At 69.1% G+C, this 55638-nt stretch carries 53 protein-coding genes and 1 riboswitch; of the genes, 34 read left to right on the top strand and 19 right to left on the bottom strand.

The window, feature by feature from the left end:
* Positions 1-17: 17 nt before the first annotated feature.
* The gene (locus O5O54_RS16835; RefSeq protein WP_279482991.1) at positions 18-806 is read left to right on the top strand and encodes a L,D-transpeptidase; all 789 of its coding nucleotides are present in this window, start codon (positions 18-20) and stop codon (positions 804-806) included.
* 161 nt (positions 807-967) lie between these two features.
* Here O5O54_RS16835 and O5O54_RS16830 read toward each other — a convergent pair whose 3' ends face one another.
* Positions 968-1828 carry an alpha/beta hydrolase gene (locus O5O54_RS16830; RefSeq protein WP_279482990.1) on the bottom strand — a complete coding sequence of 287 codons (861 nt, stop codon included), beginning with the start codon at positions 1826-1828 and terminating at the stop codon, positions 968-970.
* Between the two features lie 454 nt (positions 1829-2282).
* On the opposite strand from O5O54_RS16830, the gene pqqB reads away from it, so the two are divergent.
* From pqqB to O5O54_RS16805, 5 genes are all read left to right on the top strand, one after another.
* Positions 2283-3215: a pyrroloquinoline quinone biosynthesis protein PqqB gene (gene pqqB / locus O5O54_RS16825; protein WP_279482989.1), complete on the top strand. Its 933-nt coding sequence runs from the start codon at positions 2283-2285 to the stop codon at positions 3213-3215.
* Positions 3212-3967, top strand: a complete 756-nt coding sequence (pqqC, locus tag O5O54_RS16820; RefSeq protein WP_279482988.1) for a pyrroloquinoline-quinone synthase PqqC — start codon at positions 3212-3214, stop codon at positions 3965-3967. Before pqqB ends, pqqC begins: the two co-directional genes overlap by 4 nt.
* A complete protein-coding gene (pqqD, locus tag O5O54_RS16815; RefSeq protein WP_279482987.1) occupies positions 3964-4257 on the top strand; it encodes a pyrroloquinoline quinone biosynthesis peptide chaperone PqqD in 294 nt (97 codons plus the stop codon). The genes pqqC and pqqD overlap by 4 nt, the downstream gene beginning before the upstream one ends.
* A complete protein-coding gene (gene pqqE / locus O5O54_RS16810) occupies positions 4254-5363 on the top strand; it encodes a pyrroloquinoline quinone biosynthesis protein PqqE (RefSeq protein ID WP_279482986.1) in 1110 nt (369 codons plus the stop codon). The genes pqqD and pqqE overlap by 4 nt, the downstream gene beginning before the upstream one ends.
* A 235-nt stretch (positions 5364-5598) precedes the next feature.
* Positions 5599-6846 (top strand): MFS transporter, encoded by a 1248-nt coding sequence (locus tag O5O54_RS16805; protein WP_279482985.1) that lies wholly within the window; start codon positions 5599-5601, stop codon positions 6844-6846.
* 245 nt (positions 6847-7091) lie between these two features.
* Here O5O54_RS16805 and putA read toward each other — a convergent pair whose 3' ends face one another.
* Entirely contained in the window at positions 7092-10793 is a 3702-nt protein-coding gene (putA, locus tag O5O54_RS16800; protein WP_279482984.1) for a trifunctional transcriptional regulator/proline dehydrogenase/L-glutamate gamma-semialdehyde dehydrogenase, read from the bottom strand.
* Between the two features lie 366 nt (positions 10794-11159).
* Here putA and O5O54_RS16795 point away from each other — a divergent pair, with 366 nt between their 5' ends.
* The gene (locus O5O54_RS16795; RefSeq protein ID WP_279482983.1) at positions 11160-11654 is read left to right on the top strand and encodes an Lrp/AsnC ligand binding domain-containing protein; all 495 of its coding nucleotides are present in this window, start codon (positions 11160-11162) and stop codon (positions 11652-11654) included.
* A gap of 45 nt (positions 11655-11699) precedes the next feature.
* Here O5O54_RS16795 and pcaQ read toward each other — a convergent pair whose 3' ends face one another.
* Positions 11700-12620, bottom strand: coding sequence for a pca operon transcription factor PcaQ (pcaQ, locus tag O5O54_RS16790; RefSeq protein ID WP_279482982.1), 921 nt, complete (start codon positions 12618-12620; stop codon positions 11700-11702).
* Positions 12621-12711: 91 nt separating this feature from the next.
* Here pcaQ and pcaD point away from each other — a divergent pair, with 91 nt between their 5' ends.
* The 7 genes from pcaD to O5O54_RS16755 are packed head-to-tail and all read left to right on the top strand — an operon-like array spanning position 12712 to position 18878.
* The gene (gene pcaD, locus O5O54_RS16785; RefSeq protein WP_279482981.1) at positions 12712-13890 is read left to right on the top strand and encodes a 3-oxoadipate enol-lactonase; all 1179 of its coding nucleotides are present in this window, start codon (positions 12712-12714) and stop codon (positions 13888-13890) included.
* Positions 13887-14609 (top strand): protocatechuate 3,4-dioxygenase subunit beta, encoded by a 723-nt coding sequence (pcaH, locus tag O5O54_RS16780; RefSeq protein ID WP_279482980.1) that lies wholly within the window; start codon positions 13887-13889, stop codon positions 14607-14609. Before pcaD ends, pcaH begins: the two co-directional genes overlap by 4 nt.
* Positions 14609-15235, top strand: a complete 627-nt coding sequence (gene pcaG / locus O5O54_RS16775; protein WP_279482979.1) for a protocatechuate 3,4-dioxygenase subunit alpha — start codon at positions 14609-14611, stop codon at positions 15233-15235. The genes pcaH and pcaG overlap by 1 nt, the downstream gene beginning before the upstream one ends.
* 6 nt (positions 15236-15241) lie before the next feature.
* Positions 15242-15976: a 3-oxoacid CoA-transferase subunit A gene (locus O5O54_RS16770; RefSeq protein WP_279482978.1), complete on the top strand. Its 735-nt coding sequence runs from the start codon at positions 15242-15244 to the stop codon at positions 15974-15976.
* Complete coding sequence (locus O5O54_RS16765) at positions 15973-16644, top strand: 3-oxoacid CoA-transferase subunit B (protein ID WP_279482977.1); 672 nt, start codon at positions 15973-15975, stop codon at positions 16642-16644. The genes O5O54_RS16770 and O5O54_RS16765 overlap by 4 nt, the downstream gene beginning before the upstream one ends.
* A 1-nt stretch (position 16645) precedes the next feature.
* Positions 16646-17848 carry a 3-oxoadipyl-CoA thiolase gene (gene pcaF / locus O5O54_RS16760; RefSeq protein WP_279482976.1) on the top strand — a complete coding sequence of 401 codons (1203 nt, stop codon included), beginning with the start codon at positions 16646-16648 and terminating at the stop codon, positions 17846-17848.
* A gap of 4 nt (positions 17849-17852) precedes the next feature.
* A complete protein-coding gene (locus O5O54_RS16755; protein WP_279482975.1) occupies positions 17853-18878 on the top strand; it encodes a 3-carboxy-cis,cis-muconate cycloisomerase in 1026 nt (341 codons plus the stop codon).
* Positions 18879-18892: 14 nt separating this feature from the next.
* On the opposite strand, the gene O5O54_RS16750 is transcribed toward O5O54_RS16755, so the two are convergent.
* Positions 18893-19768, bottom strand: coding sequence for a LysR substrate-binding domain-containing protein (locus O5O54_RS16750; RefSeq protein ID WP_279482974.1), 876 nt, complete (start codon positions 19766-19768; stop codon positions 18893-18895).
* 98 nt (positions 19769-19866) lie between these two features.
* Here O5O54_RS16750 and O5O54_RS16745 point away from each other — a divergent pair, with 98 nt between their 5' ends.
* Complete coding sequence (locus tag O5O54_RS16745) at positions 19867-20256, top strand: tautomerase family protein (protein ID WP_279482973.1); 390 nt, start codon at positions 19867-19869, stop codon at positions 20254-20256.
* A 27-nt stretch (positions 20257-20283) separates the two neighbouring features.
* On the opposite strand, the gene O5O54_RS16740 is transcribed toward O5O54_RS16745, so the two are convergent.
* Positions 20284-20619 carry a helix-turn-helix domain-containing protein gene (locus O5O54_RS16740; protein ID WP_279482972.1) on the bottom strand — a complete coding sequence of 112 codons (336 nt, stop codon included), beginning with the start codon at positions 20617-20619 and terminating at the stop codon, positions 20284-20286.
* A gap of 87 nt (positions 20620-20706) precedes the next feature.
* Between O5O54_RS16740 and O5O54_RS16735 the strand changes: the two genes are divergently transcribed.
* Together O5O54_RS16735 and aroQ are read left to right on the top strand one after the other, a co-directional pair.
* Entirely contained in the window at positions 20707-21798 is a 1092-nt protein-coding gene (locus O5O54_RS16735; protein WP_279482971.1) for an NADH:flavin oxidoreductase/NADH oxidase, read from the top strand.
* Between the two features lie 505 nt (positions 21799-22303).
* On the top strand, positions 22304-22750 hold the full coding sequence (gene aroQ / locus O5O54_RS16730; protein ID WP_279483075.1) for a type II 3-dehydroquinate dehydratase: 447 nt from the start codon (positions 22304-22306) through the stop codon (positions 22748-22750).
* Positions 22751-22766: 16 nt separating this feature from the next.
* Here the strand turns inward: aroQ and O5O54_RS16725 are convergent, their stop codons facing one another.
* From O5O54_RS16725 to O5O54_RS16720, 3 genes are all read right to left on the bottom strand, one after another.
* Positions 22767-24950, bottom strand: a complete 2184-nt coding sequence (locus tag O5O54_RS16725) for a bifunctional diguanylate cyclase/phosphodiesterase (RefSeq protein WP_279482970.1) — start codon at positions 24948-24950, stop codon at positions 22767-22769.
* 412 nt (positions 24951-25362) lie between these two features.
* Positions 25363-25524, bottom strand: coding sequence for a DUF930 domain-containing protein (locus O5O54_RS22470; RefSeq protein ID WP_407061722.1), 162 nt, complete (start codon positions 25522-25524; stop codon positions 25363-25365).
* A 197-nt stretch (positions 25525-25721) separates the two neighbouring features.
* Entirely contained in the window at positions 25722-26513 is a 792-nt protein-coding gene (locus O5O54_RS16720; RefSeq protein WP_279482969.1) for a fatty acid desaturase, read from the bottom strand.
* Between the two features lie 184 nt (positions 26514-26697).
* On the opposite strand from O5O54_RS16720, the gene O5O54_RS16715 reads away from it, so the two are divergent.
* Positions 26698-27240, top strand: coding sequence for a sterol desaturase family protein (locus tag O5O54_RS16715; protein WP_279482968.1), 543 nt, complete (start codon positions 26698-26700; stop codon positions 27238-27240).
* Positions 27241-27289: 49 nt separating this feature from the next.
* Positions 27290-27838 carry a cytochrome b gene (locus O5O54_RS16710; RefSeq protein ID WP_279482967.1) on the top strand — a complete coding sequence of 183 codons (549 nt, stop codon included), beginning with the start codon at positions 27290-27292 and terminating at the stop codon, positions 27836-27838.
* 4 nt (positions 27839-27842) lie between these two features.
* Here O5O54_RS16710 and O5O54_RS16705 read toward each other — a convergent pair whose 3' ends face one another.
* Complete coding sequence (locus tag O5O54_RS16705) at positions 27843-28865, bottom strand: sodium-dependent bicarbonate transport family permease (protein WP_279482966.1); 1023 nt, start codon at positions 28863-28865, stop codon at positions 27843-27845.
* Positions 28866-28970: 105 nt separating this feature from the next.
* Here O5O54_RS16705 and O5O54_RS16700 point away from each other — a divergent pair, with 105 nt between their 5' ends.
* Both O5O54_RS16700 and O5O54_RS16695 read left to right on the top strand, forming a co-directional pair.
* Entirely contained in the window at positions 28971-29840 is an 870-nt protein-coding gene (locus O5O54_RS16700; RefSeq protein ID WP_279482965.1) for a LysR substrate-binding domain-containing protein, read from the top strand.
* A gap of 114 nt (positions 29841-29954) precedes the next feature.
* Positions 29955-31577, top strand: a complete 1623-nt coding sequence (locus O5O54_RS16695) for an ABC-F family ATP-binding cassette domain-containing protein (RefSeq protein ID WP_279482964.1) — start codon at positions 29955-29957, stop codon at positions 31575-31577.
* A 71-nt stretch (positions 31578-31648) separates the two neighbouring features.
* Here O5O54_RS16695 and O5O54_RS16690 read toward each other — a convergent pair whose 3' ends face one another.
* Positions 31649-32584, bottom strand: coding sequence for a LysR family transcriptional regulator (locus O5O54_RS16690; protein ID WP_279482963.1), 936 nt, complete (start codon positions 32582-32584; stop codon positions 31649-31651).
* Positions 32585-32655: 71 nt separating this feature from the next.
* On the opposite strand from O5O54_RS16690, the gene O5O54_RS16685 reads away from it, so the two are divergent.
* On the top strand, positions 32656-33138 hold the full coding sequence (locus O5O54_RS16685; RefSeq protein ID WP_279482962.1) for a DMT family transporter: 483 nt from the start codon (positions 32656-32658) through the stop codon (positions 33136-33138).
* Positions 33139-33175: 37 nt separating this feature from the next.
* On the opposite strand, the gene catB is transcribed toward O5O54_RS16685, so the two are convergent.
* A complete protein-coding gene (catB, locus tag O5O54_RS16680; protein WP_279482961.1) occupies positions 33176-33814 on the bottom strand; it encodes a type B chloramphenicol O-acetyltransferase in 639 nt (212 codons plus the stop codon).
* Between the two features lie 245 nt (positions 33815-34059).
* Between catB and O5O54_RS16675 the strand changes: the two genes are divergently transcribed.
* The 5 genes from O5O54_RS16675 to O5O54_RS16655 all read left to right on the top strand — a co-directional run bounded on the left by O5O54_RS16675 (position 34060) and on the right by O5O54_RS16655 (position 38419).
* Positions 34060-34590: a GNAT family protein gene (locus O5O54_RS16675; protein WP_279482960.1), complete on the top strand. Its 531-nt coding sequence runs from the start codon at positions 34060-34062 to the stop codon at positions 34588-34590.
* Positions 34591-34647: 57 nt separating this feature from the next.
* Positions 34648-34926: riboswitch (cobalamin riboswitch) on the top strand.
* Between the two features lie 205 nt (positions 34927-35131).
* The gene (locus O5O54_RS16670) at positions 35132-36151 is read left to right on the top strand and encodes an ABC transporter substrate-binding protein (RefSeq protein WP_279482959.1); all 1020 of its coding nucleotides are present in this window, start codon (positions 35132-35134) and stop codon (positions 36149-36151) included.
* 44 nt (positions 36152-36195) lie between these two features.
* Positions 36196-37188, top strand: a complete 993-nt coding sequence (locus tag O5O54_RS16665; RefSeq protein ID WP_279482958.1) for an iron ABC transporter permease — start codon at positions 36196-36198, stop codon at positions 37186-37188.
* The gene (locus O5O54_RS16660; RefSeq protein ID WP_279482957.1) at positions 37185-37973 is read left to right on the top strand and encodes an ABC transporter ATP-binding protein; all 789 of its coding nucleotides are present in this window, start codon (positions 37185-37187) and stop codon (positions 37971-37973) included. Before O5O54_RS16665 ends, O5O54_RS16660 begins: the two co-directional genes overlap by 4 nt.
* Complete coding sequence (locus O5O54_RS16655) at positions 37970-38419, top strand: pseudoazurin (protein ID WP_347814891.1); 450 nt, start codon at positions 37970-37972, stop codon at positions 38417-38419. Before O5O54_RS16660 ends, O5O54_RS16655 begins: the two co-directional genes overlap by 4 nt.
* A gap of 21 nt (positions 38420-38440) precedes the next feature.
* Here the strand turns inward: O5O54_RS16655 and O5O54_RS16650 are convergent, their stop codons facing one another.
* From O5O54_RS16650 to O5O54_RS16615, 8 genes are all read right to left on the bottom strand, one after another.
* Positions 38441-39052: an SCO family protein gene (locus O5O54_RS16650; RefSeq protein WP_279482956.1), complete on the bottom strand. Its 612-nt coding sequence runs from the start codon at positions 39050-39052 to the stop codon at positions 38441-38443.
* A gap of 36 nt (positions 39053-39088) precedes the next feature.
* Positions 39089-40690 (bottom strand): copper resistance protein CopC, encoded by a 1602-nt coding sequence (locus O5O54_RS16645; protein ID WP_279482955.1) that lies wholly within the window; start codon positions 40688-40690, stop codon positions 39089-39091.
* Positions 40691-40779: 89 nt separating this feature from the next.
* Entirely contained in the window at positions 40780-41307 is a 528-nt protein-coding gene (locus O5O54_RS16640; RefSeq protein ID WP_279482954.1) for a copper chaperone PCu(A)C, read from the bottom strand.
* 263 nt (positions 41308-41570) lie between these two features.
* On the bottom strand, positions 41571-41960 hold the full coding sequence (locus O5O54_RS16635) for a DUF2946 family protein (protein WP_279482953.1): 390 nt from the start codon (positions 41958-41960) through the stop codon (positions 41571-41573).
* A gap of 94 nt (positions 41961-42054) precedes the next feature.
* Positions 42055-44052, bottom strand: a complete 1998-nt coding sequence (locus tag O5O54_RS16630) for an acetyl/propionyl/methylcrotonyl-CoA carboxylase subunit alpha (protein WP_279482952.1) — start codon at positions 44050-44052, stop codon at positions 42055-42057.
* A gap of 9 nt (positions 44053-44061) precedes the next feature.
* Positions 44062-46224: a methylmalonyl-CoA mutase gene (gene scpA, locus O5O54_RS16625; protein ID WP_279482951.1), complete on the bottom strand. Its 2163-nt coding sequence runs from the start codon at positions 46222-46224 to the stop codon at positions 44062-44064.
* Positions 46211-46630, bottom strand: a complete 420-nt coding sequence (mce, locus tag O5O54_RS16620) for a methylmalonyl-CoA epimerase (protein WP_279482950.1) — start codon at positions 46628-46630, stop codon at positions 46211-46213. Before mce ends, scpA begins: the two co-directional genes overlap by 14 nt.
* 26 nt (positions 46631-46656) lie before the next feature.
* On the bottom strand, positions 46657-48183 hold the full coding sequence (locus tag O5O54_RS16615; protein WP_279482949.1) for an acyl-CoA carboxylase subunit beta: 1527 nt from the start codon (positions 48181-48183) through the stop codon (positions 46657-46659).
* Positions 48184-48390: 207 nt separating this feature from the next.
* On the opposite strand from O5O54_RS16615, the gene O5O54_RS16610 reads away from it, so the two are divergent.
* From O5O54_RS16610 to O5O54_RS16580, 7 genes are all read left to right on the top strand, one after another.
* Positions 48391-49455: a LacI family DNA-binding transcriptional regulator gene (locus O5O54_RS16610; protein WP_279482948.1), complete on the top strand. Its 1065-nt coding sequence runs from the start codon at positions 48391-48393 to the stop codon at positions 49453-49455.
* A 77-nt stretch (positions 49456-49532) separates the two neighbouring features.
* Entirely contained in the window at positions 49533-50588 is a 1056-nt protein-coding gene (locus O5O54_RS16605; protein ID WP_279482947.1) for a sugar phosphate isomerase/epimerase, read from the top strand.
* 13 nt (positions 50589-50601) lie between these two features.
* Positions 50602-51774, top strand: coding sequence for a Gfo/Idh/MocA family oxidoreductase (locus O5O54_RS16600; protein ID WP_279482946.1), 1173 nt, complete (start codon positions 50602-50604; stop codon positions 51772-51774).
* A complete protein-coding gene (locus tag O5O54_RS16595; protein WP_279482945.1) occupies positions 51759-53294 on the top strand; it encodes a sugar ABC transporter ATP-binding protein in 1536 nt (511 codons plus the stop codon). Before O5O54_RS16600 ends, O5O54_RS16595 begins: the two co-directional genes overlap by 16 nt.
* Positions 53291-54295 (top strand): ABC transporter permease, encoded by a 1005-nt coding sequence (locus tag O5O54_RS16590; protein ID WP_279482944.1) that lies wholly within the window; start codon positions 53291-53293, stop codon positions 54293-54295. Before O5O54_RS16595 ends, O5O54_RS16590 begins: the two co-directional genes overlap by 4 nt.
* Positions 54296-54333: 38 nt before the next feature.
* Positions 54334-55275 (top strand): ABC transporter substrate-binding protein, encoded by a 942-nt coding sequence (locus tag O5O54_RS16585; protein WP_279482943.1) that lies wholly within the window; start codon positions 54334-54336, stop codon positions 55273-55275.
* A gap of 155 nt (positions 55276-55430) precedes the next feature.
* The coding region (locus O5O54_RS16580; protein WP_279482942.1) for a hypothetical protein at positions 55431-55638 on the top strand (208 nt) is incomplete at its 3' end.

Below are 55638 nucleotides of genomic sequence, written 5' to 3'. Positions count from 1 at the left end.
TTCAAGCGACCGACATCATGACCACTTCCGTGAACGGGGCCGGCCGCGATGCCGTGCCCGGTGGGCGAACCGATGCGCGCCCGATCGCCCGCCGTGCCTTTCTCGTTGCGCTCGGCTCCCTGGCCCTTTCGGGCTGCGTTGCCACGCGCACATCCGTTGTCGCACCACTCCCACCTCCGCCGCGCCTGCCGCCTCCGCCGCCGCAGCCAGCGTCGCCACCCGTGCCTCCGGCCGCGCCGCTTATGTACCAGGCCCTGCCGAACGAGCGTTTTCCCGTGCCGGCGGTCGATGTGTCGAAGGTCGATCCCGCGTTCTGGCGGCAGGAGGATATCGATGATCCGACCGGCGAACCGATCGGCTCGTTGATCGTCGATACGTCGGCCAAATACCTCTACCACGTCACCGCACCGGGTAGGGCGACGCGCTACGGGATCGGAGTGGGCCGGCAGGGCTTCGCCTGGTCGGGCCGCGCCCACATGGCCTACAAGCGCGAGTGGCCCCGTTGGACACCACCGGACGCGATGGTCGCACGTCAGCCGGAACTCGAACCCTACTCGATCGCAAACGGCGGAATGGATCCCGGGCCGACCAACCCGTTGGGAGCGCGGGCGCTCTACATCCACCAGGGCAATGTCGATACGCTCTATCGCCTTCATGGGACGCACCAGCCTTCTTCGATCGGCAGGGCGGTGTCGTCGGGGTGCATCCGGCTTCTCAATCAGGACGTCATCCATCTCTATGATAACGTACGGGATGGAAGTCCCATCGTGGTGCTGGAACACCGAACCGGGGCTGCGAGTACCTGATGGGATCGATCGACGGATGCCGACGCGCCGCGCTCCCGGTGCGCCCACTTGTGGGACTTGGCGCGCCGCACGCTGCGGATCCCGGTCATGCTCGAACCGGATGATTCACCCGCCGAAGGAAACCCGACAGGCAAGTCGATTTTCAGGGCTCGGAGATCGGCTCACGCGGAGGCAAAGAATGCTTCCAACTCGGCAGCGAGTTCCAACGGCACCTCTTCGGCCATGTGGTGGCCGCAGTCGAGGCTGCGACCCCGGACGTCTTCGGCCCAGCCACGCCAAATGCCGAGGATGTCGCCATGCAAGTCTGCAAGGTCGTCCTGCGCCGACCAGAGGACGAGGAGGGGACATTGAAGCTTGCGTCCCGCCGCCCGATCGGCCTCGTCGTGGAACCGGTCGATTCCTAGACCGGCGCGGTAGTCCTCGATCATTCCATGCACCGTTGCCGGATCGTGGATGGCCGCTTGGAAGTCGGCAAAGGCTTCCTCGCCCATGACACTTCGCTTCGCGCCATACCAAGCGTTCGGATCGGCGAGTATGGCTCGCTCTGGTTTCTCGGCTTGTGCAAAGAAGAACCAGTGCCACCAGGCGGTCGCAAAGCGTGCATCGCATCGTTGAAGCGCGTCCGAGATGGGGATGCCGTCAAGGATGGCTAGCCGGCCAACGGCGTTCGGGTGATCCATGGCGGTGCGAAATGCAGTGTAGGAACCCCTGTCGTGTCCGACGAGGCCGAAACGCTCGAACCCGAGATGGCGCATCAACTCCACGCAGTCGCGGGCCTTCGCCCGCTTGGACGAGCCGGAATGATCGGCTGTGTCCTGCGGCTTCGACGACTGCCCGAAGCCACGAAGGTCAGGGCAAACCACCGTGAAGCGGTCGGCGAGAAGCGGGGCAACGCGATGCCAGGTGGCGTGCGTGCGAGGATGACCGTGCAGGAGGAGAAGCGGCGGGCCGCTGCCTCCGTGGCGGACGCGCAGGATCGCCTCGGGTAGCTCGATCCGCTCCAGCTGGAACCCTTCAAACATGGTTCATACGGTCCCCATCGCCTGTCTTGGAAGCTAGCGGCGTATCGGCTTTCGGCCAGGAAATGCCGTCGAGGTGTTCCGAACATGCGTCGCTTCGGACGAAGGATGAAGGGCGGAAACGCCGGTCTCCGTATGGCGCGTCGACTGTTCCATGATCCGGCGCTTCCCGCCATCAAGATGCTTTGATGGCTCTGCGCTGTTCACCGACGGTGGCCGACCCTAGCTCCACAGCGGACGCCGGATTGTCCGGCTGCATGACGGAGCAGACATGATGACCAAGTCCTGGAAGAAGCCCGAGATGTGCCAGGTCGCCGCCGGTTTCGAGATCACCCGCTACGCGGAGGCCGAGATCGCGCTGCGCAAGGACGCCAAGAAGTAAGGAGCCTTCGGGCTCGCAACGACGGCTCGCCGCATGTGCGGCGGGCCGTTTCGTTTTCTGCCGGGGCGCTGCGACGTGCGATTGAAGATTCTGGGCTCGGCCGCCGGCGGCGGTTTCCCGCAGTGGAACTGCAACTATCGTCTGAGCCGCGCGGCGCGGGCCGGGGATCCGAATGTCCGGCCGCGCCTTCAGTCGAGCCTGGCCGCCAGCGCCGGGCCGGACGGCGGCTGGGTGCTGTTCAACGCCTCGCCCGACATCCGCCAGCAGATCAACGAGACGCCGGAACTCCAGCCGGCGCCCGGCGCCCCGCTTCGCTCGACGCCGATCCGGGCCGTGATCCTGACCAATGCCGACGTCGACCACCTTGCCGGGCTCCTGTCGCTGCGCGAGCGGCAGGACTTCCACCTCTACGCGACGGCGCGCGTGCTCGGCGTTCTCGACGCCAACCCGATCTTCCGCGTGCTCGACCCCGCGCATGTCCGGCGCCTGCCTGTCGAGCTCGATCGGCCGTTCGCCATCGAAGGGCCGGAGGGGCCGACAGGGCTGACCGCCGAACTCTTCGCCGTTCCCGGCAAGGTCGCCCTCTTTCTGGAGACCGGCGAGGCGCAGCAGGACTTCGAGGCCGATCCCGGCGACACGGTGGGCGTGCGCATAACGGACGCGACTGGGCGGACGGCCTTCTACGTGCCCGGCTGCGCCCGCGTCGATCAGGCGTTTCGCGACCGGATCGAGGGCGGCGACGTGCTTCTCTTCGACGGAACCGTGTTCACCGACCGCGAGATGGAACGGGCCGGCGTCGGCACCAAGACCGGCCGGCGGATGGGACACCTGCCGATCGCGGACGAGGACGGGTCGCTCCGCGCGCTGGCGGGCGCGGACCTCCGGCGGCGCGTCTTCGTCCACATCAACAACACCAATCCGATCCTCGACGAGGGCTCGGCCGAGCGCCGTCTCGTGGAGCGCTCGGGCTGGGAGGTCGCGGCGGACGGTATGGAGATCGACCTTTGACCACCGACTTTCGTCTCGACCGCACGCTCTTGGCCACCGAGCTGGAGGATGTCCTCAGGCAGGTAGGCGCGGAGCGCTACCACATCCGCCATCCCTTCCATCGGCTGATGGTGGAGGGCAAGCTGACGCGCGGCCAGATGCAAGCCTGGGCGCTCAACCGCTACTGCTACCAGGCGGCGATCCCGCGCAAGGACGCGATCATCCTGTCGCGGATCGAGGACCGGCCGCTGCGCCTCGCTTGGCGCGAGCGCATCCTCGACCACGACGGCGACGGTTCCTCGCCCGGCGGCATCGAGCGCTGGATGCACCTGGCGACGGGCCTCGGGCTCGATGCGGACATCGTGGCCTCCGAGCGCCTCGCGCTGCCCGCCACCCGCTTCAGCGTCGGCGCCTACCTCACCCTGGTCGAGAAGCGCTCGCTGCTCGAAGCGATCGCGTCCTCGCTGACAGAGATGTTCTCGCCTCAGGTGATCGGTGAGCGCGTCTCGGCCATCCTCCAGCGCTATCCCTATATCGAAGAAGGCACGCTCGCCTATTTCAAGCCGCGACTGACCCAAGCCCCGCGCGACGTGGACGTCGCGCTCGCCTTCGTGCGCGAGCACGCCCGGACGAGGGAGACGCAGCAACTCGTCGTCGATGCGCTGATGACCAAGTGCCAGATCCTGTGGACCATGCTGGACGCCCTCCACTTCAGCTATGTCGAGCCGGGTTTCGTGCCCCCCGGCGCCTTCGTGCCGGAGGCGTCGTCGTGAGGAGGCCGGCGAGGCCCGTCGCGGACGTCACCTCGCGACCGTTCCTCCCGAGGCATGTCCGCATGCATTTCGATCCGCATCGCCAAGCCTGGGCGCTCCTGTCGCCGGAAAAGGTGCTCTGGCCCGACGAGATCAGCCTGGCGATCCTGCGCCGCTGCGACGGGCACGCGCAGGCCGGCGCCATCGTCCGCGACCTCGCGGCGGAGTACGGCGCGGACGAGGCGGAGGTGCGGGCGGACGTCCTCGCCTTTCTTCAGGACTGGAGCGACCGCATGGTGGTGCGCCTATGAGCGAGACCGGCCCCGGCCTTCCGATCGGCATCCTGGCCGAGCTGACGCATCGCTGCACCCTGCAATGCGCCTACTGCTCCAATCCGCTGGAACTCCTGAAGGCGGACCGCGAGCTCGGCACGCAGGACTGGCTGTCGATCTTCTCGCAGGCGGCCGACCTCGGCGTCCTGCAGGTGCATCTTTCGGGCGGCGAGCCAACGCTGCGGCGCGACCTTCCCGAACTCGTGGCGGGCCTCGCCGAGCGAGGACTCTATTCCAACCTGATCACGGCCGGCGTCGGCGTCGATGCGCGAACGGTGGAAGCCTTGAAAGGCGCCGGGCTCGATCACGTCCAGATCTCGTTCCAGGGCGCGCGGCCGCAGACCACGGAGCTGATCGGACGACTCAAGGGCGCCCATGAGCGCAAGCTCGCCGCCGCCAAGGCTGTGCGCGAGGCCGGGCTGCCGCTCACCGTCAACGCGCCGATCCACCGGCGCAACATCGACGAGGTCGAACTCTTCATCGACCTCGCTCTCGACCTCGGCGCCGAGAGGCTGGAGATCGCCAATGTCCAGTACTACGGCTGGGCGCTCCTGAACCGCGCGGCGCTCATGCCCTCGCGCGAGGCGGTGGAACGACAGATCGCCGTGGTCGAGGCGGCGCGCGCGTCGCTCAAGGGAGTGCTGGCGATCGACTTCGTCGCGCCCGACTACTATGCCCGCTACCCCAAGGCCTGCATGGGCGGCTGGGCGCGTGACGCCTTGATGATCACCCCCGACGGGACGGCCATGCCCTGCCACGGCGCCGCTGCGATCCCCCATCTCGTCTTCGACAATGCAGCGACGATGCCGCTCGCCGACATCTGGTACCGCTCGCCGGCCTTCGAAGCCTATCGCGGCACGGCCTGGATGAAGGAGCCCTGTCGAAGCTGCGAGCGCCGCGAGATCGACTTCGGCGGCTGCCGCTGCCAGGCGATGATGCTGGCAGGCGACGCCGCCGCCACCGACCCGGCCTGCTCGCTCTCGCCGCTTCACCGCCGGATTCTCGGAACGGCGGAGGACGAGGCCGAGAGCGGCATCCGCGACTTCCGATACCGGCGCGTCGGCGGGGCGGCGGAGCTCGTCTGACGGGGTGGCGCGGTCCCGGCCGCCGGCGTAGGGCAGGGCACGTTCTGCGCGGAGGCGGGCGTGCGCGCCTTCAGCCCGGAAAGCCGGTTCCGCGATTTCGGCCGAAGAATCGAAGCCCGTCGATCGCGGCGCTTCGCCATGACGTCCGCCGACGCAGAACCATCACGGCGGCCCTATAAGACGGGGTGTCGCAGGTGCTACTCCTGCCGTCCCGCAGCCACGTCAGAAGCCGTCCATGCAAAAGAGCCTGCTGCCGATCGTCTCCCTGCTCCTGTCGACCTTCTTCCTGTTGGCGGGAGCGGGCCTGCAGGGGATCCTTCTCCCGGTGCGCGCCGCCCTGGAGGGGTGGAGCCCCTACGAGATCGGCCTGATGGGCACGAGCTATGCGGTCGGGTTCACGCTCGGCTGCCTCGTGATGCCCACGATCGTCCGCTCGGCGGGCCATGTACGGACCTTCTCCGCGCTGGCTTCGCTGCTCGCCATCTCCGTTCTCCTCCACGGCCTGGCCATCGCGCCGCTCGCCTGGATCGCGGTGCGCGGCATTGCGGGCTTCGCGCTGGCCGGCGCATACATGGTGATCGAAAGCTGGCTCAACGAGCGGGTGACGAACGAGACGCGGGGTCGGGTGTTCTCGATCTACATGGTGGTGTCCATGGCCGCGATGATGGCGGGGCAGTTCGCCATGCCCCTGACCAACCCCGCGCTCCCCGCCGCCTTCATGCTTTGCGCGATCTTCTATGCCGCCGCCGTGATCCCGAACGCGCTGTCGCGGGCGCCGAGCCCCAAGCCGTTGACGCAGGTGCGCCTCGACCTCCGCAGCATCTACAGGAACTCGCCGGCAGCCGTGGCCGGCGTCTTCCTGTCGGGTATCCTGTCCGGTGCCTGGGTCAACATGGCGCCGGTGGTCGGCCAGGAGATCGGTCTCTCGACGGCCGAAATCTCGACGTTGCTGGTTTCCACGATGGCCGGGGGAGCCGTGTTCCAGGTGCCGCTCGGGCGCCTGTCGGACCGGATCGACCGCCGCTTCGTCCTGATGCTGTCGGGAGCGATCGGCGTCGGCGCGGCTCTGGCCGCCCTGACCCTATGGTCGGCCGACGCGATCAGCCTGTTCGCCATCGCCTTCGTGATCGGCGGGGTGATCTATCCGACCTATTCGCTGGCGGTCGCCCACGCCAACGACTTCGCCGACCCGGCCGACTTCGTAAAGATTTCGGGCGGTCTCCTGATCCTCTACGGGTTCGGCACGATGGCCGGGCCGATGCTGGCGGCGTGGCTGATTCAGGTCTACGGGCCGGGCGGCGTGTTCATCGCCACCGGCGGGGCGCATCTAGCGCTGCTTCTCTACACGATGGTGCGCCGATTCCTGAGGTCCTCGCGGCCCGCCGGCGAGCGACCCGATTTTCAGTCGGTGCCGCTCGCGCGCATGCAGACGCCGGGCTCCGTCGCGCTCGATCCGAGGGCCGATGCCGCGAGAGAGCGTTGAACGTTGGCTCACGACTGGCTTCGAGGGGAAGCCTGCGATGCGCGCGGACCATCCCGACCAAGCCCTCGGCATGGCAGGTGACGACGTCGATGACCTCGGTCAAGCGCATGGCCGACCTCCGCGTGGTCCTCCGGCCGTTCGTCTCCGGAGTTGTCGGGCGTCCCCTACCGAGACGCCGGAAGCGGTTTCTACGGTCCCCTGAGGCCGCCCGGCCGAAGCCGGGCCGGCCTCAGGGGAAAGCTCCGTCAGCCGATGGTCATCAGGCTGGCGTTGCCGCCGGCCGCCGCGGTGTTGATGGAGGTCGAAACCTCTTCCAGCAGCCAGTTGAGGCAGTAGGCCTCGGGGTCGCTGGCGAGTTCCTCCGACGTTGCGGACTGGACGAGGACGAGCGGGCCGTCCAGCTCGGCGATCCGGCTGTTGATCTCCCTGACCCTCTCCTCGCCGCCCTCGATGAGCGCCCCGGAGAAGGGGCCGTCCGCGTTCCAGTCGGCCGTCACCTTCACACGCGCCGCCAGCGAGGCCGGCAGCGTGGAGAGCCGTCCGGCAAGACCCGAGCCGGTGTCGACGGCAGCGCTGTTTCCCGTCGCCAGAACCGCCCCGATCTGGCGCAGGAGCCCGTCGCCCGTTTCCGGCACGAGAAGAATGCGTCCGCGCGGGTGGAGGGCATAAAGGTTGAGTTCTCCGACCGGGCCGGCGAGCTCCCGCTTCAGCCCGAGCAGCGAGCGCTCGGCGAGCCCGCGCACCTCGCCCGCGATGTCCGCGCGGCCCCCGTCCTCCAGCCAGCGGGCGTAGTCGAGAAGGCCGGGCTCGGTGTGGATGCCCGTTCCCTCCTGCGGCGGCACGGGGGGGCGCTGCACAAGGCGCCCGATATAGAGCGGTCCGCCGGCCTTCGGTCCGGTGCCCGACAGCCCGCGCCCGCCGAAGGGCTGGACGCCCACCACTGCGCCGATGATGTTGCGGTTGACGTAGAGGTTGCCCGCGCGGACTCGGTCGGTCACGTGGGCGATGGTCCCGTCGAGGCGGGTGTGGAGGCCGAAGGTCAGGCCGTAGCCGGACGCGTTGATCTCCTCGACCAGCCGGTCAAGACCCTCACGCTGGAAGCGAACGACGTGGAGGACGGGACCGAACACCTCGCGCCGGAGGTCCGACAGACCGGAAATCTCGACGATGGTCGGGGCGACGAAGGTGCCCTTCTCGGCCCCTTCGGGCAGGGGGAGGCGCTCGACCTTGCGGCCGAGCGCGTGCATGCGCTCCACATGCGCCTCGATGGTGTGCTTCGCCTCGGCGTCGATCACCGGCCCGATGTCGACCGACAGCCGGTCGGTGCGCCCGATCGCGAGTTCCTTCAGCGCGCCCTTCAGCATGGCGAGCGTCCGATCGGCCACGTCCTCCTGGAGGCAGAGGACGCGCAGCGCCGAGCAGCGCTGGCCGGCGGAATCGAAGGCCGAGGCGATCACGTCTGCGACGACCTGTTCGGCCAGCGCGGAGGAATCGACGATCATGGCGTTCTGCCCGCCGGTCTCGGCGATCAGCGGGATCGGCTTGCCAGAGGGCGACAGGCGCTCGGCAAGCTGGGCGCCGATCAGCCGCGCGACCTCCGTCGAGCCGGTGAACATGACGCCCGCCGTCTCCGGCAAGGCGACGAGCGCCGCGCCGAGCCGCCCGTCGCCCGGCGCGAACTGGAGAGCTTCGCGTGGAACGCCGGCCTCATGCAGGAGGCGCACGGCCTCGTGCGCGATGATCGGTGTCGCCTCCGCCGGCTTGGCGATCACCGGGTTGCCGGTGACGAGCGCCGCGGCGACCTGGCCCGTGAAGATGGCGAGCGGGAAGTTCCAGGGGCTGATGCAGACCACGGGGCCGAGCGGCGCGTGGGCGGGGCCGAGGGTCTGGCGCGCCTGGGCGGCGTAGTAGCGCAGGAAGTCGATCGCCTCGCGCACCTCGCCGATCGCATTGGCCGCCGACTTGCCGGCCTCGCGCATGGCAAGGCCCATCAGCGTCTCCATGCGCGCCTGCATCAGGTCGGCGGCGCGTTCGAGGCAGGCGGCCCGCTCGACCGGCGAAACGTCGGCCCAAGTGGCAGCGGCCTCCGCCGCAAGCCGCCCGACGCGGCCGGCGGCGGCCGGCGCGAGTTCGGTGACGCGGCCGACCGCATCGCCGTGGTCGGCGGGGTTGAGGACGGCGCGTGTGTCGCCCTCCGCGAAGCCATCGGCAAGGAGCGGCCCGGCGTGCCAGTCGATCTTCACCGTATCCGCGAGCTGGGCCGACAGCGCGGCGAGCGTCTTTTCGTCGGAGAGGTCGAGGCCGGCCGAGTTGGCGCGCTCAGGCCCGAAGAGGTCCTTCGGCAGCGCGATCCCCTCGTGCGGCTGGCCGACGACGGGCATCGCCTCGACCACGTCCACGGGATCGGCGACCAGCGCATCCACCGAGACGGCCGGATCGGAGATCCGGTTCACGAAGGAGGAATTGGCGCCGTTCTCCAGAAGCCGGCGCACGAGATAGGCGAGCAGGGTCTCGTGCGTGCCGACGGGGGCGTAGATGCGCGCCGGGCGAGCGAGCTTGCCCGCGCCCACGACCTCGTCATAGAGCGGCTCGCCCATGCCGTGGAGGCACTGGAACTCGTATTGGCCGGGCGTGAAGTCCCGGCCGGCGAGGTGGTAGATCGCCGCCAGCGACTGGGCGTTGTGGGTGGCGAACTGCGGGAACACCGCGTCGGGCGCTGCCAGGAGCTTGCGGGCGCAGGCGAGGTAGGCGACGTCCGTGTGGACCTTGCGTGTGTAGACGGGGAAGCCTTCCAGGCCGTCGAGCTGGGCGCGCTTGATTTCGGCGTCCCAGTAGGCGCCCTTCACGAGGCGCACCATGATGCGGCGTCCGGCCCGACGCGCGAGATCGATGATCCAGTCCAGCACGAATGGGCAGCGCTTGCCGTAGGCCTGGGCCACGAAGCCGAGGCCGTTCCAGCCCCGGAGGTCCGCGTCGAAGCTCAAGGCCTCCAGGAGGTCGAGCGAGAGTTCCAGCCGGTCGGCTTCCTCGGCGTCGATGTTGAGACCGATGTCGTACTCCTTGGCGAGGACGGCGAGCGCCTTCACGCGGGGGAGTAGCTCGTCCATAACGCAGCCGGCCTGCGCCCGGACGTAGCGCGGATGGAGCGCCGAAAGCTTGATCGAGATGCCCGGCCCCTCGACCACGCCGCGCCCGGCCGAGGCCTTGCCGATGGCGTGGATGGCGTTCTCGTAGTCGCGATAGTAGCGCGCGGCGTCGGCGGCCGTCGTCGCGGCTTCGCCGAGCATGTCGTACGAGTAGCGGAATCCTCGCGCTTCCAGCGGCTTCGACCGCTTCAACGCTTCTTCGATGGTCTCGCCGGTGACGAACTGCTCGCCCATCATCCGCATGGCCATGTCGACGCCGCGCCGGATCACCGGCTCGCCTGCTCGCGCAATGAGGCGGGTGAGGGCGGCCGAGAGCGAGCGCTCCTCGACGGTGGAGGTCAGCTTGCCGGTAACGACGAGGCCCCAGGTCGCGGCATTGACGAAGAGCGAGCGCCCACCGCCCACATGCGACTTCCAGTCCCCGTCCGAGATCTTGTCGCGAATGAGGGCGTCGCGCGTCGCCGTGTCCGGAATGCGCAGCAGCGCCTCGGCGAGGCACATGAGGGCGACGCCCTCCTGGCTCGACAGGGAGTACTCCCGGACGAGTCCCTCAACGCCGGTGCCCTTGTGCTTGGCTCGCAGCGCTTCGATCAGGCGGCGCGCGGTCGCGGCCACCGGGGCACGCATCGCCTCCGGCAGCCGCGCCGCCTCCACCAGGGGCGGAAGGCACTCGGTCTCGGGCCGGCGGTAGGCCGCGGTAATCGTCCGGCGCAGCTCCGACTGTTCGCGGATGGGGGGCGCGAACCGGGAGAAGGGCTCCGGTTGGATGGCTTCGGGGTTCATCGCGATCGCTGTCGACATGGCTCGGCCTATCGGATCGGTGGAGGCGGCGGCGCCTGGCACTCGGGAGGGAGAATGGGGTGTTCCCGTGCGGGGCGGGCGTCCCGCACGGCGGTCAGGACTGCGTCGCTGCTCGGTCGGCACGCGAATGCGCCCGCGACGGCGCGGATCCCGGTGGCGCGAAACACCGCGGGAGGCCGGGCCCGGCACCTGTCGGTTCGGAATGCGGTGACAACGCGTCACGGACGGCGATGCGAACTGCGCTCACGACAATTGCCTCCCGGTCCGAGCCATGGGACACCCTATCATTAGTGCCGACGGCGTTCTGTCCTTCTTGGGCCGGTTTCGTCGACGATATGCCTAAAAACAGGCCGTGGAATGGACGCGATGGCTGTCGAAAAGGGTGCTTCTGGTGCATTGGACCAGTTCGATCTCAAGATCCTCGAGGCGGTCGAGGCGGACGGCCGCATCTCGATCACCGATCTTGCCGTCCACGTTGGGCTCTCCAAGACGCCGTGCCAGATCCGGTTCAAGCGGCTGATCAGGGACGGATACATCCAGGGCTTCAAGGCGATCCTGAACCCGGCCAAGCTCGAACTCGACCACGTGGCCTTCGCCGAGGTGAAGCTGACCAACACGCACGAGGACGCGTTGCGGGACTTCAACGCGGCCGTCAGGAAAATCCGCGAGGTCGAGGAGTGCCACATGATCGCAGGGCGGTTCGACTACCTTCTGAAGGTGCGCACCCGCGACATCCGCCGATACCGCCGCGTCCTCGGCGAGTTGATCTCGACGCTGCCGAATGTCGCCAGCACGTCGACGAACGTCGTCATGGAGGTCGTCAAGGAAACCGGGGACGAAGGGCGCGTCGACGCATCCTGAACCATCGACTTTCCGCCCGATCGGGGGAGCGTCGACTGAGGTCTCCTAGCTGCGTCGAATTTCGGCGGCGACGCCGCGCAACTCTTCGAGCAGCATCGTGGCTGCGGGCGAGGGCACTTCGCCCGCGCGCATCGTGATGCCGACCGGACCCTGCGTTGCCGCCGTGTCGACGGCGAGGCAATCCAGGACACCGCGATGCACGTCCTCCAGGACGACCCCTTGTGAGATCACCCAAATCGCATCCGTCGCCAGAATGTAGGCGCGCGAGAAGGCGAGCGAAACCGTTTCGATCATACGGGCGGGAACGGGTAGGTTCGCAGCCAGGAAGAGCCGATCGACCGTCGGCCGGATGACCGAGCCCGGCGGAGGCAGGAGGATTTCGAAGGGAAGGATCGTCTCGGGGCGCAGCGTGCCGCCCGCCAGCGGGTGACCGGCGCGGACGGCGAAGACGATGACTTCGGAATAGAGATGTTCGAACGCCAGCCCCGTCATCGTTTCGGGTTCGCCCATGCGCCCGATCACGATGTCGAGCGACCCATCGCGGAGCTGCGTGGTCAGATATGCGGTGGGTCCTGTGACGATCTGCGGTACGGCTCCAGGCCCGTGGGCGAGGTATCGCTGGATCGCAGCCGGCAGCAACCGGGCGGAAACCGTGGGAAGCGCGCCGATCCGGACAGGCAGGGCGCTCGGCTCCGTTGCGTCCCTCACATCCGCCATCCCGCGATGTAGCGCCGCCAGGCTTGCCTCCGCGTGCCGCAGGAAGATTTCGCCATAAGGGGAAAGCAGCGCGCCGCGTCGATTGCGCGAGAGAAGTGGCGCGGCCAGGATCTTTTCGAGTTCCTTGATCGATTTCGAGACGGCTGGCTGGGTCACCGCAAGTTCCTCGGCCGCGCGACCGATGCTGCCCTGCCGCGCCACGGCGACGAAGGTCCGAAGGTGACGCAAACGGACAGCCGATCGGGACATAGGCATAACCAAGCAGTTATCGAAGCCGTACAAATCCTCATTTTACATGACGAATCAAGCGGCCTATTCCTTGAGATCGGAGGACGAGCACATGGCATTCGCTACAGCGAACGGGATCACGATCCACCATCGCATCGAGGGACGGAAGGGCGCCGCGCGTCTGGTGTTCCTCAATTCGCTCGGCTCGGACTTGCGGATCTGGGCCGAGGTTGCGGATCGCCTGACGGATCGCTTCGAAGTCCTGCTCCTGGATACGCGCGGTCACGGGCTGACGGAGACGACTCCGGGCCCCTATACCATTCCGCTCCTTGCCGCAGACGTGGCGGCACTCCTGGACGTGCTCGGCTGGTCGAAGGTGTCGGTCGCCGGCCTGTCGATCGGCGGCCTGATCGCGCAGCACCTTGCCATACACACCCCGGAACGTATCGACAGCCTCGTCCTGATGGATACGGCGGCCAGGATCGGGGAAGCGCAGGCCTGGAACGACCGCATCGCTGCCGTGGAGACCGGCGGCGTCTCGGCGATCGGCGAGGCGGTGGCGCTGCGCTGGTTCTCCGAGAGCTTTCCCGCCGAGCATCCCGCCCGCTTCGCAGTCTGGCGCGCCATGCTGGAGGCGACGCCGCGCGTGGGTTATGCCGGGGCCTGCGCGGCGGTGCGCGATGCGGACTATCGCGGTAGCGTCTCACGTATTGCGGCACCCACGCTGGCCATTGCGGGCGACGCCGACAGGCCGACATCGCCCGACCTCGTGAAGGCGACCGCCGACCTCATTCCCGGTGCGCGTTTCATATCGGTGGAGGGGGCGGGCCACCTGCCGTGCCTCGAGCGGCCCGCCAAGGTCGCCGCGCTGATCGCCGACCATGTCGCGGCAAGCCGCGCGCCCGCCGCGTCGAACCGTTTCGACGCCGGAATGACGGTACGCCGGCAGGTGCTTGGCGACGCGCATGTCGATCGGGCGAGCGCGGCGATCACACCCTTCGACGCGCCCTTCCAGCGCTTCATCACCGAAGGCGCCTGGGGCTCGGTCTGGGCCGGCGACCGGTTCACGCGGCGCGAGCGATCGATCGTGACGATCGCGCTTCTGGCCGCCCTCGGGCAGGACGAGGAAGTCGCCATGCATGTGCGCGCGACCCGCAACACGGGCGCGAGCGGCGAGGACGTGGCCGAGGCTCTGATGCATGTCGCCGTCTATGCCGGCGTTCCCGCGGCCAATCATGCGATCAAGATCGCCAAGAAGACCTTTGCCGAGATGGAGGAGGCGGCCCGATGAACGGTTCCTATTTCCAGCGCGACCGCGACTGGCATCCGCCGGCGCTGACGCCGAGCTACAAGACCTCCGTCCTGCGCTCCCCGCGCCAGGCGCTCCTGTCGCTGCCGACCTCCCTCTCGGAGGAGACCGGCCCCGTCTTCGGCCACGACGTCCTGGGGCCGCTCGACAACGACCTCATCCGCAACTTCGCCAAGGACGGCGGCGAGGCGATCGGGCAGCGGATCGTCGTCTCCGGCCGGGTGCTGGACGAATGCGCCCGGCCCGTGCGCGGGGCGCTGGTGGAGTTCTGGCAGGCCAATGCCGGCGGGCGCTACCGCCACCGGAAGGAAAGCTATCTCGCCGCGCTCGACCCGAACTTCGGCGGCTGCGGACGCTGCATCACCGACGAGGACGGGCGCTATGCCTTCCGGACGGTGAAGCCCGGCGCCTACCCCTGGCCGAACGGCGTCAACGACTGGCGCCCGGCCCATATCCATTTCTCGGTCTTCGGCCATGCCTTCGCGCAGCGCCTGATCACCCAGATGTATTTCGAGGGCGATCCGATGATCCGGCAGTGCCCGATCGTGAAGACGATCCCCGACCCCGCCGCGATCGACCAGCTCGTCGCCGCGCTTGATCGCCGGGCCACGATCCCGATGGACAGCCTCGCCTACAAGTTCGACATCGTGCTGCGAGGCCGCCGCTCCACGATGTTCGAGAACCGGATGGAGGGCAACTGATGGTCCAGCGCCTCGACTACCTGAAGGAATCGCCGTCGCAGACCGCGGGGCCTTACGTCCATATCGGCACCAATCCGAACTGGGTCGAGATCACGGGCGTCTACAAGGACGATCTCGGTCTCGTCCTCGTCGGGCCGGAGACGAAAGGGGAGCGCGTGATCATCGAGGGCACCGTGACGGACGGCGCGGGCGCGCCCGTGCGCGATGCCCTGATCGAGATCTGGCAGGCGGACGCGCAAGGGCTCCACAACTCGGCCGCGGAGACGCGGGGGCGGGCCGACCCGGCCTTTGCCGGCTGGGCGCGCCAGCCGGTGTCCGACCGGGACGGCTCCTTCCGCTTCGAGACGATCCGGCCGGGTTCCGTGCCCTGGCCGGACGGGCGGCCCCAAGCGCCGCACGTGACCGTCTGGATCGTCGCGCGCGGCATCAATCTCGGCCTCCATACCCGCCTTTATTTCGGCGACGAGGCGGAGGCGAACGCGAGCGACCCGCTCCTCAACCGCATTCCCGAGCCGGCGCGCCGGGCGACGCTGGTGGCGCCGCGATCGACGCGCGACGGGCTTCCCGTCTTCACCTTCGACATCCGCCTTCAGGGCGAGGCCGAAACCGTCTTCCTGGATATGTGAGCCACGATGGACAAGACCCTTCCCGACCTCCGGCAAGCCGTCGCCGGCATCCGCGACGGCGACGTGGTGATGATCGGCGGCTTCGGCGGCTCGGGCGCGCCGATCGAGCTGATCCACGCGCTGATCGACCGGTTCCTGGCGACGGGCGCGCCGAAGAACCTCACCGTCGTCAACAACAATGCCGGCAACGGCCATGTGGGCCTCGCCGCGCTGATCGAGCAGGGCATGGTTCGGAAACTCATCTGCTCCTTCCCGCGCTCGGCCGACCCGCGCGTCTTCACAGAAAAGTACCTCGCCGGCGAGATCGAGCTGGAGCTGGTGCCGCAGGGCACGCTCGCCGAGCGCATCCGCGCCGGGGGCGCCGGCATTCCCGCCTTCTACACGCCGACGAGCTACGGCACGGATCTGGCCAAGGGAAAGCCGGTCGAGGAGTTCGAGGGGCGGGCTTACGTGCGCGAACTATGGCTGAAGGCCGACGTCGCTCTGATCAAGGCGCATCGCGGCGACCGGCTCGGCAACCTCGTCTTCAACAAGGCCGCGCGCAACTTCAACCCGCTGATGGCCATGGCCGCCAATGTGACGATCGTCCAGGTCTCGGAGATCGTCGAGCCCGGCGCGATCGACCCGGAAAGCGTCGTGACGCCCGGCATCTTCGTGCAAGGCGTGGTGGAGGTCGCGAACCCCGCCCAGGAAGAAGACCTGAACCGCGCCGATGCGGTCTATCCCCCGAGGGCCGCATGAGCGCGAAGCTTTCCTCCACCCAGATCGCCTGGCGCGCCGCGCAGGACATCGCGGACGGGGCCTATGTCAATCTCGGCATCGGCTTTCCCGAGATGGTCGCGAAGTTCCAGCCGCCCGGCCGCGAGGCGATCTTCCACACGGAGAACGGCATCCTCGGCTTCGGCGAAGCGCCGAAGGCCGGCGAAGAAGACTGGGACCTCATCAACGCCGGCAAGAAGGCCGTGACGCTGAAGCCCGGCACCGCCTTCTTCCACCATGCCGACAGCTTCGCCATGGTGCGCGGCGGGCACCTGGACGTCGCGATTCTGGGCGCCTACGAGGTGGCCGAGACCGGGGACCTCGCCAACTGGTCCACCGGCCCGAAGGGCGTGCCGGCGGTCGGCGGGGCGATGGACCTCGTGCATGGCGCCAAGCGCGTCGCGGTCATCACCGAGCATGTGACCAAGGACGGCAAGCCCAAGCTGGTGAAGCGCTGCTCGCTGCCGCTGACGGGCGTTGCTTGCGTCACCCGCGTCTACACGAGCCTTGCCGTCATCGACATCGAGGGCGGACGCTTCATCCTGCGCGAGAAGCTCCCGTCCCTGTCGGTGGACGAGCTGCAGGCGATAACGGGCGCGGACCTCGTCCTGCCCGGCGCGGTCGCCGACCTCTCCGTCCCGGAGCTTTGACATGCGTGAAGCCTACATCTGTTCCTACCTTCGCACGCCGATCGGCCGCTTCGGCGGGGCGCTGTCGTCCGTGCGGGCCGACGATCTCGGCGCCGTGCCCCTCAAGGCGCTGATGGAGCGCTATCCCGCGCTCGACTTTGCCGCCGTGGACGAGGTGATCTTCGGCTGCGCCAACCAGGCCGGCGAGGACAATCGCAACGTCGCCCGCATGTCGCTGCTGCTGGCGGGTCTGCCCGAGACGGTTCCCGGCACCACCGTCAACCGCCTCTGCGGCTCCGGCATGGACGCGCTGATCATCGCCGCGCGCGCCATCAAGGCCGGCGAGGCGGAGCTCGTGATCGCGGGCGGCGTCGAATCCATGTCCCGCGCGCCGTTCGTCATGCCCAAGGCCGAAACCGCCTTCTCGCGCCAGGCCGAGATCCACGACACCACCATCGGCTGGCGCTTCGTCAACCCGCTCATGAAGGCGCAGTACGGCGTCGATTCCATGCCCGAGACCGGCGAGAACGTCGCCGAGGATTTCGGCATCAGCCGCGAGGACCAGGACGCCTTCGCCGTGCGCTCGCAGAACAAGGCGGCCGAAGCGCAGGCGAACGGCCGGCTGGCTCGCGAGATCGTCCCCGTCACCATCCCCCAGCGCAAGGGTGATCCCAAGGAGGTGGACCGGGACGAGCATCCGCGTTCCACCACGATCGAGACGCTGGCCAAGCTCCCGACCCCGTTTCGCAAGGGCGGCACGGTGACGGCGGGCAACGCGTCGGGCGTCAACGACGGGGCGGCGGCGCTGATCGTGGCGTCCGAGGACGCGATGAAGCGGCACGGCCTCACCCCGATCGCGCGCGTACTCGGCGGCGCGACGGCGGGTGTCGCGCCCCGCATCATGGGCTTCGGGCCGGCGCCGGCCTCGCGGAAGCTGATGGAGCGCCTCGGCCTGACGGAGTCGCATTTCGACGTGATCGAGCTGAACGAGGCCTTCGCCTCCCAAGGGCTCGCCACCTTGCGCGACCTCGGGATCGCCGACGACGACGCCCGCGTGAACCCGAACGGCGGGGCGATCGCGCTCGGCCATCCGCTCGGCATGTCGGGCGCGCGTATCGCCGGCACGGCGGCGCTGGAGCTGCAGCTCACCGGCGGCACCCGGGCGCTCGCCACCATGTGCATCGGCGTCGGTCAGGGCATCGCCGTGGCGCTCGAGCGGGTGTGAGGCGATGGGGGCTCTTCTCGACGCGCTGACGGGCGATCCGGAGATCGCGGCCTTCTTCGCGCCGGAGGCCGAGATCGCGGCGCTCCTGCGCGTGGAGGCGGCGCTGGCCGAGGCGCAAGCGGCACTCGGCACGATCGAAGCGGCCGCCGCCGAGCGCATCGGCGCGGCCGCGCGGGACGTCCGCCCCGACGAGGCGGCCCTGCGTCGGGGCCTTGCGCGCGACGGCGTCGTGATCCCCGAACTCGTGCGCCAGCTTCGCGCCGCGGCCGGCGAGGCCGGGCCGAGCGTCCATCTCGGCGCGACCAGCCAGGACGTGATCGACACGGCGCTGATGCTGCGCCTTCGCGATCTCCTCCTACGCCTCGGCGCCCGCGCGGACACGGTTCTGGCCGAGATCGCGCGGCTCGACGCGCAGGAGGGCACCACGCCGCTCATGGCGCAGACGCGGATGCAGGCCGCGCTTCCCTTCACCGCCGCCGACAAGCTGGCGACCTGGGCACGCCCGCTGCAGAGCCATCGCCGGCGTCTGGCGGAGCTTGCGCGCACGCTTCCCGTCCAGCTCGGGGGGCCGATCGGCCATGGCGGCAGCTTCGGCCCGTCCTACGAAGCCCTGCGGGCGGACCTCGCGGCGCGTCTCGGCCTTCGCGACGCACCGCTCTGGCAGAGCGACCGCACCCCGATCCTCGACATCGCCCATGCGCTCGCGCTCCTCTCGGGCACGCTCGGCAAGATCGGGCAGGACGTCGCCCTGATGGCGCAGAACGAGGTCGGCGCGGTGAAGCTGTCGGGCGGCGGCGGTTCGTCGGCCATGGCGCACAAGCAGAATCCCGTCGGCGCCGAGGTGCTCGTCGCATTGGCCCGGTTCAACGCGGGCATCCTCGGCACCCTGTCCCAGGCGATGGTCCATGAGAACGAGCGCTCGGGCGCCGCCTGGACGCTGGAATGGATGGTTCTGCCGCAGATGGCCGAGACCGCCGGACGCGCCCTCTCGCTCGCAGCCGACCTCCTGCGCGGCGCCCGGTTCGCCTGACGGCGAGGGGAGCGTCAGGCCGCCCCCGTTCCGACCGCTTCGAGGAGAAGCTCCCGGAACACGCCCGTCGCCGGCGTCGCGGACGGCGCCGAATGCAGCACGAGCTCGATCGATCCGAGGGCGGGAAGTCCGGCTCCGGACGGATCGATCTCGCACAGATCGGACGGGATTAAGCCCGCGGTTCGAGCCGTGAGCCCGAGACCCGCGCGAACGGCCGCCCACACGCCCGAGAGGCTCGATGTAGCGAAGACCTGGCGCCACGGCATGCCGGCGGCGTCGAGCGCCGCCGTGGCGCGGTGCCGGAAGGCGCAGGCGCCGTCGAAGGCCACCAGCGCGACCGGTTCGCCGTCGATCGGGTGGTGCTCCGTCCCCGCGATCCAGGCGAGGCGCATGTCGGCGACGATCTCGCCGTCCGGCCGCCCGAGCGCTCCCCAGGTGAGGGCGAGATCGAGCGTGCCCGAGGCGACCGCATCCGCCAGGCATGAGCCGCGATCGACACGGGCCTCCACGCGCACCTTCGGATAGGCCCGCTGGAAACGCGCGAGAAGCTGGGGCAGCCAGGTCTCGGCGAAGTCCTGGGGAACGCCGACGCGGACCCATCCGTCCAGGGCGCCGAGACCGCCGAGCGCCAGCCTTGCCTCGTCGTTGAGGTCGAGGATGCGCCGCGCATAGGCCATCAGCACCTCGCCGGCCTCCGTCGGAACGAGGCCCCGACCGTGCCTGCGCACGAGCGGCTGGCCGAGCTGACCTTCCAGCTTGCGCAGATGCAGGCTGATGGCGGACGGCGACCGCCCGAGCCGCTCGGCCGCCTTGGCGAAACTGCCGAGATCCATGCCGGTCACGAAGGTGCGCAAGACGTCCATGTCGAGGTTGAGGGGAGCGCCCACCATTCGGTTTTCCTCGATCGACCGTTTGAAACTACGCGATTTTCGTAAGGATCGTGACGGGGCATGCTCGCGTCGTCAACGCCAGATCGGGAGCACCCTTCATGCCCTTCGTCCATATCCGCATCGCCGGCCCGCCCCTCTCGCCGCCGCAGGTCGAAGCCCTCCAACGGGGCGCCACGTCGCTTCTCGCCGATCTCCTTCGCAAGAAGCCCGAGCTGACGGCGGTCCTCGTCGAGCGCTGCGAAGCGGGCGCCTGGAGCGTCGCGGGACGGCCGGTCCCGCTCGCCGCGCATTTCGAGGCGACGATCACGGCGGGCACGAACGACGAGGACGAGAAGGCACGCTTCGTGCACGCGGCGCATGCCCTGCTGGCCGAGATCGTCGGCGCCGGTCTGCCGCCGGCGACCTATGTGGTGATTCACGAGGTGGCGGCCGACGCCTGGGGCTATGGCGGACGCACGCAGCTCGCGCGCCGGGTCTCCGCCGGCTGAGCGCCGGGAGGGCGGGGGGCTTCGCCCTCAGCCCGCAGGGCCGGCCTCTTCGCGTGCGGCAAGGACGGCCTGGAGGAGACCGGGAAACCGGTCCTCGATATCCTCGCGCCTGAGCTCGTTGACATGGGCTGGCCCGTCGGTCCGGGTGCGCACCAGTCCCGCCTCCCGCAGCACCCGGAAATGGTGGGACATGCTCGACTTCGGCCGGCCGCGGTCGAGGGCCGAGCAGGTCGCCTCGCCCTCGCAGGCGAGCTGGCGCACGACGCCCAAGCGCACGGGGTCGCTCAGGGCATAGAGCACCTGCGTCAGGACTATTTCTTCGGCGCTGGGATGACGGATGGCACGCACACCGAACCATAGCATGCCCTTGCCGGCGGCTCAATGTTCGAATATTCTCGAACTATCGAAGTTAAGGCCGGCGCTTCGTCCGGCCATGCCGAGGGTTCCCACATGTCGTCCCTGTTCACCCCCTTCCGCCTGAAGGACGTCGAACTGCGCAACCGCATCGTCGTCTCCCCCATGTGCCAGTATTCGGCCGTCGAAGGGGTCATCAAAGACTGGCACGAGGTCCATCTCGCCGGCCTGGCCCGTGGCGGAGCCGGGCTCGTCGTCGCCGAGGCGACGGCCGTCTCGCCCGAAGGGCGGATCACGCCGGGATGCGCGGGTCTATGGACCGACCGGCAGGGCGAGGCCTGGGCGAAGGCGGTCGCGGCGATCAAGGCGGCCGGCGCGGTGCCGGGCATCCAGATCGGCCATGCCGGCCGGAAGGCGAGCGCCAACCGTCCCTGGGAGGGCGACGACCACATCGCGGACGGCGATCCTCGCGGCTGGTCGACGATCGCACCGTCCGCCGTCGCATTCGGCGCCAATCTACCGAAGGTCCCGAAGGCCATGGACCTTTCCGAGATCGAGCGCGTGAAAGCGGATTTCGTCGCTGCCGCGCGCCGGGCGCTCGCGGCCGGCTTCGAATGGCTCGAACTCCATTTTGCCCACGGCTATCTCGCCCAGAGCTTCTTCTCCACCTGGTCCAACAAGCGCGAGGACGCCTACGGCGGGGATCTCGAAGGGCGCGGCCGGTTCCTTCTGGAGACGCTCGCGGCCGTGCGCGAGGTCTGGCCGGATCGTCTGCCGCTGGCGGCCCGGTTCGGCGTGACCGAGTTCGACGGATCGGACGATCTGGAGGAGGGGATCGAAATGGTGCGGCGCCTCAAGGCGGGCGGCCTCGATCTCATCGACGTCAGCATGGGCTTCACGACGCCGACCGCGCAGATCCCTTGGGGACCCGCCTTCATGGCCCCGATCGCCGAGCGCGTCCGCCGGGAAACGGGCCTGCCGGCGACGACCAGTTGGTTCGTCAGCCAGCCGGCCGAAGCCGAGGCCCTGGTCGCGGACGGAAAGGTGGACCTCGTCTCGCTCGGACGCCCGCTTCTCGCCGATCCGCACTGGCCCTATCGGGCGGCCCTCGAACTCGGCGTCGACCAGGCGGCCTGGACACTTCCCGCGCCCTACGCCCACTGGCTGCAGCGCTACCGCACGGCCTGACAGGCCAGCCGCCGGGCGGCCTGCAGTCTAGCGCGGCGCGACGGGCTGTTGCTCAGGATACCGATCGCGCGCCGAACGCGGACTTGGCGTGCGGCGGCCCCGGACCTCCCGGGGGGGTCGGACGCCCGCGCTACCCCCGTCTCGGAGAGTAGGAATGCCGGCGGGCTTCAGCCGTGCAGGCGGAGGGTCTGCCGACGCCTGCATGGCAGACATCGATCCTGGACAGGTGTCGTCCCGCCGAGGTTCGGTCGCGGGGCAGGAGCCGGACGCAGCCACGGCAGCAGCGACTGCCGGAGAAGGAGGGGCTATTGGCGAGGCTGGCGACGCATTCCGGCGGCCGAGCCTCGTCGGCCCGAAGGGGAGCGCTGTCATTTGCGGCGTCGGCAAGTCTGGTCAAGACCGCCAGTCTTGACCAGACTTGCCTCCGCGCGTGCTGAGCGTCGCCGACCCGACACAACGCCTGTCCAAGATCCCTAACAGCCTCGAGACCTTCGAAAGCCGCACCATGAGCCTGATCTTCGTCCTCAACGGCCCCAATCTCAATCTTCTGGGCAAGCGCCAGCCCCACATCTACGGCACGGAGACCCTTGCCGACGTGGAGCGCGACTGCCGGGCTCTGGCAGGCGAACTCGGCCACGAAATCCGGTTCCACCAGTCCAACCGCGAATACGAGATCATCGACTGGATCCACGAGGCGCGCGAGACGGCCGTCGGCATCGTCATCAACCCGGCCGCCTTCACCCACACCTCGGTCGCGATCCTCGACGCGCTCAATACGTTCGAGCCGCCGGTGATCGAGGTCCATATCTCCAACGTCCACAAGCGCGAGAGCTTCCGCCACCATTCCTACGTCTCGCTGCGGGCGGACGGCGTGATCGCGGGGCTGGGAACGCAGGGCTATCTTCTCGCCCTCCGGCGCGTCGCGGCCCTCTGCGCCGCGCCTCCCGCATGAGCGCGGGCGCGGTCGGTCAGCCGGCCAGCGCCTTCGTCCGCAATGGGGAGTGGCGCGCCGGGGTCTTCCGGCGGCGCGCCTCGCCTCCGACCAGGAGATCCCGGATCGCGCCGGCCTCCATCGGCCGCCCGGTGTGCCAGCCCTGCGCCTGCGACCAGCCGTTGGCGCGCAGCCAGTCCAGCTGCTCGGCGGTCTCGACGCCTTCGGCGGTGGTCGTCATGGCCATCGCCCGGCCCATCTCGCCCGCCGCCCGGATGATCGCCTCCGACTGCGGGGAGCGCCCGATGTCGCCGACGAAGCAGCGGTCGAGCTTCAGTTTGTCGAAGGGGAAGTGCCGGAGATAGGACAGCGAGGAATAGCCGGTGCCGAAGTCGTCGAGGGCGATGCGCACGCCCGCCTCGCGCAGGGTGTGCAGCATGGCGAGGTTGCGCTCGCTGTCCTGCAGGAGCACCGATTCCGTGATCTCGAGCTCCAGGCGCGACGGGGCGATGCCGGCGTTGGACAAGGCGTAGAGGACGCGCTGGGGCAAGGTCTCGTCGCGGATCTGGACCGGCGACAGGTTGACCGCGACGGTCCGCTCGCCCGGCCAGAGGGCCGCCTGCATGCAGGCCTGGCGGAGGATCCAGTCGCCCATCTCGACGATCAGGCCCGTGTCCTCGGCGAGCGGGATGAACTCGCCCGGCGAGATTTCGCCCATCGTCGGATGGCGCCAGCGCACGAGCGCCTCGGCGCCCGCGATCCGGCCGGAGGCGATGTCGAGGAGCGGCTGGTAGACGAGGCGCAGCTCGCCGAGCACCAGCGCGACGTCGAGATCGACCTTCATGGTCTGCCGGGCCTGCAGGCGCTCGGCCATGCCGTCGTCGAAGGCGCGGATCGCCCCGCGCCCCTCTTCCTTGGCGCGGTAGAGCGCGATGTCGGCGGCCTTGAACAGGTCGTTGGCCGAGAGGTGGGCGGGCGAGGAACTGGCGGTGCCGATGCTGGCGGCCAGCTTGATCGCGATGCCGTCCACGAAGAAGCAGTCGGTGAAGCTCTCCATGAGGCGCTCGGCCAGCGCCGCGACGCTGCGCCCGTCGTCGCCCGGCCTGTGGATCACCGCGAACTCGTCGCCGCCGAGCCGGGCGAGGAGATCGCCCTCGTCCAGCGACGACCGGAAGCGGAGCGCGACCTCCTTCAGGAGCTTGTCGCCGACCGGATGGCCCAGCGTGTCGTTGACCTCCTTGAAGAGGTCGAGATCGAGAAGCAGCACGCTGGTGTCGCGCTCCGTTCGCCCCTCGAAGCCCTCTTCCAGCGCCTTGTTGAACAGGGCGCGGTTGGCGAGCCCTGTCAGGTCGTCCCGGTGAGCCTGCTCGACCAGCGCCTCGCTGGCGCGCATGACGTCGGTAGTGTCGCGAAAGAACACGGCCAGCCCGTCGCCCGTGGGGCAGACGTTGAGGGTCAGCCACCCGTCCGCGCGCACCATCCGGGCCTCGAAGCGAACGGGTCTGCCGGTCTCCATGGCCTCGCGGCAGCGGGCCTCGTATTCGGTGCTCTGGTGGTCGGGAAAGAGATCCCAGAGGCCGTCCCCGGCCTTTCCCTCGCACATCTGCGCGATGAGCTTGGTGGCCCGCGCGTTCATGAAGGTGATGCGCCAGTCGCGATCCAGCACCACGACATGGTCGGTCGTGCTCTCCAGCACGCTGCGGGTGAGGGCTTCGCTAGCTTTCAGGGCCTCTTCGGCCGATCTGCGTTCCTGGATGTCCTCCAGCGTGCCGTACCAGCCGGAGAGCGAGCCGTCGGGCACCGTGCGGGGCGCGATGCGCAGGTGGAACCAGCGCGGCTCGCCCTCGCTCATGACCAGCCGGAAGTGGCCGTCCGCCGCCTCACCGGTGGCCAGCGCCTGCCGCCAGATGGCGCCGGCCGGCTCCCGATCCTCGGGATGGACCGCGGCGACCCATCCCGTCCCGAGGCTGTCCTCGAGTTCAAGGCCGGTCAGCGTCGTCCAGAGCGGCGCCATTTCCAGGATGTCGCCGTTCGGCGCCGCGCTCCAGGGAACGAGGCGGCGCAGTTCGCAGGTATGGCGATGCCGGGCCTCGCTCTCGCAAAGCCGCGCCCGCAACGCCGCGTCGGACCGCTCGAGCGCGGCGATCCGCTCCTCCGCCGCAGCGAGCCTAACGGACTGTTGGTCGGGACCCGGCTCGAGCGAGGGGTTCGGAGACGGCATGGGAATGACTCAGGCTCTCACCGATAGGCAGCTGAAATGTTGCCGTCTCTTGATAGGCCAAATCGCTGAAGATTGCGTTGCATGGGTTATGCGAACTCTGGCCCGGAGGCGACAAGAGTCGGTTTCGCCGAACAGCGGTCAGGCAGGCGCGCCGGCTGGAGGAGCGGGGAGACGGCGCCGGGTGAAGGCCTTGGCGCCGGATGCCGCAAGGGGCGGACGACCTCCGCCGTCCTTGCCATGCCGCACGATCAACCGCCCGCCTGTATCGAGGCGAGCGAACGGGGCGTGCCATGGCCTTTTAGAGCAGGTGCGCACGATCTGATGCCTGTGGACGTCGTGCCATGCGCAGTCAGGGGAACAGCCGATGGTCCTCCCAGTCCTTTCGCTGGACGGCCGTCGCCGAAACGATGTCCTAGTCGACCGCCTTCACATGGAGGCGGTCCTGCGTCACCGCGCATCGGAACCGGAGCCTGAACCAGTTCCCGTCGTTGCGAAAGGCCGCTCCTTTCGCCCGGACGGCGCGATCGCCCGGACCAATGCGCGCCGCTAGGGATGCCGAGCGCTCGACGTTCATCCGCTTCTCGCGCGCGTCCTCAGCCGCGAACGAAGGGGAAGCGTCGCACGTCCCGATCTTCGGGAGAGAAGGCCATGCTCGATCAAGCCGGCAATGATCGACGGAAGAGAAAGCGCCGGACGGCTCTTTTCTTGCTGTAGCGTCTGCCGACGAGCCCGAAGCTCTCCCGATCCGACCTTGAGGTCTTGCCCCCGCCGTCAGCGCGACCGGCGCCACTGCGACGGCAGGCCCCACCAGGGTACCCAGGGCTGGGCATGGTGCTCGTGATGATAGCCGAAGTGGAAGCACGAGAGGAGCGAGGCGAGATAGCCGAACTCGTTGGAGCGCGCATTGTGGCGGTCCTTGAAGCCGCTTTCCTCGTGTCGGTGCGGGCGAAACGTTCCGAAGTAGAAGAGCTGCAGCGATGACAGGAGGGAGGGCATCCCGTAGAACAGGACGACGTTGGCGACCGGTGCACCGAGCACGAGGATGTATACGGTGACCACGCTGCTCACGAAGAGGATCGAGCGCCGCCCGAAGTAGCGTGCGAAGAAGGTTCGGAACCAGGGCCAGAAGCGCTCCGGCTCGTCGACGAAGAAGTCCGGGTCGTCGGCGGTGCCCGGCGCGTCGTGATGCGCCATGTGCGCACTGCGGACCTTGCGCCAGGCGAAGCCCGCGTAGATCGTCAGGATGAAGGCGCCGATGGCCGAGTTGACACGCGGCCGGCCCGGAACGAGCGATCCGTGCATCGCGTCGTGCGCGACGATGAAGAGGCCGACCGTCAGCCAGCACTGGACCGCCACGATGATCGGAACCAGCGGCGCGGTCCGCCAGCCGAGGTCGAGAAAGAACACGGCGGCGACATGGATCGCGATCCACGAGACCAGAACGCAGGCGGCCAGCGTCAGGCCGATCGCGGCCTGGAACGGGCGCAGCGCCGGGCGCGCGGGGGGGCCGCTCGCGGGATGGGCCGCCCGTTCGGCGGCAGGAAGGACAATCGCATCGGCCATGGCCGCAAACCTATCTGAATGTCGCTTCGGGAAAAGCGGTGTGCGTCGTTATGCCGGCGCCGGAGGGAGTCCCGACCGGCCATGCGCGGATCGGGCGCGCGGCCGGCGCTTGGCGCATGCGGGGATGCCTGCCATATGTCCTAACGGGGTGCGACCCTCCGAAGATCCAATCTGCCGAGCGACCATGAGTTTCGACATGCTTCTCTACGCCCTGATCGTGCTCGCCACCGTGGCGGCGATGGAGGGATTTGCGTGGGCGGCGCACAAATACGTCATGCACGGCCGGAGCGGCTGGGGCTGGCACAAGTCCCATCACGAGGAGACCGAGGGCTTCTTCGAGAAGAACGACCTCTACGCCGTCGTATTCAGCATCTTCGCCGTCGGTCTCTTCTTCGTCGGGCATTTCCTGTCGCCGGTGATCCTCGCGATCGCCTGGGGCATCACCCTCTACGGGCTTCTCTACTTCATCGCCCATGACGGCCTCGTCCACCAGCGCTGGCCGTTCCGCTACATTCCCCATCGCGGCTATGCCAAGCGCCTGGTACAGGCGCATCGGCTGCATCATGCCGTCGAGGGGCGAGATCACTGCGTGTCGTTCGGCTTCCTCTACGCCCCGCCGATCGACAAGCTGAAGGCCGAACTGCGCCGCTCCGGGGTGCTGGACCGGGAGCGCATCGAGCGGTCCGTGACGTCACAGGGTTCGGCACACGCGCCCGTGCGCGACTGAGGACGGCGAAGCCGGGCCGCGACAGCCGGCCCGAAACGGGGAGGAGCACGTGGAGCCCAGCGTCACCGGTTACCGAACGCCGGCTCGGATCCTGCACTGGACGGTCGCCATCCTCGTCCTCGCGCTCGTTCCCGTCGGACTGGTCATGACCGGCGACGGCATCGCCCGCGGGCTCCAGGATACGCTGTTCATCGCGCACAAGAATCTCGGCACCGTGGTCCTCGTCCTCATGCTGGCGCGGATCGCCTATCGCCTGACGCATCGGCCGCCGCCGTTGCCGGCTGGCCTGCCGCCGCTCCAGCGCCGCGTCGCGGCGGCCGTCCACGGCGTGCTCTACCTTGTTCTGGCCGTCATGGCGGTGTCCGGTTTCGTCCGGGTCCAGGCCGGCGGATTTCCGATCGAACTTCTGGACGCGCTCGGTCTGCCGCCGCTCGTCCCCAGGTCGGACGCGGTGGCGGAGACGGCCAAGCGGATCCACGTCCTGACGCACTATCCGTTGATCGCGCTGATCGCCCTTCACATCGCCGGCGCGATCCACCACGCAGCCGTGCGGCGCGACGGACTGATCCGTCGCATGTGGCCGCCGGTCGCCCCTTGAGCCCTCAGCCGTAGAGCCACCGCGCCATGGCGGCATAGAGAGGCAGCCCGACGACGATGTTGAAGGGGAAGGTGATCGCGAGCGAGCAGGTCAGGTAGTAGCCCGGATTGGCGTCCGGCAGGGCGAGGCGCACGGCCGCCGGGGCGGCGATATAGGACGCGCTGCCGGCAAGGACGCCAAGAATGATCGCGCCCCCTTCCGAGAGCCCCGCGGCATGGGCGAGGGCGATCCCCACCGCGGCGTGAAGGACCGGCATGACGATCGCGAAGACGGCGAGCCGCGCCCCGACCTGCCGGAATTCGTCGAACTTGGCTGCCGCGAGGCGGCCGAGTTCGAGAAGGAACAGGCAGAGAAGGCCGGGAAACAGATCGACGAAAAGCGGCTTCACCTTCGCAAGGCCCGTCGGTCCGATCAGAATGCCGATGACCAGGCCGCCGGCCAGAAGCAGCACGCTCTTCGAGGCGAAGGCGTCGGAGACGACGCCCGCTAGGCGCGGCCCGACCGACAGTCCCGCTTGACCTCCGAGAACGGCCGCACCGTTGGGACCGGCGTATGAGGCCGAGGCGAGCGTCGATACGCCGGCGAGACCGATCGCGACGACGATCGCCGGGATCTCCATGATCGCCAGCAAGGCGGCCGCATATCCCTCGTAGGCGATCCCCTGCTGGTTGAGGAGCGCCGTCGCGGCCGCGAACGTGACGGCCGAGACCGAGCCGTAATGCGCGGCCATGGCCGCCGCATCGGAAACGCCCAGGCCCGCGAAGCGACGCAGGAGGGCGTAGCACCAGAGCGGGATGGCGCAGCCGAGGAACAGCGCGGCGGCGATCGGCGTCGCCAGTTCCGCCGGCGACTGCCCGGAGAGTTCGACGCCGCCCTTCATGCCGATCGCCAGCATCAGGTAGATCGACAAGGCTGCGACCACCGGCTCCGGCAGTCGGAGATCGGACCGTAGGGCGACTGCGACCGCTCCCAGCACGAAGCAGAGGATCGCGGGCGAGAGAAGGTTGGAGGCTGCGAGATCGAGCATGAAACGGGCTCCTTTCGGACGGGCCGCTCTCCCTGCCGTGATCCGCACCTTTTGAAAACTGAATAGTTCTGGCTTTTGTCATTGCGTTTCGCAATGATGGTGCCCATGCCGCATCGTCTCGATCACGACCTCCTGCGAACCTTCGTCACCGCCGCCGAAAGCGGCAACCTGACCCGTGCCGCCGAACGGTTGCGGCTGAGCCAGCCCACGATCAGCCTTCAGCTCAAGCGGCTGGAGCAGGCTTTGGGATGCCGGCTCATCGATCGCAGCCCCCGCAGCTTCCATTTGACCGGGGAAGGCGAGACGCTGCTGAGCTACGGCAGGCGCATCCTCGCGCTGGCGGACGAGGCCATCGGGCGCCTGACCGATGCCAAGATGACCGGACGGGTCCGGCTCGGAACCCCGGAGGATTTCGCGACGACGCATCTGTCCGGCGTGCTTGCGGCCTTCGCGCGGGCGCATCCAGGGGTGGCGCTCGAGGTCACGACCGATCTGACGCTGAACCTCATCGACCGCTTCCAGAACGGCGAGTTCGACATCGTCTTGATCAAGCGCGATCCGGTGGGGCCGAGCGCCGGGGTGCGCGTCTGGCGCGAGCCCCTGGTCTGGACATGCGCGGCCGACAAGGGCTCCGGCTTCGAGGATCCCGAACGGGATTTGCCCCTGGTCGTTTCCCCGCACCCGTGCGTCTACCGCCGCCGCGCCCTGCGCGCGCTCGACGAGGCGGGTCGCGACTGGCACGTCGTCTATACCTCGACATCGCTCGCCGGCGCGCAGGCCGCCGTGCGCGCGGGGCTCGGCGTGACGGTGCTCCCGGCCGGCATGGTGCCTCCGGACTTTCGAAAGCTCGACGGCAAGGCCGGGCTTCCGCCGCTTCCCGAGGCGGAGATCGCGCTGATGCTGGCGAGCCCCGTCGATCAAGCCGCCGAGCGGCTGGCGGATCATATCGTGAGTTCACTGGAACGGGAGGGCTGAGGCCGGCCGGGGAGGGCGGCCTGCAAAAGGCGGCGCTGCGGTCCGCGGCCCCTTGCGCCGCGGCAGGGAGGATGGTTTGACGCGGCTTCCTCCTTCCGCCTCTGGAATTTTCGCATGATCCGCCTCGAGAGCATTGGCAAGCAGAACGGCAAGCAGATCGTCTTCATCGAGGCATCTGCTGCCCTTCAGCGCGGCGAGAAGGTCGGCCTTGTCGGACCGAACGGCGCAGGTAAGACGACCTTGTTCCGCATGATCACCGGCCAGGAACTGCCGGACGAGGGTCAGGTCTCCGTCGATCGCGGCGTGACGATCGGCTACTTCAACCAGGATGTCGGCGACATGGCGGGCCGCAGCGCGGTGGTCGAGGTCATGGACGGCGTCGGACCGGTCAGCGCGCTCGCCGCCGAGATGGCGGAGCTGGAGGCGGCCATGGCCGATCCCGACCGCGCCGACGAGATGGACGCGATCATCGCGCGCTACGGCGAGGTTCAGGGGAGCTACGACGAACTCGACGGTTATGCGCTGGACGGGCGGGCGCGCGAGGTGCTGGACGGCCTCGGCTTCAGCCAGGCGATGATGGACGGCGACGTCGGAAAGCTCTCCGGCGGCTGGAAGATGCGCGTGGCGCTGGCCAAGATCCTCCTGATGCGCCCCGACATCATGCTGCTCGACGAGCCGTCGAACCATCTCGATCTCGAAAGCCTGATCTGGCTCGAAGGATTCCTCAAGGGCTTCGACGGTGCCGTGCTGATGACCTCGCACGACCGCGAGTTCATGAACCGGATTGTCAACAAGATCATCGAGATCGACGCGGGCGCGCTGACCTCCTATTCGGGCGACTACGAATTCTACCGCCAGCAGCGCGCGATCGCCGAAGTGCAGCAGCAGGCGCAGTTCGAGCGCCAGCAGGCCATGCTAGCCAAGGAGGTCGCCTTCATCGAGCGCTTCAAGGCGCGCGCGAGCCACGCCGCGCAGGTGCAGAGCCGCGTGAAGAAGCTCGACAAGATCGAGCGGGTGGAGCCTCCGAAGCGCCAGCAGACGGTGCGCTTCGAGTTCCAGCCGGCCCCGCGCTCAGGGGAGGACGTGGCGACGATCAAGGGCGTCTCCAAGCGCTACGGCGAGCGCACGATCTACGAGGGGCTCGACTTCCAGGTCCGCCGCCGCGAGCGCTGGTGCGTCATGGGGGTGAACGGCGCTGGCAAGTCGACGCTTCTGAAGCTCATCGCCGGCACCTCGGAACCCGACTCCGGCACGGTGACGCGGGGGCCGAGCGTGAAGATGGGCTACTTCGCCCAGCATGCGATGGAGGTGCTGGACGGCGATCGCACGGTGCTGCAGTCGCTGGAGGACAGCTTTCCGCAGGCGGGCCAAGCCCCCTTGCGCGCGCTCGCCGGCTGCTTCGGCTTCACCGGAGACGATGTCGAGAAGAAGTGCCGGGTCCTCTCGGGCGGCGAGAAGGCACGGCTGGTCATGGCGCGGATGCTGTTCGACCCGCCGAACTTCCTCGTCCTCGACGAGCCGACCAACCATCTCGACATCGCCACCAAGCAGATGCTGGTCGAGGCGCTGTCGCGCTTCGAAGGCGCGATGCTCTTTGTCAGCCACGACCGCCATTTCCTGGCGGCTTTGTCCAACCGCGTGCTGGAACTGACGCCGGAAGGTCCGCACCTCTACGGCGGCGGCTATTCCGAATATGTGGAGAGCACCGGGCAGGAAGCGCCGGGGCTGCGGAGCTGAGAGCGGCGGCGGTCCGATCACGCCCCCTCCAGCAGGCCGAGATGCTCCCGTTCTCGACGGGAAGCCCGACGCTATCCAGCCGGGAGCGGCGCCGGGCCGGATAGGGATGCATCCGCCACGGCGGCGCGCAGCCAGAGATGGGCGGGGTCCGCCTCGCGCCGTTCATGCCAGACCTGCACGAAGGGAAACGGCTGGATCGGAAACGGCGGCGGGAAGACGGTGAAAGCGGGATCCATCTCCTGAAGGGCCAAGGCCTTGCGTGCGACGGTGAGAACGAGGTCAGTACCTCGGATCAGTCGCGGCGCGTGGCCCCAGTGCGGGAGGGTGAGGGCGATGCGGCGCGAATGCCCGGCCGCGTGCAGGGCCGCGTCGATCTCGGTGCCGCCCTCGTCCTTCATGGCGACGAGCATATGGGGACGGTCGAGATAGGCTGTCAGATCGAGGCGCTCGAACCCCTCCAGACTGTCTCGATCGGCAAGGCAGGCGAACGTCTCGATAAACAGCGTCCGGGCCTTCAGCGTCTTCTGCAGATCGGGAAACACGCCGAGGGCGAGATCGCATTCTCCGTCGAGCACGTGCCGCAGCATGCCGTCCCGGCTCGACTGCGTGACGACGAGGTCGATCCCCGGCGCCTCCACCCGCAGCCTTCTCAGGAGACCGGCAAGGATCACGGCCGAGCCGTAGTCCGACATGGCCAGGCGGAACGTCCGTTTCTCGTCCGCCGGCTCGAAGCCCTTGGGACCCAGAACCTCCTGCACCTGTCGCAGGGCCTCCGCGAGGGCGGGTCCGATTTCCAGCGCCCTCGCGCTCGGGGCGAGGCGTCCGTCGCGCCGGACGAGGAGCGGATCGTCGAAAAGGTGCCGAAGGCGGCCGAGCGCGTGGCTCACGGCCGGCTGGCTCATGTTCAGTCGTGCGGCCGCACGCGACACATGCCGCTCGGCAAGGAGCGCATGGAGAACAACCAGAAGATTGAGGTCGATGCCGCGAAGTGCATTCGGGTCATGCATAGCGCGGATGCTATATCGGAATTTCCATCGATCAAACAGATAGGGCACCTCATTGAGCCAGGAGGTGCATCATGCAAGCCAATATCCTGCTTCTCAGCCTGGCCGCGGTCGTCACCGGCGCGGTGGTCCCGTTCCAGGCTGGCGCCAACGCGGCTCTCGGACGGATGCTCGGCCATCCGCTTTGGGGAACGGCCGTCTCGCTCTGCGTCAGCTTCGCCTGCATCCTGCCCGTGATGATCCTCGGCCAGGTGGGGGCGCCCAACCTGTCGCAACTGGCGCAGGCGCCGCGCTGGATCTGGATCGGCGGGCTCGTCGGCGTCGTCTATATCACCGGGGCGCTCATGCTGGCGCCCAAGCTCGGCGCCGCCGGCTTCATCGTCGCGGCGATCGCCGGGCAGATGCTGGCGTCGATCCTGATCGACCGGTGGGGGCTCGTCGGCCTTCCCTCGCGGCCGGTGTCGGCCTCCCGGCTCGTCGGACTCGGCCTCGTCTTCCTCGGACTGATCGTGATGCAACTGAACGGGTTCGGCGCGAAACCGCCCGCCGGTTCGTGATTACCGGCGGGCGGAGGCCGGGCGCTCGCGCCAGCGGTCAGTCCGCCGGTGCCACCACCGTCCGCCAGTGGCGGTGAAGGGCCGCCACGTCGCCGCTCGTCAGAAGGGGCATCGCGCGCTTCAGCTCCTCGTCGCTCCAGTCCCACCAGCGCATTTCGAGAAGCCTGGTGATGTCGGCCTCGCCGAAGCGTCGGCGGATCGTGCGGGCGGGATTGCCGCCGACGATGGCGTAGGGGTCGACGTCCCGCGTCACCAGCGCCCGCGTGCCGATCACCGCGCCGTCCCCGATCGTGACGCCCGGCATGACGACGGCTTCGGTCCCGATCCAGACGTCGTTGCCGATCACGGTATCGCCGGCAGGGCGATAGCCGTTCTCCGCGCCGGCGAACGTGGGAACGTCCGACATCCAGAAGAAGGGGAAGGTGCTGATCCAGTCGTTCCGGTGCCCCTGGTTCCCGGCCATGATGAAGGCTGCCCCGGAGCCGATCGAGCAGAACGAACCGATGACGAGCTTGTCCACCCCTTCGTCCGGCAGGAGGAAGCGGGCGCATTCGTCGAAGCCGTGACCGTGGTAGTAGCCGGAATAGTAGCTGTAGCGCCCGACCCGGATGTTCGGGTTGGTGACGAGGCGATCGAGCGTGATGCCCTTGAAGGGGCTCTCGAAGACGTTGTGCATGATGAAGACCGTTGGTTCGCAAGCCGCTCATGCGGCGACGGTTCACCCGAGCTGTCGCGGGCGAACGCCGACAGGCGACCGTCTCGGTCGTCTGCCTCCAGCTCCTCGCGTCAGCGACGCGGAAGCGCGATGCGGATGGTACTGTGGGCTGCCTTCATCGCCCGATGATGGACCATTCGGCGTCCCGTGCCAAGTTCGGCCTCGGGCGGCGCATGGAACCGACGGCGGACACGTGGAACGGACTGATGCATAGGATCGAAACGGAGCGCCTGCGCCTCAGGAACTTTCGGAAGGACGACGCGCCGGCGCTTCTCGCCTATCTCCGCGAGCCGACGGTACGATGTTTCCTGTCCTTGCAGCTCGCCGACCTCGCCGCCGCCGAGACGGAGGCGACCCGGCGGGCCTCGTCCGACGAGCATGTCGCGATCGCCCTTCGCGATTCCGATCTCTTGATCGGCGATCTCTTCGCCACCCACGAAGAGCCCGACACCTACTCCGTCGGGTGGAACCTCAATCCCGACCACTCGGGCGCCGGGCTGGCGCTGGAGGCGGCGCGGGCGCTGTTCGCGCATCTCTTCGCCGAGAAGGGGGCACGGCGCCTCTACGCCTATGTCGAGGTCGATAACGTCCCTTCCCGGCGCCTGTGCGAGAAGCTCGGCATGCGGGTGGAGGGTACGTTCCTCGAGTTCGTGACCTTCACCGACGGCCCCGACGGACGTCCGATCTACGAGGACACGATGCAGTACGCCATCCTGCGCCGGGAATGGACGCGCTGACGGCGCCGCCGCCGCCCCGCAGGCCGGCGCATCGGATTGACGACGACCCGTCCTTCCGCGTAAGCAGGCCGCGACGGTTTCCCCAGGCGACGAGCCTGGGGGATTAAAAGGGAACACGGTGAGGACGACCCAATCGGGGCCGAGACCGTGGCTGCCCCCGCAACTGTAAGCGGATGCCGATCATCCCCGCGCTGGTCCACGGACGGGCGCGGCGGGCCGCCGGATTTGCCCGGCGCCATGCCACTGCGAAGGCTCTTAAGGGGCCGACATGGGAAGGCAGATGATCGGCGCGAAGTTCCGCGAGCCAGGAGACCTGCCGTCAGCGATCAATCCGTAACGTTCGGGCGGGGATGCCCGGAAAGGATGTCCATGACGGCCGATCTCCGGCGCCTTCGCGCCCACACTCCCCTCTTTGCATTCCGCCTGCGAGCGCCCACGCGCCGTTAAGGCGCCACGCTCGTCTCGATCCCATTCGACCGGACCGACCAAGTCGCACGCCGCGGCAAAGCGAAGTCGTGCCCGTCCCTATAGGAATCCGTCCATGCCATCCTTCCGCCGTCCCGCCCTCCTCGGTCTTTTCGTGATCGCCCTGTCCGCTGGGGACGCCCATGCCGCTCCGACGCAGTACCCGCTGACGCTGGAGAGCTGCGGCCGCACGCTCACCTTCGAGAAGGCGCCGTCGCGCGCCGTCTCCATCGGACAGTCGACCACCGAGATCCTGTACCTTCTCGGCCTGTCGGAGAAGGTGGCCGGAACCGCCCTCTGGGTCGGCCCCGTGTTGCCGGGCTACGAGGAGGCGAATGCCAGGGTGAAGCGCCTCGCCGACAACGATCCGAGCTTCGAAAGCGTGGTGGCCGAGCGCCCCGACCTCGTCACCACGCAGTTCGAATGGCAGGTCGGACCGCAGGGCGTCGTGGCGACGCCCGAGCAGTTCGCCGATCTCGGCATCCCCGTCTACACCTCGCCCGCCGACTGCCAGGGCAAGGACAATTCGGCCGGCGGCGACGGCACGCGCACGGCCCGTTTCACCATGGACCTCGTCTACCAGGAGGTCGAGGATCTCGCGCGCATCTTCGACGTCCAGGACAAGGGCGCCGAACTCGTCACGGAGCTGAAGGCACGCGAGACGGCGGCCAAGGCCAGGATCGCGGGGCTGAAGGAGGGCACTTCGGCCGTGTTCTGGTTCTCCTCGGCCGAGCTCGACATCGATCCTTACGTCGCGGGGCAGGGCGGGGCGCCGGGCTACATCATGTCGCTTCTCGGCCTGACGAACGTTATCGACAGCCAGGAGGAGTGGCCGACCGTCGGCTGGGAAACGATCGCGCGCGCGAACCCGACGGTGATCGTCGCCGGCAGGATGGACCGCCGCCGCTTCCCGGCCGACGACATCGCGGTGAAGCTCGAGTTCCTGAAGACGGACCCCGTCGCCAGCCTGATGCCCGCCGTGCGGGAGGGGCGCGTCGTCGAGATGGACGCCCAAGCGATGAACCCGACGATCCGAACGATCGACGGCATCGAGGTTCTGGCCGACGCGCTCGGCAAGGCCGGCCTCGCCCAGTGAGCCGGGCCGCCGCTCGCCCGGCGCGCGCCGCCGGGTTCGCCCTGATGGCGATTGGCCTCCTCCTCGCCGCCCTGCTTTTCGGGGCGGCGGTGGGGGAGACGCGGATCCCGTTCGACACGGTCGCGGGCACGATCGCCAACCGCCTCTGGCACGGCGGTCACGCCCTCGACCCGATCGACGAGGGCATCGTCTGGAACTACCGCCTGTCGCGGGCGGTGGTAGCGAGCGCCTGCGGCGCGGCGCTCGCCGTCTCCGGCGCGGTCCTTCAGTCGCTGCTGCGCAATCCGCTGGCCGATCCCTATCTCCTCGGCATCTCGGCGGGTGCGTCGTCGGGTGCGGTGGCGGTGGCGATCCTCGGCCTCGGTGGCGGGCTCCTGTCGCTGCCGCTCGGCGCGCTGGCCGGCGCGCTCCTCGCCTTCGTCCTCGTCTCCGGTCTGGCGGTCCTGGCGGGCAGGGGGCCTGCGGCGATCATCCTGGCCGGCATCGCGGGCTCGCAGCTCTTCAACGCCCTCACCTCCTTCGTCGTCACCAAGTCCGCCACCGCCGATCAGGCGCGGGGCATCATGTTCTGGCTGCTCGGCAACCTGTCGGGCGTGCGCTGGCCGGACGCCGCGCTCGCCGTGCCCGTGGCGCTCGCGGGCCTCGCGGTCTGCCTCCTCCACGCCCGCTCACTCGATGCCTTCGCCTTCGGCACCGCCTCGGCCGCGGCACTCGGCGTGCCGGTGCGGCGGGTGCGCGCGGTCCTGATCGGCGCGACGGCGCTGATGACGGCGGTCATGGTCTCGATCGTCGGCTCGATCGGCTTCGTCGGCCTCGTGATTCCCCATGCCGCGCGGCTCGTCGTCGGCGTGCGCCACGGCGCGCTCCTTCCCGCCTCCGCGCTGATCGGCGCCCTGTTCATGATCGCCGCCGACGTCCTGTCGCGCACCGTCATCCCCGGCCAAGTCCTCCCGATCGGGGTGATGACCGCGCTGGTCGGCGCCCCGGCCTTCGCGCTGATCCTGATCCACCGTCCGGTCGCGGGGGGCGCGCGGTGAGGCTGGCGGCGGAGAACCTCACCTGGCGGGCCGGCGGGCGGGCGGTCGTGGACGGCGTCTCGCTGGAGACCCGGCCGGCCGAGTTCCTCGGCATCGTCGGCCCCAACGGATCGGGCAAGACGACGCTGATCGCGATGCTGGCGGGGCTGAAACGCCCTCATGGCGGGACGGTGACGCTGGATAGGCGACCCATCACCGGCCTTTCGCGCCGCGACCTCGCCCGCGCGCTCGCCCTTGTGGAGCAGCAGGCCGAGACGGGCGAAAGGCTGACCGCCCGCCAGGCCGTGGAGCTCGGGCGCACGCCCCATCTCGGCGCCCTGTCGCCCTGGGGCGAACGCGACGAGGCCATCGTCGCCCGGGCGCTCGCGGCCGTCGACATGGCGCCCTTCGCCGATCGCCTGTGGCACTCGCTTTCCGGCGGCGAGCGGCAGCGCCTCCATATCGCGCGCGCCCTCGCGCAGGAGCCAGAGATTCTGATCCTGGACGAGCCGACCAATCACCTCGACGTCGAGCACCAGCTCGGCCTCCTGGCGCTCGTGCGTCGGCGCGGCGGCACGGTGCTCGCGGCCCTCCACGATCTCAACCACGCCGCCATGTTCGCCGACCGGATCGCGGTGATGCAGGGCGGGCGGCTCGTCGCCCTGGGAACGCCGTCGGAGGTTCTGACCCCCGAGCGGATCGCCGCCGTCTTCAAGGTGGCCGCGAGCGTCGAGGCCGGCCCCGGCGAGCGTCCCTTCATCCGCTTCGCCCCGCCGGACCTAGCCGCGATGGAGGCCCGCGCATGACGAGGATGCCGATCCGCCTTGCCGCCGCCCTTCTTCTCACCACTGGCGTCGCTCGCGGCGAGACGGTCGAGGTGCGGATGCTGAACCGCGGCGAGCAGGGCTCCATGGTCTTCGAGCCCGATTATGTCGAGCTCGCGCCCGGCGACACGCTCCGGTTCCGCGTCGGCAGCCGGAGCCACAACGCCGCCTCCATCGACACGATGGCGCCGACGGGGGCGACCCCGTTCAAGGGCCGGATCGACGAGGAGATCGCGGTTACCTTCGAGCATGCCGGATTCTACGGCATCAAGTGCTCGCCCCATCTCGGCATGGGCATGGTGATGCTGGTCAAGGTCGGCGAGGCGGCCGCGCCGGACGGGCTGGTCGATCCGGCGCTTCCCGCCCGCGCCCGGAAGCGGTTCGAGGACATCATGGGCCGCGCGGGCCTCGACGCGGCACCGCAATAGGCGAGGCCCGGCCCCGACCGGTCAGGATTGTCGGTCAGGCCCCGCCCGCAACAGCACCTGCCGGATCTTGTCGATCGCCTCCTCGCGGGCCGCGCCGTAGGGTATAAGGCCCTTGAGGCGCCCGTCGCTGCCGACCATGAGGAGCGACGTCGTATGCCGCAAGTGGTAGTTGCCGCCGTCACCGTCCTTGCGCGCCACGACCAGCCAGGCCTGCGACGCTTTGCGCATCTCCTCCGCGCTGCCCGTCACCCCGACGATCCGGTCGGAGATCGAGGCGACATAGGGCGCCATGACGTCCGGCGTGTCGCGTTCGGGGTCGATCGTGAAGAAGAGCGCCTGGATTTCGTCTCCCGCCGGCCCCAGCTCGCCCAGCCAGTCCGCCATCTCCATCAGCGTGGTTGGACAGACCTCCGGGCAGTTGGTGTAGCCGAAATAGACCAGCGACGGACGGCCCCGGAACACGTCCTCGGTCACGGTCCGCCCATGGGTGTCGACCAGTTCGAAGGGCCGCTTGACGGCGGTGTGCTCCGCCTGCCCGACCACGACGAAGCCGATGGCGGCGAAGAGGATGCCGAGAAGCGCCACGATCCCTCCGATCGCGAGCATGCGGTTGGCTTGGGTGGTGGAGGCCATCGGTACTCCCTTCCGGTTCGAATGCCGTTCGGTGCGTCAGGGACGCAGGTCGATCGTGGTTTTGATGCGCTCCGGCGGGAGGCCGTCCGCCAGGACCTCAACCTTCACGGTCCACGTGCCCGGCACGGGCAGTGAGGTCTCGGCCCGCCAGATGCCGTCGCTGCGGTTTTCGGCGATCCGCCGGATCGGATCGATCCCGCCGGCCGCCGGCTCGAACACGAAGGCGACGGAGGTCGGCGCGACGGGGCCGTAGTCGATCGTGAACAGCGTCGCCTGCGCGCTCACCCGTCCCGCCCGTCCCGGCGAGAGGGTTATGTCGGCCATGAGGCCGCGACCCGTCGCATGGGCGACGGCGGGCTCGGCCGCGATCGCCGCCTCGACGCGCGGCGGGGGCGTGAAGCGCCAGAGCGCCGCCGTCGAAAGGATGAGGACGGCGACGCCGATCTCGGCGAGGATCACCCGCCGCATGGCAATCGCCGCCGAGGGGAGGCCCCGGAGCACCGACGGGGTCAGGCGCCGGCGGTTCAAGGCCGCGAGCGAAAGGAGCAGCGCGACCAAGAGGAGCTTCGCCAGCAGGACGCGCCCATAGGCCGTGGTCCCGAGAGCCGCGACGGCACCGACCTGAACGATCGCCAGCACCGTGCCCGACGCCAGGAGCGCGGCCACGACGATGGGCATGCGCCGCGAGAAGCACCGGAGCGCCGAAGCGCCGCCCAGGCCGTCGCCGCCCAGCGAGGCGGCGAGCGGCACAAGGGCGCCGATCCACAGGGCGACGGCAAGAGCGTGAACGGCGACCGCCGGCCGCGTCAGCCATTGCGGCGAGGCGTTCGCCGCGTGGCCGCTGGCCGCAAGCGCCAGCCCGGCACCGAGAAGCGCGGCGGCGCAAAGACCGGCGGCGGTCCTCCGGCCGGCGACCGACGAAGCGAGCAGGGCGGTCGCCATGGAGATCGCGGCGAGGGCAAGCGTCGCGGCGAAACTTGTCCCCGCGCCCGCCCGCCAAACGTGGGGATCGGCAAAGGCCGCGAGCGGCGCGCCGAGCGCGTCGAGGCCCTGGCCGAGCAGCGCGACGGGCGCTGCGGCAAGGCCCAGCGCCAGGACCGTCCGGACCAGCCTCGGCGCGCGGCCGGAAGGGCCGGATGCCGCAAGAAGGCCGGCCGCGCCGCCCACGCCGAAGAAGAGCCCGGCATAGAGGGCGATGCGCGACATCCAGATCAGGGCTCGAACGCTTCCGTCATCGGCCGTGGTGGCGGCCGGCATCGCGCTCGGGGCGCCGATGGAAAAGGCGAGCGAGCCGGCAACGGGATGGCCGTCCGCTGAGACGACGCGCCAGGACAGGACATGCGTACCGGCCGCCGCACCGGCGGGCGCGGGAACGCTCAGCGTGCTGCCGGAGAGGCTCGCACCGGACAGGTCGCGGCGGGAGCCGTCGGGCGCGACCAGGGAGACGCGGAGCGGTGAGACGGGCTCGCTGAATGACAGCACGTAGCGCGACGGCGCGGCGTCGAGAACGGCGCCGTCGGCCGGGTTGGTGGAAACGAGGCCCGCATGGGCGCCAGCCGCCGAGATGCCCATGACCCACGCGCCGATCAGGGCGAGGAGGCCGAAAAGGACATCTCGAAAGGTTGCTCGTCCGGTCATGCGGCGCCTCGTCGTTCAGATCCCGCGCGGGCGGCGGTGCCCCGACCCCGTCGGGGCAGGGCTCACGCTGTCTCGCGCAGGCGCACGCATCAGTGCGCGTGCGCTTCCTCCCCTGCGCCGTGGCCGTGCGCGGGCGCCTTGGCACCCATCGAGCCGACCTCGAGCTCCACCTCGACGGAGCCGGCCTTCTCGAACACCAGCGTCAGAGGAACCATCGTGCCTTCCTTGAAGGGCTCCTCGATGCCCATCATCATGAGGTGGTAGCCGCCGGGCGCGAGCGCGACATCGCCGCCCGCGGGGATCTCGAGGCCGCCCTCGACCGGCTTCATGCTCATGACGCCGTCGACGATCTTCATCTCGTGGACCTCGACCTTCCGGGCGACCGGCGAGGCGGCCGAGACGAGACGGTCGGCCTCCGGGCCGGCGTTCGACAAGGCGAAGTAGCCCGCGCCCGTCTTGGCACCCGGCGGCGTGGCGCGGCTCCAGGGATGATCGATCGCGATGGAGCCGACCTTGAACTCGTGGGCCTCGGACGCGGCGGGGGCGACCGCGAGGGCGACGCCCGCGAAGAGAAGGGCGGACGCCGTGCGGCGGATGCTGGATCTGGTCTTGGCCATCTTGGCCTCCGTTCGGGATTGGCCCGGGCCGCGTTGCGGCCCGGCGGGTTCGAGACGACAGCCGGACCGGGGGCCAAGCCTCGGTCCTCTGGCTGCGGATGATGTGTTGGCCGCCTTCCGGCGGGGGGATTTCCAGGGCGCGCCTTCAAGCGTGGGCTCGGGAGAGCGGCCGGGCCAAGCTGCCGTCGCAAGGCGAACGGGACACGGCCATGCCGACGGCGCTTCGCGATCGAGAGCTTTCGACGGGCGGCGGGGCTCGGCCGTCAGGCGGCGAGCGGCGGCCCCCGGGTACGCCGCGGCGTCTCGACAGCGCCGGATCCGACGTCCTCGAACGGGAGGAAGGACACCGACAGGACCACAGGCCGGCGCGCGAGGAGCGCGGCCGGCGTCGGCGGCGGCACGCCCGGCGCGCCGAACATGCCGCAGCCCGTCGAGCAGCATTCCATCGGCCTGGAATGATGGTCGGCCGTCCCGGAGGGCTTGTGCCGCCCGCTGTCGCTCTGCGTGACGCACAGGACGTTTCCGAACTGGTCGTGCGGGAGAAGGCCGGCGGTCGCCCCGAGCGAGAAGCCGAGCAGCGTCGCCTGGACGACGAACAGGAGCGCGACAAGCCGCACCACCCATCCGCTCGATCCCTCGCGCCGCAATGCCAAGCCGCATACCTCCTTCGGTGCCAACGGTCGTAGCATCGTCCCGGCGTCGTGGCCATGACGGACCGCTGGACAAACGGTCCTATCGCCTCTCCCGTTATTCCAGCGTCAGGATGACCTGATCGGCGGCCAGGCTGTCGCCCTTGGCCGCCTGCAGGCTGGCGATGCTTCCCGCCTTCTGGGCTCGCAAGACGTTTTCCATCTTCATCGCCTCGACGACGGCGAGGGGCTGGCCAGCCTCCACCCTGTCGCCGGGGGCGACGTGGAGCTGGGTCAGGACGCCCGGCATGGGGCAGATCAGGAACTGCGACAGGTCGGGCGGCACCTTCTCGATCATGTGCCGGCGCAGGTCGGCAAGGCGAGGCGAGCCGACCGTCACGCGGTGCGTCGCGCCGCGCGCGGTAAGCGCAACCGCGCCGGGCATGCGGCGCACTAGCGCGGCAAACGGCGCGCCGTCGATCTGCCCCTGGAACAGGCGCTCGCCCGGACGCCACCCGGTCGCGACGTCGAGGTCCCGCCCATCGATCGCGACACGCCAATGCCCGTCGCCCGCAGGCGCCACGCGCGTCTCGCCTGGCTCGCCGGCCAGGGAGGCGATGCCGTCGGGACGGACGGGCAGGGGGGCGCCGAGCTGCCCGGAGAGCTGCGCGGAGCGCGAGCGCCAGCAAAAGTCCGCCAGCGCGGCCACCGCTAAGAGCCGCTCGCGCAGGGCCGGCGAGGCCGGGGCGCCCGCGAACCCGTCCGGATATTCCTCGGCGATGAAGCCGGTGGTCAGGTTTCCGGCGCGGAACCGCTCGTGCTGCATCAGCGCGGAGAGGAAGTCGATGTTGTTGCCGACGCCGGCAAGCTCGAACCGGTCCAGCGCCTCGATCTGCCGGTCGATCGCCGCCTCGCGGGTAGTGCCGTGGGTGACGAGCTTGGCGATCATCGGGTCGTAGAACATCGATACCTCGCTTCCCTCCGTCACGCCGTCGTCGACGCGAACGCCCGCACCGGCCGCCGGGGGGCGATAGCGCACGAGGCGGCCGGTCGAGGGCAGAAAGCCGCGATAGGGATCCTCGGCATAGACGCGCGTCTCGATCGACCAGCCGTCGAGACGGACATCGTCTTGGGCCAGCTGCAGGCGTTCGCCCGCCGCCACGCGGATCATCTCCTCCACGAGGTCGAGCCCGGTCACCATCTCGGTGACGGGATGCTCGACCTGAAGGCGCGTGTTCATTTCTAGGAAGTAGAAGCTTTCCCCCGTCGGATCGGCGCCCGAGACGATCAGCTCCACCGTTCCGGCCGAGTGGTAGCCGACGGCCTTGGCGAGCGCGACCGCCTGTTCGCCCATCGCCCGGCGCATGGCCGGCGTGACGAAGGGCGAGGGTGCCTCCTCCACGACCTTCTGGTGGCGCCGCTGGATCGAGCACTCGCGCTCGCCGAGATAGAGCACGGTCCCGTGCTGGTCGCCGAGCACCTGGATCTCGATATGACGCGGGCTCTCGATGAACTTCTCGATGAAGACGCGGTCGTCGCCGAAGCTCGACAGGCCCTCGCGCTTCACAGCCTCGAAGCCCTCGTGCACGTCGTTCTCGTTCCAGGCGAGGCGCATGCCCTTGCCCCCTCCGCCCGCTGAAGCCTTCATCATCACGGGAAAGCCGATCTCGGCGGCGATCCCGACCGCCTCGTCCGTGGAGGCGATCTCGCCGAGAAAGCCCGGCACGACGTTGACGCCCGCCGCCTTGGCGAGCTTTTTCGACTGGATCTTGTCGCCCATGGCCGCGATGGCGCCCGGCGGCGGCCCGACGAAAGCGATGCCGGCCTCCTCGCAGGCGCGGGCGAAGCTCTCGCGCTCGGACAGGAAGCCGTAGCCGGGGTGGATGCAGTCCGCCCCGGTCGCCTTTGCTGCCTCGATGATGAGATCGGCGCGCAGGTAGCTCTCCGCCGCCGGGGCAGGGCCGAGGCGCACCGCCTCGTCGGCTTGTCGGACATGCGGGGCGCCCGCGTCGGCGTCGGAATAGACCGCGACGGTCTGGAGGCCCATGCGCTTGGCGGTGCGCATGACGCGGCAGGCGATCTCGCCACGATTGGCGATGAGGATCTTACGAAACACGGGCGGTCCTCACTCTGCGGCGCGGCGGTCGGAGGCCGGCTCGGCCGGCGGCATGTTGTGGCCAAGGAGGCGCAGCACCTCGGCCGCCGCCTCCACGAGATTGGTGCCGGGTCCGAAGATCGCGTGGACTCCCGCCCGGCGGAGCGCGTCGTAGTCCTGCGCCGGGATGACGCCGCCGGCCACGACCTTGATGTCGGCCCGCCCCCGTTCGGCGAGGTGCGCGATCAGCTCCGGGATCAGCGTCTTGTGACCCGCGGCGAGCGAGGAGGCGCCGACGACGTCCACCTCCCGTTCGACGGCGAGGGCGGCCGCCTCGTCCGGCGTCTGGAAGAGCGGCCCCGGCACGATCTCGAAGCCGAGATCGCCGAACATGGAGGACACGAGGTTGGCGCCCCGGTCATGCCCGTCCTGGCCCATCTTGGCGACGAGCATGCGCGGGCGGCGGCCAAGCCGGCGCTCCGTCGCGGCCACGGCGTCGGTCAGCCGGGTCCAGCGCGGGTCGTCCCGGTAGGCGCCGCCATAGATGCCCTTCACCGGCTTCGGGCTCGTGTCGAAGCGGCCGAACACGTCTTCCATCGCCGCGGAGATTTCGCCGAGGGTCGCGCGGGCGCGAGCCGCCTCGACGGCGAGTTCCAGAAGGTTGCCCCGGCCCCTCGCGCCGTCGCGCAGAGCGTTCAGGGCCTGTTCCACGGCCGCGCCGTCGCGCTCCGCCTTCACGCGTTCGATCCGCCGCACCTGCGCCTCGCGCACCGCGTGGTTGTCGACGTCGAGGATTTCGATCGGAGCTTCCGCCTCCAGCCGATAGCGATTGACGCCGACGATCACGTCCTCGCCGCGATCGACGCGCGCGGCCTTGGCCGCCGCCGCCTCCTCGATCATCGCCTTCGGCCAGCCGGCGGCCACCGCCTTGGCCATGCCGCCCTCGTCCCGGATGCGCTGGATCAGCTCCCAGGCGCCGTCCACCAGCGCCTTGGTCAGGCTTTCGACATAGTAGGAGCCGCCGAGCGGATCGACGACCTTAGTCATGCCCGTCTCCTCCTGGAGGACGAGCTGCGTGTTGCGCGCGATGCGGGCGGAGAAGTCGGTCGGCAAGGCGATCGCCTCGTCCAGCGCATTGGTGTGGAGCGACTGCGTGCCGCCGAGCATCGCGGCCATGGCCTCGATCGTGGTGCGCATGACGTTGTTGTACGGGTCCTGCTCGGTGAGCGAGACGCCCGATGTCTGGCAATGGGTGCGCAGCATCTTGGAGCGCTCGTCCTTCGCGCCGAGCTCCGTCATCGCCCGGTGCCAGAGGACGCGCGCGGCACGCAGCTTAGCGACCTCCATGAAGAAGTTCATTCCGATGGCGAAGAAGAAGGACAGGCGCCCGGCGAACGTGTCGATGTCGAGGCCGGACGCCACGCCGTAGCGCACGTATTCCATGCCATCGGCGATCGTGAAGGCCAGCTCCTGGAGCTGCGTCGCCCCCGCCTCCTGCATGTGGTAGCCGGAGATCGAGATCGAGTTGAACTTCGGCATTTCGCGGCTCGTATAGGCGAAGATGTCCGAGACGATCCGCATGGAGGGTTCCGGCGGATAGATGTACGTGTTGCGGACCATGAACTCCTTGAGGATGTCGTTCTGGATGGTCCCGTCGAGCTTCTCGCGCGGCACCCCCTGCTCCTCGCCCGCCACGATGAAGAAGGCGAGGACCGGGATCACCGCCCCGTTCATGGTCATCGACACCGACATCTCGCTTAAGGGGATGCCGTCGAAGAGGATCTTCATGTCCTCCACCGTGTCGATCGCGACGCCCGCCTTGCCGACGTCGCCGACGACCCGCGGATGATCGCTGTCGTAGCCGCGATGGGTGGCGAGGTCGAAGGCGACCGACAGGCCCTTCTGTCCCGCCGCGAGGTTGCGGCGGTAGAAGGCGTTGGACGCTTCCGCCGTCGAGAAGCCGGCATATTGCCGGATCGTCCAGGGCCGGCCGGCATACATGGAGGCGCGCACGCCGCGCGTGAACGGCGCGAAGCCGGGGAGGCCGGGGTCCCAGCCGCTTAGGTCCGCCGCCGTGTAGAGCGGCTTGACCACGATGCCCTCCGGCGTCTGCCAGTCGAGGCCGCGCCCCTTCACCTCGCGCGCGGCGAGCGCCTCCCAGTCCGCCAAGGTCGGGCGCTCAGTGTCCGCCATCGGGCGCCTCCATGAGTTCGACGAGGACGCCGCCCATGTCCTTCGGGTGCAGGAAGACGATGCGCGTGCCGTGCGCGCCGGGGCGGGGGCTCCCGAGGACCCGGGTTCCGGTGGCCGCGAGGTCGGCGATCGCCCGGTCGAGATCGGCCACCTCGAAGCAGAGGTGGTGCTGCCCGCCGGCCGGATTGCGGGCGAGGAAGCCGGCGATCGGCGAGGCGTCGCTGAGCGGCTCGATCAGCTCGACCTGGCAATTGGGCGCGTCCACGAAGCACACCCGGACGCCCTGCTCGGGCAGGTCGAAGGGCTCGCCCACGGCGCCCCCGCCGAAGAGTTTGGCATAGTGCTCCCGCGCACGGGCGATCGAGGACGTCGCCACGCCGACATGGTTCAAGCGTCCGAACTGCATCGACAAGGGCCTCCCGTCCCCGCGTGTCACAATGGGATGTTGTCGTGCTTCTTCCAGGGGTTTTCGAGCCGTTTGCCGCGCAGCTTGCGCAAGCCGAGCGCGATGCGCCGGCGCGTCGAATGCGGCAGGATGATCTCGTCCACGAAGCCTTTCGAGGCCGCGACGAACGGGTTGGCGAAGCGGCGCTCGTACTCGGCGGTCCGCTCGGCGATCTCCGCCTCGCTCCGGCCGCGGAAGATGATCTCGACCGCGCCCTTGGCGCCCATCACCGCGATCTCGGCGGTCGGCCAGGCATAGTTCAGATCGCCCCGCAGGTGCTTCGAGGCCATCACGTCATAGGCCCCGCCATAGGCCTTGCGGGTGATCACCGTGATCTTCGGCACAGTCGCCTCGCCATAGGCGAAGAGGAGCTTGGCGCCATGCTTGATGATGCCGCTGTGCTCCTGCGCGACGCCCGGCAGGAAGCCCGGCACGTCGACGAAGGTCACGATCGGGATCTCGAACGCGTCGCAGAAGCGCACGAAGCGCGCGGCCTTCTTCGATGCGTTGATGTCGAGGCAGCCGGCCAGAACCATGGGCTGGTTGGCGACCAGCCCGACCGTGCGCCCCTCGATCCGCCCGAAGCCGGTGATGATGTTGCCCGCATGGCCCGGCTGCAGTTCGAAGAACTCGCCCTCGTCCACGACCTTCCCGATCAGCTCGTGCATGTCGTAGGGCTGGTTGGCCGAAGGCGGAATCAGGCTGTCGAGGCTCGGCTCCAGCCGGTCGAACGGGTCGTCGCACGGCCGGACCGGCACGCCCGTCCGGTTCGAGGCCGGCAGGAAGCCCAGAAAATCGCGCGCGGCGAGCAGCGCCTCGATGTCGTTGTCGTAGGCGCAGTCGGCGACGGAGGACTTCGTCGTGTGCGTCACGGCGCCGCCGAGGTCTTCCTGGGAGACGATCTCGCCCGTCACCGTCTTCACGACGTCCGGCCCGGTGACGAACATGTAGCTCGAATCCTTCACCATGAAGATGAAGTCGGTCATCGCCGGCGAGTAGACCGCGCCGCCCGCGCAGGGACCCATCACGAGGCTGAGCTGCGGCACGACGCCGGACGCGAGCACGTTGCGCTGGAACACCTCGGCATAGCCGCCGAGCGAGGCGACGCCCTCCTGGATGCGCGCGCCGCCCGAATCGTTCAGCCCGACCACGGGCGCGCCGACCTTCAGGGCCATGTCCATGATCTTGCAGATCTTGGCCGCATGGCGCTCCGACAGCGAGCCGCCGAACACCGTGAAGTCCTGGGAAAAGACGAAGACCAGCCGGCCGTCGATCGTGCCCGAGCCCGTCACCACGCCGTCGCCCGGCACGACCTCAGCCTCCATGCCGAAGTCGGTGCAGTTGTGCTCGACGAACAGGTCGAGCTCCTCGAACGAGCCCTCGTCCAGAAGCACATCCAGCCGCTCGCGCGCCGACAGCTTGCCCTTGGCATGCTGCGCCGCAACCCGCCGCTCGCCCCCGCCACGACGCGCGGCCACGCGCCGACGTTCGAGTTCCGCAATCGTCGATGACATCCCGCGATCTCCTCCTGCCCATGCCGTTGGTGGCCCGAGAGGTGGTCGAAGCGCAACCGCAATGTTGCGGATTTCGAAAGTTCGCGTCGGCGTGGTCCGATGTCCCACGACAGCTCGGTACCCGCCTCGCGAATTTCTGATGTACGCCTATCATTTCCTGATTGACGTCTGTCATCTCCTCGGGCGTGATCGCGGCGGGAGGAGTGAATGCGCAAGCCGACGTTGCATGACGTCGCTCGCGCCGCGGGTGTGAGCTACGCGACGGCGGATCGCGTTCTCAACGCGCGCGGCAACGTGGCGGCCAAGTCCGAGGAGCGGGTGCGGGAAGCGATCCGCGCGCTCGGCTACACGCGTGACTTGCATGCTGCCAACCTCTCGCGGGGGCGGCTCTACAATTTCCGGTTCATCCTGCCGAGGGGCGACCACAGCTTCTTCCACAGGCTTCGGCGATGCGTCGAGGACGAGGCGGTGCGCCGTCGAATCGACCGCGTCGCGATCACGATCGACGACGTGCCGGCCTTCGATCCGCAGGCGCTGGCGGAAAGCCTCGGCCGCATCGAGCCGGGCTCCTGCGACTGCGTGGCGCTGATCGCGACGGACGGCGCGATCGTGGATGCCGAGCTCGAGCGCCTGAAATCGGCCGGCGTCTTCGTGATCACGCTGGTCTCGGACGCGGCCGGCAGCGCGCGGCATGCCTATGTCGGGCTCGACAACGTCCGCGCCGGGCGCACCGCTGGCCGGCTCATGCTTCTCGGCCATTCGGGCCGTGCGGGCGGGGTGCTGGCGATCCTCGGCGCCTATGGCGCGCGCGACCACCGCGACCGGCTGCGGGGCTTCGGCGACGTGCTGGCGGAGGCCGGAGGGCAGGTCCGTCTCGTGCGGGTGGCCGAGGGCGGCGACGATCCGGACACGATCTACGCGATCGCCGCGGACGCGCTCCGCGATGCGGCGCTTACCGGTATCTACAGCATCGGCGCCGGCAATCGGGGCCTGTTCGACGCCTTGCGCGAGCGCGCGGACGCCCGCCCGCTGGCGATCGTCCACGAGCTCGTCCCGCACAGCCGCGCGGCGCTCGAGGACGGACTGATCGACGCGGTGATCGACCAGATGCCGGCGGAGGAGGTCGCCGCCGCGCTGGATGCGATGCGCGCGCTGTCGGACGCCCATCCGCTCCCGCCGGGCCTCGGCGAGATCGCGCCGGCCGTGTTTCTTCGCGACAACCTTTCGGCTCTCCCGCCGGCGGCTCCCGTCCCGGGATCCCTGCACCCATGACGACGCGCTTCGCTCGCCGCCTCCGACGTCGATCCATCTGAACGTGCCACGAAAAGCCTAGGAACAGGGAGTTCATCATGAAGACGATCAAGGGACCGGCGCTGTTCCTCGCGCAGTTCGCCGGCGACGAGGCGCCCTTCAATTCGTGGGCATCGATCACGAAATGGGCGGCCGATTGCGGCTATGTGGGCGTGCAGGTTCCGTCCTGGGACGGCCGGCTCATCGACCTCGACAAGGCCGCCACCTCGCAGGACTACCGCGACGAGTTCGTCGGAACGGCGCGCGAGAACGGCGTCGAGGTGACGGAACTGTCCACCCATCTCCAAGGCCAGCTCGTCGCCGTGCACCCGGCCTACGACGCGGGCTTCGACGGGTTCACCGTTCCCGAGATGCGCGGCAATCCCAAAGCCCGGCAGGAATGGGCGGTGGATCAGGTGAAGAAGGCGCTGACCGCCTCGCGCCACCTGGGGCTGAAGGGCATGGCGTCCTTCTCCGGCGCGCTGGCCTGGCCCTACACCTATCCCTGGCCGCAGCGCCCGGCCGGGCTGATCGAGGAGGCCTTCGACGAACTGGCGCGGCGGTGGCGACCGATCCTCGACCATGCGGAGGACTGCGGGATCGACGTCTGTTATGAGATCCATCCGGGCGAGGACCTGTTCGACGGGGCGACCTTCGAGATGTTCCTGGAGCGCGTCGGCGGCCACGCGCGGGCCAACATGCTCTACGACCCGTCGCACTACGTGCTGCAGTGCCTCGACTATCTCGACAACATCGACATCTATGCCGACCGCATCAAGATGTTCCACGTCAAGGACGCCGAGTTCAATCCGACCGGACGTCAGGGCGTCTATTCCGGCTATCAGCCTTGGGTGAAGCGGGCCGGCCGCTTCCGCTCGCCGGGCGACGGGCAGGTCGATTTCGGCGCGATCTTCTCCAAGCTCACGGCCAACGACTTCGACGGCTGGGCCGTGGTCGAATGGGAGTGCTGCCTCAAGCATCCCGAAGACGGCGCGCGCGAGGGCGCCGCGTTCGTGCGCAACCACATCATCCGCGTCACCGAGCGCGCCTTCGACGATTTCGCCGACGGCGGCACCGACCAGGCCGCCAACCGCCGCATGCTGGGCCTCGACTGAAAAGGGAAACGCGATGACGATCTCCGCAAGCAACGACGCCCGCGGCCGCCGCATTCGCCTCGGCATGGTGGGCGGCGGCAAGGACGCCTTCATCGGCGCCGTCCACCGCATCGCCGCCCGCCTCGACGGCGAGTTCGACCTCGTGGCGGGCGCCTTGTCCTCGACGCCGGAAAAGGCGCGCGAATCCGGGCTCGCGCTCGGCCTCGCCGAGGACCGCAGCTACGGCTCCTTCGAAGATATGGCGAACCGCGAGGCCGCGCGTGAGGACGGGATCGAGGCGGTCTCGATCGTCACGCCCAACCACATGCACGCACCGGCCGCGCGCGCTTTTCTCCAGCGCGGCATCCACGTGATCTGCGACAAGCCGCTGACGGCGACGATGGAGGACGCGCAAGGGCTGGCGGACGCCGTCGCGCGGAGTTCGGCTCTCTTCATCCTCACCCACAACTACACCGGCTACCCGATGGTGCGGCAGGCGCGCGAGATGGTGGCGGCCGGCGATCTCGGCACGGTCCGCGTCGTCCAGGTCGAGTACCCGCAGGATTGGCTGACCGAGGCGGCGGAAGCCGACGGCACCAACAAGCAGGCCGCCTGGCGCACGGACCCGGCGCGCTCGGGTGCCGGCGGCTCGGTCGGCGACATCGGCACGCACGCCCACAACCTCGCCTGCTTCGTCTCCGGGCTCGCGGTCGAGGCGCTGGCGGCCGACCTACAGAGCTTCGTGCCGGGGCGGCGCGTGGACGACAACGCCCATGTGCTCCTGCGCTTTGCGGGCGGCGCGCGCGGCATGCTCTGGGCGAGCCAGGTCGCGCCCGGCAACGAGAACGCGCTGCGCCTGCGCGTCTTTGGCGACAAGGGCGGCCTCGAATGGTGCCAGGAGGATCCGAACTATCTGTGGTTCACGCCTTTCGGCGAGCCGAAGCGACTCCTCACGCGGCGCGGGGCAGGGGCCTCCGCGGTCGCCAACGCCGCCAGCCGCACGCCGGGCGGCCATCCCGAAGGCTATCTGGAGGGCTTCGCCAACATCTATGCCGACGCCGCCGGCGCCATCCGCGCGGCGCGGGGCGGCGAGCGCCATGAGAGGCTTGGCCTGCTGCCCGGCATCGAGGCCGGGCTGGACGGCATGCGCTTCATCGACGCCTGCGTGCGCTCGTCCAAGGCGGATGCGGCATGGGTGAGGCTTTGACGCCCGTCCTCGCCCTTCGCGACGTCCGCCGCAGCTTCGGCCCGGTGGAGGTGCTGCACGGGCTCGACATCGCGCTCCTGCCGGGGCGCGTCCATGCGCTGATCGGCGAGAACGGGGCCGGCAAGTCCACCACCATGAAGATCATGGCGGGCTACCAAGGCCCGACGAGCGGCGCCGTCCTCCTCGACGGCAAGGAGGTCTCGTTCGCCGATATGGGCGAAGCCGAGGCCGCCGGCATCGTGATGATTCACCAGGAGTTCAACCTCGCCGAGCACCTGACCGTCGAGCAGAGCCTGTTCCTCGGCCGTGAGAAGCGGCGGGGCTTCCTTCTCGACAAGGCGCGGATGCGCGCCGAAACGCGCGACTATCTCGCGCGCCTCAACTGCCACGTCGATCCCGACCGCAAGGTTTCGACCCTATCCAACTCCGACAAGCAGATGCTGGAGATCGCCAAGGCCCTGTCGCGCGACGCGCGCCTCCTGATCATGGACGAGCCGACGGCGGTGCTGACCTCGACCGAGACGGCCGTCCTGATGGACCAGGTCCGCAAGCTGCGCGCGGCCGGCACGGCCATTCTCTTCACCTCGCACAAGCTCGACGAGGTGGCCGCCATCGCCGACGACCTGACCATCATGCGCGACGGCAACGTCGTCTACAGCGGACCGGCCGAAGGGATGGACACGCACGCGATGGCCCTGTCCATGGTGGGCCGCGAGATTTCCGACCTCTTTCCGGAAAAGGTCGGGCCGGCACCTGGGGCGCCGACCGCGCTTTCAGTCCGCGACCTTTCCGTGCCGGGCTACGGGCACGGCATTTCCTTCGACCTTCGCGAAGGCGAGATTCTCGGCATCGGCGGGCTGATCGGCTCGGGGCGGACCGAGACCTTCGAGGGCCTGTGCGGGCTGCGCCCCGCCACCGGCCGCGTCGAGATCTTCGGCCGGCCGGTCTCGATCCGCGCGCCCGCCGACGCGCTCGCCCACGGCCTCTGCTACCTTACCGAGGACCGCAAGACGCGTGGGCTCCTTCTCGGCAAGTCGATGCGCGAGAATCTCACGCTCCAGGCCCTCGACCGCTTTTCCGGCGTCCTGATCGACCGCCGCGCGGAGGAGGAGGCGCTGACCAAGGCGATCGGCGAGTTCGACATCCGCGCCGGGCGGCGCGACGTCGCGGTCGGCTTCCTGTCGGGCGGCAACCAGCAGAAGCTGCTCCTCGCAAAGACCATGCTGTCGGAGCCGCGCATCGTCGTGATCGACGAGCCGACGCGCGGCATCGACATCGGCACCAAGCAACAGATCTACCAGTTCGTCCGCGCGCTCGCCGCCAGGGGCAGCGCCGTCGTCGTGATCTCGTCCGAGATGCAGGAGCTGATCGGTCTCGCCGACCGCATCCTCGTCATGCGCCAGGGCCGCGTCGCGGGCGAAGTCGTGGGCGACGACATGACCGAAGAGACCATCGTCCGGCACGCCATGGGCCTGACCGACGCCAGGGCGGCCGCCATGCGGCCGAAGGAGGACGCATGACCGTCGCCACCGCAGCCCCCGCCGTGCCCGCCCGGCGCCCCCGCATCAACATGATGGTGATCGGGCCGATCGTCGCGCTGATCGCGCTGGTCGTCGTCGGCGCGCTCCTCAACCCGAGCTTCCTCGCCTGGGCGAACATCTCCAACGTCCTGGCGCGCTCGGCCTTCATCGGCATCATCGCCGTCGGCATGACCTTCGTGATCACGTCCGGCGGGCTCGACCTCTCGGTCGGCGCGATGGCGGCCTTCATCGCCGGCCTGATGATCCTGGTCATGAACTCGCTGCTGCCGACCATGGGCGTCGGGCTTCCGCTCGTCCTCGTCGGCATGGCGACGGCGCTCGTCGCCGGCCTCGTCGCGGGGCTGCTGAACGGCATCCTGATCACCAGGCTCGGGATCGAGGCCTTCATCGTCACGCTCGGCTCGATGGGCATCTATCGCAGCCTCGTCACCTGGCTCGCCGACGGCGGCACGCTGTCGCTCGACTTCACACTGCGCACCTTCTACCAGCCGGTCTATTACGGCGGCATTCTCGGGGTGAGCTGGCCGATCATCGTCTTCGCCGTCGTGGTGATCCTCGGGGAGATCGTGATGCGCTCCACCGTGTTCGGTCGCCATTGCGCCGCCATCGGCTCCAACGACCAGGTGGCGCGCTATTCGGCGATCAACGTCGCCCGCGTCCGGCTCGTCACCTATGTCGCGCTGGGACTCCTAGTCGGCGTCGCCACCATCATGTACGTGCCGCGCCTCGGGTCGGCCTCGGCCTCGACCGGCCTTCTCTGGGAGCTCGAGGCGATCGCCGCCGTGATCATAGGGGGGACCGTGCTCAAGGGCGGCTTCGGTCGCGTCTGGGGCACGGTGGTCGGCGTCCTGATCCTCAGTCTCATCGGCAACATCCTGAACCTCACGGATCTCGTCTCGCCTTATCTCAACGGCGCGATCCAGGGGGCCATCATCGTTCTCGCTGTGGTCCTGCAGCGCGAAGGAAAACCGGGCGCATAACGGCGCACCGGAAACAGAACCAAAGAGGAGGAAACCACATGCATCGCTTCAAGCTGGGTCTCGGCGCCGCCGCGATCGCCCTCGTCGCCGCATTTCCGGCCGGCGCGCAGACCATCGGCGTGTCCATTCCCGCCGCCACCCACGGCTGGGCCGGCGGCATGAACTACTTCGCGCAGGACGCCGTGGCGCGCCTGGAGAAGACCTATCCGGACCTCGACTTCGTGCTCGCCACCGCGGCCGACCCGTCGAAGCAGGTCAGCGACATCGAGGACATGGTCGCCACGCGCAACATCGACGCGCTGGTCGTCCTGCCCTTCGAGTCCGAGCCGCTGACCGGCCCCGTCCAGGCCGTCAAGCAGGCCGGCAAGTGGGTCACGGTGGTGGATCGCGGCCTGTCGGTCGAGGGCATCCAGGACCTCTACGTCGCCGGCGACAATCCGGGCTTCGGCCGGGTGTCCGGCGAGTACATGCGCTCCAAGCTGCCGGACGGCGGCAAGATCGTCGTGCTGCGCGGCATCCCGACCACCATCGACAACGAGCGTGTCGAAGGCTTCCAGTCCGCCATCGAGGGCTCCGGCATCGAGGTGATCGGCATGGAGCACGGCAACTGGAACCGCGACACGGCCTTCACCGTGATGCAGGACTTCCTGTCCCGCAACCCGCAGATCGACGCGGTCTGGGCCTCGGACGACGACATGGCCGTCGGCGTCCTCGCCGCGATCGAAGCGGCGGGTCGCAAGGACGTCAAGTTCGTGCTCGGCGGCGCCGGCATGAAGGAGATGATCGCGCGCACCCGCGACAACGACGCGATGATCCCGGCCAACGTCACCTATCCGCCGTCCATGATCGCCACCGCGATCGAGGTCACGGCGCTCGGCCTCGTCTCGAAGGCGCCGGTCTCCGGCAACTTCATCATCGGCTCCGTGCTGGTGACCCCGGAGAACGCCGCCCAGTTCTACTATCCCGACAGCCCGTTCTAAGGAGACCGGGGTCGGCGCCCACGCCGGCCCCATTACCACCTTCGGAGCCCACCTCCTAAAAATTTACGCGCGTCAAAAAGCTTCTTCAGAGCGTTGACGGCAGATTTTTACACGCGTAGCTTTCTTCGGCGTCGACGGAGGAGCGACGGGTTTCGGTGGAGAAGGCCGAAGCCGGTTCGATGCGGTGGCGGGCGCTGCCGCATCCTTCGATACGGCTTAGTCGCGAGACGGGTTTCGCCCATCTCTACGGCCCTCGAAGGATCGGTTCTCGGGAGGAAGACATGAACATGCATTCATGGACGTGGGGCTGCGCGGCGGCTCTGGCGATCGTCGCGCCCGCGCAGGCGCAGACGACGCTGACCG

It is taken from the genome of Aureimonas sp. SK2 (assembly GCF_029813115.1).
GTDB lineage: Bacteria > Pseudomonadota > Alphaproteobacteria > Rhizobiales > Rhizobiaceae > Aureimonas.
The sequence above is the reverse complement of the archived record's forward strand: the minus strand, read 5'-3'. Positions and strand labels throughout refer to the sequence as shown.

What these genes read in the sequence shown, in the direction of transcription:
- aroQ (WP_279483075.1), top strand. Translation starts at nt 22,304, where the DNA reads ATGAGCCTGATCTTCGTCCTCAACGGCCCCAATCTCAATCTTCTGGGC.
- O5O54_RS16690 (WP_279482963.1), bottom strand. Translation starts at nt 32,584, where the DNA reads ATGCATGACCCGAATGCACTTCGCGGCATCGACCTCAATCTTCTGGTT.
- O5O54_RS16765 (WP_279482977.1), top strand. Translation starts at nt 15,973, where the DNA reads ATGAGCGCGAAGCTTTCCTCCACCCAGATCGCCTGGCGCGCCGCGCAG.
- pcaH (WP_279482980.1), top strand. Translation starts at nt 13,887, where the DNA reads ATGAACGGTTCCTATTTCCAGCGCGACCGCGACTGGCATCCGCCGGCG.
- O5O54_RS16740 (WP_279482972.1), bottom strand. Translation starts at nt 20,619, where the DNA reads ATGCTATGGTTCGGTGTGCGTGCCATCCGTCATCCCAGCGCCGAAGAA.
- O5O54_RS22470 (WP_407061722.1), bottom strand. Translation starts at nt 25,524, where the DNA reads ATGAACGTCGAGCGCTCGGCATCCCTAGCGGCGCGCATTGGTCCGGGC.
- pcaQ (WP_279482982.1), bottom strand. Translation starts at nt 12,620, where the DNA reads ATGTCCCGATCGGCTGTCCGTTTGCGTCACCTTCGGACCTTCGTCGCC.
- O5O54_RS16750 (WP_279482974.1), bottom strand. Translation starts at nt 19,768, where the DNA reads ATGGTGGGCGCTCCCCTCAACCTCGACATGGACGTCTTGCGCACCTTC.
- O5O54_RS16640 (WP_279482954.1), bottom strand. Translation starts at nt 41,307, where the DNA reads ATGGCCAAGACCAGATCCAGCATCCGCCGCACGGCGTCCGCCCTTCTC.
- O5O54_RS16725 (WP_279482970.1), bottom strand. Translation starts at nt 24,950, where the DNA reads ATGCCGTCTCCGAACCCCTCGCTCGAGCCGGGTCCCGACCAACAGTCC.
- O5O54_RS16615 (WP_279482949.1), bottom strand. Translation starts at nt 48,183, where the DNA reads ATGTCATCGACGATTGCGGAACTCGAACGTCGGCGCGTGGCCGCGCGT.
- O5O54_RS16595 (WP_279482945.1), top strand. Translation starts at nt 51,759, where the DNA reads ATGGGTGAGGCTTTGACGCCCGTCCTCGCCCTTCGCGACGTCCGCCGC.
- catB (WP_279482961.1), bottom strand. Translation starts at nt 33,814, where the DNA reads ATGCACAACGTCTTCGAGAGCCCCTTCAAGGGCATCACGCTCGATCGC.
- O5O54_RS16755 (WP_279482975.1), top strand. Translation starts at nt 17,853, where the DNA reads ATGGGGGCTCTTCTCGACGCGCTGACGGGCGATCCGGAGATCGCGGCC.
- O5O54_RS16700 (WP_279482965.1), top strand. Translation starts at nt 28,971, where the DNA reads ATGCCGCATCGTCTCGATCACGACCTCCTGCGAACCTTCGTCACCGCC.
- pqqE (WP_279482986.1), top strand. Translation starts at nt 4,254, where the DNA reads ATGAGCGAGACCGGCCCCGGCCTTCCGATCGGCATCCTGGCCGAGCTG.
- O5O54_RS16590 (WP_279482944.1), top strand. Translation starts at nt 53,291, where the DNA reads ATGACCGTCGCCACCGCAGCCCCCGCCGTGCCCGCCCGGCGCCCCCGC.
- O5O54_RS16605 (WP_279482947.1), top strand. Translation starts at nt 49,533, where the DNA reads ATGAAGACGATCAAGGGACCGGCGCTGTTCCTCGCGCAGTTCGCCGGC.
- O5O54_RS16650 (WP_279482956.1), bottom strand. Translation starts at nt 39,052, where the DNA reads ATGGCCTCCACCACCCAAGCCAACCGCATGCTCGCGATCGGAGGGATC.
- O5O54_RS16695 (WP_279482964.1), top strand. Translation starts at nt 29,955, where the DNA reads ATGATCCGCCTCGAGAGCATTGGCAAGCAGAACGGCAAGCAGATCGTC.
- O5O54_RS16805 (WP_279482985.1), top strand. Translation starts at nt 5,599, where the DNA reads ATGCAAAAGAGCCTGCTGCCGATCGTCTCCCTGCTCCTGTCGACCTTC.
- O5O54_RS16705 (WP_279482966.1), bottom strand. Translation starts at nt 28,865, where the DNA reads ATGCTCGATCTCGCAGCCTCCAACCTTCTCTCGCCCGCGATCCTCTGC.
- O5O54_RS16610 (WP_279482948.1), top strand. Translation starts at nt 48,391, where the DNA reads ATGCGCAAGCCGACGTTGCATGACGTCGCTCGCGCCGCGGGTGTGAGC.
- O5O54_RS16745 (WP_279482973.1), top strand. Translation starts at nt 19,867, where the DNA reads ATGCCCTTCGTCCATATCCGCATCGCCGGCCCGCCCCTCTCGCCGCCG.
- pcaF (WP_279482976.1), top strand. Translation starts at nt 16,646, where the DNA reads ATGCGTGAAGCCTACATCTGTTCCTACCTTCGCACGCCGATCGGCCGC.
- O5O54_RS16600 (WP_279482946.1), top strand. Translation starts at nt 50,602, where the DNA reads ATGACGATCTCCGCAAGCAACGACGCCCGCGGCCGCCGCATTCGCCTC.
- O5O54_RS16795 (WP_279482983.1), top strand. Translation starts at nt 11,160, where the DNA reads ATGGCTGTCGAAAAGGGTGCTTCTGGTGCATTGGACCAGTTCGATCTC.
- scpA (WP_279482951.1), bottom strand. Translation starts at nt 46,224, where the DNA reads ATGGCGGACACTGAGCGCCCGACCTTGGCGGACTGGGAGGCGCTCGCC.
- pcaD (WP_279482981.1), top strand. Translation starts at nt 12,712, where the DNA reads ATGGCATTCGCTACAGCGAACGGGATCACGATCCACCATCGCATCGAG.
- O5O54_RS16675 (WP_279482960.1), top strand. Translation starts at nt 34,060, where the DNA reads ATGCATAGGATCGAAACGGAGCGCCTGCGCCTCAGGAACTTTCGGAAG.
- O5O54_RS16585 (WP_279482943.1), top strand. Translation starts at nt 54,334, where the DNA reads ATGCATCGCTTCAAGCTGGGTCTCGGCGCCGCCGCGATCGCCCTCGTC.
- O5O54_RS16685 (WP_279482962.1), top strand. Translation starts at nt 32,656, where the DNA reads ATGCAAGCCAATATCCTGCTTCTCAGCCTGGCCGCGGTCGTCACCGGC.
- O5O54_RS16830 (WP_279482990.1), bottom strand. Translation starts at nt 1,828, where the DNA reads ATGTTTGAAGGGTTCCAGCTGGAGCGGATCGAGCTACCCGAGGCGATC.
- O5O54_RS16770 (WP_279482978.1), top strand. Translation starts at nt 15,242, where the DNA reads ATGGACAAGACCCTTCCCGACCTCCGGCAAGCCGTCGCCGGCATCCGC.
- O5O54_RS16670 (WP_279482959.1), top strand. Translation starts at nt 35,132, where the DNA reads ATGCCATCCTTCCGCCGTCCCGCCCTCCTCGGTCTTTTCGTGATCGCC.
- O5O54_RS16835 (WP_279482991.1), top strand. Translation starts at nt 18, where the DNA reads ATGACCACTTCCGTGAACGGGGCCGGCCGCGATGCCGTGCCCGGTGGG.
- O5O54_RS16665 (WP_279482958.1), top strand. Translation starts at nt 36,196, where the DNA reads ATGGCGATTGGCCTCCTCCTCGCCGCCCTGCTTTTCGGGGCGGCGGTG.
- O5O54_RS16720 (WP_279482969.1), bottom strand. Translation starts at nt 26,513, where the DNA reads ATGGCCGATGCGATTGTCCTTCCTGCCGCCGAACGGGCGGCCCATCCC.
- mce (WP_279482950.1), bottom strand. Translation starts at nt 46,630, where the DNA reads ATGCAGTTCGGACGCTTGAACCATGTCGGCGTGGCGACGTCCTCGATC.
- O5O54_RS16655 (WP_347814891.1), top strand. Translation starts at nt 37,970, where the DNA reads ATGACGAGGATGCCGATCCGCCTTGCCGCCGCCCTTCTTCTCACCACT.
- O5O54_RS16715 (WP_279482968.1), top strand. Translation starts at nt 26,698, where the DNA reads ATGAGTTTCGACATGCTTCTCTACGCCCTGATCGTGCTCGCCACCGTG.
- O5O54_RS16735 (WP_279482971.1), top strand. Translation starts at nt 20,707, where the DNA reads ATGTCGTCCCTGTTCACCCCCTTCCGCCTGAAGGACGTCGAACTGCGC.
- pcaG (WP_279482979.1), top strand. Translation starts at nt 14,609, where the DNA reads ATGGTCCAGCGCCTCGACTACCTGAAGGAATCGCCGTCGCAGACCGCG.
- O5O54_RS16645 (WP_279482955.1), bottom strand. Translation starts at nt 40,690, where the DNA reads ATGACCGGACGAGCAACCTTTCGAGATGTCCTTTTCGGCCTCCTCGCC.
- putA (WP_279482984.1), bottom strand. Translation starts at nt 10,793, where the DNA reads ATGTCGACAGCGATCGCGATGAACCCCGAAGCCATCCAACCGGAGCCC.